The organism is Kordia aestuariivivens, from assembly GCF_014397005.1.
Lineage (GTDB): Bacteria > Bacteroidota > Bacteroidia > Flavobacteriales > Flavobacteriaceae > Kordia > Kordia aestuariivivens.
This window is the reverse complement of record NZ_JACGWS010000019.1, coordinates 57,672-107,302: the sequence shown is the minus strand read 5'-3', so window position 1 is coordinate 107,302 and position 49,631 is coordinate 57,672. Positions and strand designations below refer to the sequence as shown.

General features: G+C 35.6%; 24 protein-coding genes (1 of these 24 only partly in view). 1 reads left to right on the top strand and 23 read right to left on the bottom strand.

What is annotated here, in order from left to right; translation table 11 throughout:
- From H2O64_RS22215 to H2O64_RS22185, 7 genes are all read right to left on the bottom strand, one after another.
- On the bottom strand, positions 1 to 7,262 hold a 7,262-nt coding region (locus H2O64_RS22215; RefSeq protein ID WP_215907208.1), incomplete at its 3' end, for a beta strand repeat-containing protein.
- Positions 7,263 to 9,426: 2,164 nt separating this feature from the next.
- Positions 9,427 to 10,965 (bottom strand): YifB family Mg chelatase-like AAA ATPase, encoded by a 1,539-nt coding sequence (locus H2O64_RS22210; protein WP_187564438.1) that lies wholly within the window; start codon positions 10,963 to 10,965, stop codon positions 9,427 to 9,429.
- 335 nt (positions 10,966 to 11,300) lie between these two features.
- Positions 11,301 to 12,344, bottom strand: coding sequence for a hypothetical protein (locus H2O64_RS22205; RefSeq protein WP_187564437.1), 1,044 nt, complete (start codon positions 12,342 to 12,344; stop codon positions 11,301 to 11,303).
- Positions 12,345 to 12,422: 78 nt separating this feature from the next.
- Positions 12,423 to 17,648, bottom strand: a complete 5,226-nt coding sequence (locus H2O64_RS22200) for a fibronectin type III domain-containing protein (RefSeq protein ID WP_187564436.1) — start codon at positions 17,646 to 17,648, stop codon at positions 12,423 to 12,425.
- Positions 17,649 to 17,948: 300 nt separating this feature from the next.
- Positions 17,949 to 18,107 carry a hypothetical protein gene (locus tag H2O64_RS22195; RefSeq protein WP_187564435.1) on the bottom strand — a complete coding sequence of 53 codons (159 nt, stop codon included), beginning with the start codon at positions 18,105 to 18,107 and terminating at the stop codon, positions 17,949 to 17,951.
- 172 nt (positions 18,108 to 18,279) lie between these two features.
- Positions 18,280 to 18,444 (bottom strand): hypothetical protein, encoded by a 165-nt coding sequence (locus H2O64_RS22190; protein WP_187564434.1) that lies wholly within the window; start codon positions 18,442 to 18,444, stop codon positions 18,280 to 18,282.
- A 153-nt stretch (positions 18,445 to 18,597) separates the two neighbouring features.
- Positions 18,598 to 20,286, bottom strand: coding sequence for a helix-turn-helix domain-containing protein (locus tag H2O64_RS22185; RefSeq protein WP_187564433.1), 1,689 nt, complete (start codon positions 20,284 to 20,286; stop codon positions 18,598 to 18,600).
- A 311-nt stretch (positions 20,287 to 20,597) separates the two neighbouring features.
- On the opposite strand from H2O64_RS22185, the gene H2O64_RS22180 reads away from it, so the two are divergent.
- Positions 20,598 to 21,770 carry an eCIS core domain-containing protein gene (locus H2O64_RS22180; protein ID WP_215907207.1) on the top strand — a complete coding sequence of 391 codons (1,173 nt, stop codon included), beginning with the start codon at positions 20,598 to 20,600 and terminating at the stop codon, positions 21,768 to 21,770.
- A gap of 48 nt (positions 21,771 to 21,818) precedes the next feature.
- Here H2O64_RS22180 and H2O64_RS22175 read toward each other — a convergent pair whose 3' ends face one another.
- The 16 genes from H2O64_RS22175 to vgrG form a co-directional block, all read right to left on the bottom strand.
- Positions 21,819 to 22,457 (bottom strand): response regulator, encoded by a 639-nt coding sequence (locus H2O64_RS22175; protein WP_187564432.1) that lies wholly within the window; start codon positions 22,455 to 22,457, stop codon positions 21,819 to 21,821.
- Between the two features lie 3 nt (positions 22,458 to 22,460).
- Positions 22,461 to 24,596: an ATP-binding protein gene (locus H2O64_RS22170; protein WP_187564431.1), complete on the bottom strand. Its 2,136-nt coding sequence runs from the start codon at positions 24,594 to 24,596 to the stop codon at positions 22,461 to 22,463.
- 3 nt (positions 24,597 to 24,599) lie between these two features.
- Positions 24,600 to 25,022 (bottom strand): hypothetical protein, encoded by a 423-nt coding sequence (locus H2O64_RS22165; protein ID WP_187564430.1) that lies wholly within the window; start codon positions 25,020 to 25,022, stop codon positions 24,600 to 24,602.
- Positions 25,023 to 25,154: 132 nt separating this feature from the next.
- Positions 25,155 to 25,832: a hypothetical protein gene (locus H2O64_RS22160; RefSeq protein WP_187564429.1), complete on the bottom strand. Its 678-nt coding sequence runs from the start codon at positions 25,830 to 25,832 to the stop codon at positions 25,155 to 25,157.
- A 72-nt stretch (positions 25,833 to 25,904) separates the two neighbouring features.
- The gene (locus tag H2O64_RS22155; protein WP_187564428.1) at positions 25,905 to 26,372 is read right to left on the bottom strand and encodes a hypothetical protein; all 468 of its coding nucleotides are present in this window, start codon (positions 26,370 to 26,372) and stop codon (positions 25,905 to 25,907) included.
- Between the two features lie 293 nt (positions 26,373 to 26,665).
- Positions 26,666 to 27,679: a zinc-dependent metalloprotease family protein gene (locus H2O64_RS22150; protein WP_187564427.1), complete on the bottom strand. Its 1,014-nt coding sequence runs from the start codon at positions 27,677 to 27,679 to the stop codon at positions 26,666 to 26,668.
- Positions 27,680 to 27,752: 73 nt separating this feature from the next.
- A complete protein-coding gene (locus H2O64_RS22145) occupies positions 27,753 to 29,057 on the bottom strand; it encodes an ATP-binding protein (protein ID WP_187564426.1) in 1,305 nt (434 codons plus the stop codon).
- 198 nt (positions 29,058 to 29,255) lie between these two features.
- The gene (locus H2O64_RS22140; protein WP_187564425.1) at positions 29,256 to 30,608 is read right to left on the bottom strand and encodes an SMI1/KNR4 family protein; all 1,353 of its coding nucleotides are present in this window, start codon (positions 30,606 to 30,608) and stop codon (positions 29,256 to 29,258) included.
- A gap of 54 nt (positions 30,609 to 30,662) precedes the next feature.
- Positions 30,663 to 34,559, bottom strand: a complete 3,897-nt coding sequence (locus tag H2O64_RS22135; protein ID WP_187564424.1) for a hypothetical protein — start codon at positions 34,557 to 34,559, stop codon at positions 30,663 to 30,665.
- A gap of 31 nt (positions 34,560 to 34,590) precedes the next feature.
- On the bottom strand, positions 34,591 to 36,309 hold the full coding sequence (locus tag H2O64_RS22130) for a contractile injection system tape measure protein (protein WP_187564423.1): 1,719 nt from the start codon (positions 36,307 to 36,309) through the stop codon (positions 34,591 to 34,593).
- A gap of 7 nt (positions 36,310 to 36,316) precedes the next feature.
- A complete protein-coding gene (locus H2O64_RS22125; RefSeq protein WP_187564443.1) occupies positions 36,317 to 42,154 on the bottom strand; it encodes a hypothetical protein in 5,838 nt (1,945 codons plus the stop codon).
- A gap of 299 nt (positions 42,155 to 42,453) precedes the next feature.
- Positions 42,454 to 45,270, bottom strand: coding sequence for a hypothetical protein (locus H2O64_RS22120; protein ID WP_187564422.1), 2,817 nt, complete (start codon positions 45,268 to 45,270; stop codon positions 42,454 to 42,456).
- Positions 45,258 to 48,482, bottom strand: coding sequence for a baseplate J/gp47 family protein (locus H2O64_RS22115; RefSeq protein WP_187564421.1), 3,225 nt, complete (start codon positions 48,480 to 48,482; stop codon positions 45,258 to 45,260). The genes H2O64_RS22120 and H2O64_RS22115 overlap by 13 nt, the downstream gene beginning before the upstream one ends.
- Positions 48,483 to 48,484: 2 nt before the next feature.
- Complete coding sequence (locus H2O64_RS22110; protein WP_187564420.1) at positions 48,485 to 48,898, bottom strand: GPW/gp25 family protein; 414 nt, start codon at positions 48,896 to 48,898, stop codon at positions 48,485 to 48,487.
- A 3-nt stretch (positions 48,899 to 48,901) separates the two neighbouring features.
- The gene (locus tag H2O64_RS22105) at positions 48,902 to 49,192 is read right to left on the bottom strand and encodes a PAAR domain-containing protein (protein WP_187564419.1); all 291 of its coding nucleotides are present in this window, start codon (positions 49,190 to 49,192) and stop codon (positions 48,902 to 48,904) included.
- A gap of 20 nt (positions 49,193 to 49,212) precedes the next feature.
- Positions 49,213 to 49,631, bottom strand: the 3' end of a protein-coding gene (gene vgrG, locus H2O64_RS22100; protein ID WP_187564418.1) for a type VI secretion system tip protein VgrG. 1,327 nt of this gene lie beyond the right edge of the window; only the last 419 of its 1,746 coding nucleotides appear in the window; its start codon lies off the right edge, out of view — the gene reads right to left on this strand; the stop codon is at positions 49,213 to 49,215.

The following is a 49,631-nucleotide window of genomic DNA, read 5'->3' as shown; positions in this document are numbered from 1 at the left end:
CCTGCATCACTGATGTAAATATCACTGCCTGCTGTTCCACTGTTGTCTGGTAAGAAGTCATCATTGGTTAAAATGTCGATCGTTGCTGACATACCTACCATTGCTGTAGCTGAATCTGCTACTGCCGATGGTACTAATGGATTTGGATCACTTGCATCTGGGTTGCCATCATTGTCATCATCTAGATCACAAGCATTGGCTGTGCCGTCTGCGTCTGGATCTGGCCCATTTTCTGTATAATCTGCTGTACCGTTAGCATCTGTATCGGCTAATCCAGCTGCATTTGTATAGCTTGCTGCTGATACTGTTCCATTGGCATTAACTACTGCTGGATCTGCTCCGTATTGTCCGCCATCGCCGCCATCAGCGGCGCTGTCGTCAAAGGCTTCATTAGCATCTGAACAACCATCTTCATCACTATCTGTATCTAAGAAATCTGGTGTTCCAACTGTTGGACCGCTATCAGTTGGCACTGCTACTCCTGTGCCTGCTGATGTAGGAATTCCTGTGATTGGATTTATTGCGCCATCTGCTATTCCATTTCCATCTAAATCAGTTCCGCCAGTCTCGACGGTATCATAGATTCCATCGTTGTCTGCATCTAAGTCTAAGTGATTACTTACGCCATCGCCGTCTGTATCGTACGCTGGTTCTACGGTACCATTGACATCACCCACCATTGGATCTGATGGAGCGTCATCTAAGTAATTGGGTACACCATCATTGTCATCATCACCGCTTGGATCGCCTGGACCTTCGGCGATATCTAAGATACCATCGTTATCATCATCCTGATCTGTGGCATCTGGGATACCATCCATATCAGCATCTGGCCCCATAGCTACTAGTATTGTAACCGTTGCCGTTGCACATACATCATCCAGTGTTGGACCATCGCCTGTTAGGTCATTACATACTGTATAGTCTATTGTGACACTCATACCGCCTTCTATTAAGGCTGGTGTGTAGATTAGTTCGCCTGTGTTTTCATCAAAACTGATGATTCCGACTCCTGAGCCTGTTCCAGCATTACTGATATAGATATCACTGCCTGGAGTCATTGTAGTATCTGCTAAGAAATCGTCGTTGGTAAGAATATCAATATTCGTTACCATTCCAACCATTGCTGTACCATTATCAGCGACTGCTGTTGGTGTTTGTGTGTTTAAATCTGTACTGTCTGGATTCCCATCATTGTCATCATCTATATCACAGGCATTGGCTATTCCATCTGCATCTGGATCATCATTTGTGGTGTCGATGTAATCTGCCGTTCCTGTGCCATCAAGATCTGCTCCTGTAGCTGGATAGCTTGCCGCCGTTACTGTTCCATTGGTATTGACTGCCGCTGGATCTGTTCCGTACTGTCCACCATCACCACCATCTGCAGTAGCGTTGCCATAGTATTCATTGGCATCACTACACCCATCATCATCACTATCAGTGTCTAAGAAATTTGGTAAGTTCTCTCCAACATTTCCATCGGTGTCCGTTGGGACTCCTACGCCTGTACCTGCACTACTTGGAATTCCAGTGATTGCATTTGGAGTACCATCGGCGATTCCATCATTGTTTGCATCCGTTCCTCCTGTTTCTACTGTATCGTAAATACCATCATTGTCTGCATCTAAGTCTAAGTGATTACTTACGCCATCGCCGTCTGTATCGTACGCTGGTTCTACGGTACCATTGACATCACCCACCATTGGATCTGATGGAGCGTCATCTAAGTAATTGGGTACACCATCATTATCATCATCACCGCTTGGATCACCTGGACCTTCGGCTATATCTAAGATACCATCGTTATCATCATCCTGATCTGTGGCATCTGGGATACCATCCATATCAGCATCTGGCCCCATAGCTACTAGTATTGTAACCGTTGCCGTTGCACAGATATCATCTGGACTTGAACCATCGCCTGTCAGATCATTACATACTGTATAGTCTACCGTGACATTCATTCCGCCTTCACTTAAGGCTGGTGTGTAAATGAGTTCACCTGTGTTTTCATCAAAGCTGATGATACCTACTCCTGAACCTGTTCCAGCATTACTGATATAAATATCGCTGCCTAAGGTCATTGTATTATCCGCTAAGAAATCGTCGTTGGTTAGGATATCGATATTCGTTACCATTCCAACCATTGCCGTACCATTATCTACTAGGGCTGTTGGTGTTTGTGTGTTTAAATCAGTACTGTCTGGGTTCCCATCATTGTCATCATCTATATCACAGGCATTGGCTATTCCATCTGCATCTGGATCATCATTTGTGGTGTCGATGTAATCTGCCGTTCCTGTGCCATCAAGATCTGCTCCTGTAGCTGGATAGCTTGCCGCCGTTACTGTTCCATTGGTATTGACTGCCGCTGGATCTGTTCCGTACTGTCCACCATCACCACCATCTGCAGTAGCGTTGCCATAGTATTCATTGGCATCACTACACCCATCATCATCACTATCAGTGTCTAAGAAATCGGGTAAGTTCTCTCCAACATTACCATCGGTATCTGTTGGGACACCTACGCCTGTGCCTGCACTACTTGGGATTCCTGTTATTGTATTTGGAGTGCCATCGGCAATTCCATTATTGTCTGCATCTACTCCACCAGTCTCAACAGTATCGTAAATACCATCGTTGTCTGCATCTAAGTCTAAGTGGTTGCTTACGCCATCGCCGTCTGTATCGTATGCTGGTTCTACGGTACCATTGACATCACCCACCATCGGATCCATTGGTGCGTCATCTAAGTAATTGGGTACACCATCATTGTCATCATCGCCACTTGGATCACCTGGACCTTCGGCTATATCTAAGATACCATCGTTATCATCATCCTGATCTGTGGCATCTGGGATACCATCCATATCAGCATCTGGCCCCATAGCTACTAGTATTGTAACCGTTGCCGTTGCACATACATCATCCAGTGTTGGACCATCGCCTGTTAGATCATTACATACTGTATAGTCTACCGTGACATTCATTCCGCCTTCACTTAAGGCTGGTGTGTAGATAAGTTCACCTGTGTTTTCATCAAAGCTGATGATTCCGACTCCTGAGCCTGTTCCAGCATTACTGATATAAATATCGCTGCCTAAGGTCATTGTAGTATCTGCTAAGAAGTCATCATTGGTAAGAATATCGATATTCGTTACCATTCCAACCATTGCCGTACCATTATCTGCTAGGGCTGTTGCTGTTTGTGTGTTTAAATCAGTACTGTCTGGGTTCCCATCATTGTCATCATCTATATCACAGGCATTGGCTATTCCATCTGCATCTGGATCATCATTTGTGGTGTCGATGTAATCTGCCGTTCCTGTGCCATCAAGATCTGCTCCTGTAGCTGGATAGCTTGCCGCCGTTACTGTTCCATTGGTATTGACTGCCGCTGGATCTGTTCCGTACTGTCCACCATCACCACCATCAGCAGTAGCGTTGCCATAGTATTCATTGGCATCACTACACCCATCATCATCACTATCAGTGTCTAAGAAATCGGGTAAGTTCTCTCCAACATTACCATCGGTATCTGTTGGAACGCCAACGCCTGTGCCAGCACTACTTGGGATTCCTGTTATTGTATTTGGAGTGCCATCGGCAATTCCATTATTGTCTGCATCTACTCCACCAGTCTCGACGGTATCGTAGATTCCATCGTTGTCTGCATCTAAGTCTAAGTGGTTGCTTACGCCATCGCCGTCTGTATCGTAAACCGTTTCTACGACTCCGTTAACATTACCGATCATCGGATCCGTTGGTGCGTCATCTAAGTAATTGGGTACTCCATCATTGTCATCATCGCCACTTGGATCGCCTGGACCTTCCGCGATATCTAAGATTCCGTCATTGTCATCATCTTGATCTGTTGCATCTGGGATGCCATCCATATCTGAATCTATTCCAGTTACTGTAATTGTTATCGTTGCTTGCTCGCATACTGGCATCCCACTAGCATCATTACACACTTCATAAATAATAGTAACATCCCCAAATTCAGTAATTGAAGGCGTATAAGTAACCTGTCCTGTTGCTGGATCTATAACAACCATTCCTATAGCTGTTCCATTTCCAGTGTTGGTTACAGTAGTTATTCCAATATTGGTTAAATCATTATTATCTAAATAATCATCATTTGCTAATGGATCTATTGTTACTGGAATCCTTATATCTGTTGACGCAATATCATCTGATGCATTTGGTGCTCCTGGATTAGGATCTGAAGAATCTGGATTCCCATCACCATCAGTATCTGCTGATACAGCAGTAAAATTAATCGTAATTGATGCGATAGAAGCTGTACAACTCGTCACTGTATAATCAAAAATATATGTACCCGTAACAAGACTTGAACTATCTAGAGTTCCTGCACTTTGATCAAAGCTACCACTTGGATTATCGGAACCTGTATTTAAACTCCAAATTCCTCCTATATCTGGCGTTCCTAAAAGGTTTGTAAATAAGTCTATTGAACCTGTACTTGTATCTGCTGAAATTGTGTTATTGCTTCCAGCATCTGGTGCAGTTTGCACGGATACCGTTATTGACGTTGTTCCATTTACAGAACAAGGTGCAACTGCATTTACTGTATAATCAAATATAAAAACTCCGCCCGTTGTAGGGTTGTATGTTCCGCTTCCTGCATTAAAGTCTCCTCCAGGATTGTCTATAGAACTTCCTGAAATCGACCAAGTTCCTCCCGCATCTGCTCCAGTAAGTAATGTATTCAAGTCTACCAATGCATCTCCTGCACACGCGTACTCATCCATTCCTGTTCCAGCATTTGGCTGATTTGTAACAGTGATTTGCATTACATCCTCATCTGTACACCCAACTCCATTATCCATTTCTAATTTGTACCAAGTATTTACTGTTGGTGCCACTAGAGGATTTAATAATGCATTATTAAATGGTCCACTCCAAGGACCTGTAGCACTTGTTGTACTATATGACCATTCATATCCTCCTATTCCATTTACACCAATGTTTGGGGCAATATTAATAGTGTTATCCATTTGTACTGTTGCAGATACAAATGGGACTTCATAAATAGTAGCTGTTATTGGATCACAAAAGTTATCATTAATTGGCACATTGATAGAACCACTTGTATAGGTTCTAACATCTCCAGCTCCATCATCAAATGTAATAGTTGCGCCTGTTAAAGCTCCAAAGTCTAAGTTTTCACAATCATAAATTTGCACTTTCCATCCTCCCTGTCCACCATCAAGACCTATTAATGGAGAAAAATCTATTGCTGTAGCTCCAGAAGCTGGTCCATAATCTGTATAATATTGGTTCCAAGTACCAGATAAAGGCCCTGATAATGCACAAAGATCATATATTTGTACTCCAATGGAAGTATCATTTGTAAACTGGAGATTAGCCACATCATCAGCTGGATTACAAGCATTACCGGGCTCATTAACTCCTAAAGGAATAGAAACTGCTGTAGCAGCTGGTCCTGGAGAAACCATGTAGAAAGCTAAATCTGATATATATGAATGTGTTGCATCAAATGTTACCCTAACTATTGTACTTGCATCTATGATGAATGGTCTCCGTACTGGATCATAATATGTATATGATGGGCTAAGAATTGTACCTCCTGCACTTATATTTATACTATCTCCATTACATATAGCTAAATCAACTCCGGCATCTGCATTGAGACTCGAATTCCAAATCCATGCTCGACCTTCCGTTTTTGTTCCTGCATCATCTCTTACGACCAAATATCCTCCATCTGCCAGATTTGATTGTGTTGGTGTAGAATTCAATGCATAACTATCATATGAATTAGTTGTAGCATTGTATACATACCAATCGTACGAAGCGCCTACAACTGAAGGGCATGTTAATTCGCCTACATTTCCAGGCGAATCAAATACATAAATAGGATCATTTGATCCTGCTGAAAAAGTTGCATCTGTATATGTTGTCATCACAAAACCGCATGAAGCAGCTGATGTCATTTCTAACTCTGTACCATCTAATATTATTAGAACAACTGTCGTAAATACTAGGTTACATGGACCAGCCCCAGCCACATCATATCTAAAATTATATGAACCAGTAGTAAGACTTGTTATATCTACAACACTACCTGTAAGTGCGCCAGAACCGCCTACATCAACCCAAGTTCCTGCATCTTGACTTCCATCTAAAGCCGTTAATAAATCTATCGAAATATCTGTGTTAAAAACAACCAAAGGACCTGATGTTTTCCCTGAATTGGACGCTTCTGTCAGTGTTATTGTTCCTGTTGCTACTATAGAAGCATTACCTGCAATATCATAGAGTATGACTTCTACAAGTCTGGGTGTTGAAGTTTCTGGGGTTGCAGCTGTATTTACATAATAGAGTTCATCTATAATATCATCATAGGTATTAACATCTCCTGGAGCTGGATTACTATTAGTTGCTACTACAGAAGTAGATCCATTCCCCGTAATCGTTACATTAGAATAATTTCCTATTATAGATAATTCTTCTTCTCCAACATTTTGTTCGTTTGTTAAATTAATTTCTACGCGTTGAATTCCATGCGGAGCATTAATTGTAATATCCGAACCGTCAAAAGGTTCTGAACCACTAGTACAACTTGTAGTATTAATAGCTATTCCTCCTGCTCCAGTAGAATTATCGTTATCTAATCGCACATAAGGTGCTGGAGCTAAATTCATTGTAAAAGGTTCACCTGAAGCTATTTCCGTTGGATCTGTAACATAGTATTCTACAGATAATGTGGTTACTGCTATATTAGTTTGAACCGTCCAATAAGTACCCGCAGCAGTAATAGTATTTGAAGAACCAATATGAATTTCGGACGTATTGTTATTGTTTATAAAATGACCTGATTGACCACCTGTTAAACTTCCTGTAAACAAGGCTCCAACATCTGAACTAGCAATTTTTATATTTTCAGTACGAACTAATTCGCTATGCTCTTGAGAACTTAGAATGATATGAACTGGCTCGCTAAATGTATAGGTATATATATTTCCTGAAACACCAGTAGTAGCTCTAGAATTATCATAACTATTCGTCAGAGTTACTGTAGGAGCAATTGCGTTTTCGGAGCCTCCTACTGAAGTTGATCCTGTTCTAGAAATATCAACTAAAACATAAGTAGCTCCATCTCCTACTGCGGAAAGACTGCTTGTTTGAAAATTATTTTCTGGTAATGTCCCTGTTAAACCTCCCCAAGTAGTTACTACTTGCGCCATAGTTCCTAATGGAATTATTAGCATTAAGACGAAGACTATAAAAGAAAATAATGACTTACTATTTTGATATTTAGTAATACTTTTTTTTAATGTGTTACAACTATCTTTTATTTCTCTAAAACATAGTGTAGTTCTTGAATAAATAATTAAAAAAGATCTCAACATAATGGTTCGTTTAATTATTAGAATTGATTGTTATTGGTGCTGTAGCTAGATTTTGCAAGTTAAAACATAAAGCATTTACCTTCAACGCTTTATACTTTGTGACGACATCTAAAGCACATATTTTTAAGAGATATGACGATGGGTCAAAAACAATCATTAGATTTTTATGAAGTGAAGTATCATCTATATTTATGCATATATGATACAGATTGTTTTTTAGTTGATTTTCATTAGTATTGAGTACATCTAACTCATTAATGAAATTTGATGAATTGAAATATAAGTTCGTATCTATATTGTTTTCTTGATTATGAAAATTTAGATCAACATTCGCACTTGCAATAGATATATTTAGAAATACAAATACAAAATTCAATGAAAACTTTGTATTTGCTTTTAAGAAAACTAAAATAACGGCTATACCATTATTGAAAAATTTATTATATTGCAGAGTTGAGCTATTTGATACATAAAACACCTTTGTAATAAGGTTGATTTTAAACATCAATAGTTCGTAAGAAGATAGTATTCGTGAATAACTATTTAGAAGATATCTAAACATAATGGTTGGTTTTTTTATTAAAATTGACTGTTATTCCTACCCTGCTTTTGTTGGCTCGCCAAAGTTTCACAATTGCGGGGTTTTTTAATTCTATGATTTAAAAGAAGTTTCATCTTTTCATTTCAAAAAACACTATTCCATATAATAGGGAAATCATTTTCTCTGACTGACTTTTTAGGTTTCCGAAAATATTTTATGAATTCAATTTTAGGCTTCATTTCTAAAAATAAATGAATATCATTTGAATTATCGCTACTCAATTTTTCCACATTAATTTTAGAACGATATAAAAACGATATGTATGAAGTGATTGAAAAACAATTATGAATGAATGTCTTTAAAAAAATAGATAAAAATCTATTTTTGATTTTTAGTATATGGTTTTGAAACACTGAAGTAAGTAAAATTTCTTTCATAAGCATGTGATAAGTAGGTGCACAACTTTGTATTATATATTGATTTTAATAAGTCATTAATTATTCACATATAACGAATAATAACTAAGTTTTCTGTTGAAGTCTTTTGATTTTGGGGGTTTGGGGGTTTTGGGATTTTGGGATTTTGGGATTTTGGGATTTTGGGATTTTGGGATTTTGGGATTTTGGGATTTTGGGATTTTGGGATTTTGGGATTTTGGGATTTTAAGGCTTTACTTGTTAATAACATGTTAATTTTCTCAAAAATATAACATTAAAAAAAATAATTAATATTATAAAACTTACAATATAAAAGGTTTTACCGTAATTAATACTAAAGAAAATTAATTGTTTTATAATATATATTTTTAATATCATATTGATCAATAATTAGCGGTTTTAACTCAATATATACCGATAACATACTGAAAATCATATAATTAAAACTATTAGTTATTTTTACAAACACTAATTATCCTTGATTTAAAATGATTCATAACCCTGTTACTATATTAATTTTTTAATAGAATATACGTGACTTTTCAATTTTTAGATCACAACAATCATCTGTGATTTCCTTTCTGTTATTTTTATTTATTCCTCATTACTATGTACTGATAGAATGTTATTTAACATGTAAGCGAATTTATAAATATACTGACTATAAAACTTACATTTTTCGACTAAAGGGCTATTATTACAGATGATCAACAATAAAGATTCGATAAAATGTGGAATAGCTACATTAACGCAGCCATCGAGTTAAGAGACTTATGCTACTAATTTCTTGTTCTTTAAATCTCTATTTAAAGAATTTTGTAATATCTCGATAATAAATTAGCATTGCTAAATTCCATCCTGAGGTGCTAAAATTTAAACAACTAATTTTCAAATCATTGAGTGTCATAAATCTAAGGAAGCAGATTAAAGGAGCACCTTTTTCAAGTCATAACAGATGAGAAAACTATCATTAAAAACAAATAACTCACTGAAATTCAGTGAGTTATTTTATGTCCATGACAGGATTTAAAAATCACAAAACATCTCATCCCAACCAACCTTCTCTATCCAAACTTCTATATTGAATAGCTTCCGCGATGTGATTCGGTAAAATATTTGGTTCTTGACCTAAATCAGCAATAGTTCGTGCTACTTTGAGAATTCGATCGTATGCACGTGCTGATAAACCCAAACGTTCCATGGCGTTTTTGAGAAGATTCAATGCTTCTTTATCGAGTTTGCAATACAGTCGAATTTGCTTGGTATTCATTTGTGCATTGTAATGCAAGGTTTCTGATTCGTTGAAACGTTCCGTTTGAATTTCTCGCGCTTTGATCACACGTTCACGAATAACTTCACTTGCTTCGCCTTTTCGCTCTTCCGATAGTTTTTCAAAAGGAACTGGTGTGACTTCAATGTGAATATCTATTCGATCTAATAAAGGTCCCGAAATTTTCCCCATATAACGATGCATTTCCATTGGAGATGATGACATTGGCGAATTTGGATCGTTGAAAAAACCACTCGGACTCGGATTCATACTTGCCACCAACATGAAACTACTTGGATACGTGATTGTAAATCGTGCTCTGGAAATAGTGACTTCTCGGTCTTCTAACGGTTGTCGCATGACTTCTAAGACACTTCGCTTGAATTCAGGCAATTCATCCAAGAATAAAACTCCATTATGCGCCAACGAGATTTCTCCAGGTTGCGGATAACTTCCGCCGCCAACTAAAGCAACGTCAGAAATTGTATGATGCGGATTTCGAAATGGTCGTTCCGCAATCAATCCTGATTTGTGTTTGATATTTCCAACTACGGAGTGAATTTTGGTCGTTTCTAAGGCTTCATGTAATGTTAATGGCGGTAAAATTGATGGCAATCTTTTGGCTAACATGGTTTTTCCAGATCCTGGTGGACCAATCAGAATGATGTTATGTCCGCCAGCAGCCGCAATTTCCATACAACGTTTGATGCTTTCCTGACCTTTTACATCAGAGAAATCAAATTCGGGAAAGGCTAAATTTTTCAGGAATTCTGTACGTGTATCAATAATGGTTTGTTCCAACGGTTCGCCTTTGTCAAAGAAATTAATAACTTGTTTGATATTTTCCACGCCATACACTTCCAAATTATTGACTACGGCGGCTTCTTTGGCGTTTTGCTTGGGTAGAATGAATCCTTTGAAACCTTCTTCTCGTGCTTTAATCGCGATAGGTAATACGCCGCTGATTGGCTGTAAACTTCCATCTAAAGACAATTCGCCCATGATTACATATTCTGCTATGTTTTCTGATTGAATTTGATTAGAAGCCGCTAAAATTCCCAATGCTAAGGTTAAATCGTACGAGCTTCCTTCCTTTCGTAAATCGGCAGGTGCCATGTTGATCGTGACTTTCTTTCCTGGAATTTTATAACCATTGTTTTGCAACGCAGCAGCAATTCGGTAATTACTTTCTTTAATTGCATTATCGGGCAAACCGACTAAGTGATAACCAATTCCTTTTGCGATGTTTACTTCAACTGTAATTGTAGTCGCTTCAATTCCAAATACAGCACTTCCAAAGACTTTTTTAAGCATTTTTAAGAGACTTTTATTCACATTCGCATCTCGACTGCGCTCGATGTGACACAGGAAAACTCACGAAAAATGAAGTTTTATTTCTTAAAGCTATCTTTTTTAATGCAAGAATCCTAGAATGATTTCGTAAGCGTTAAATATTTTGTATAAGCGTTATATTTTGAAAAGAAAAAGCCTCAACTTCATATGAAATTGAGGCTTTCTGAATATTTGTATTTTTATTTTTTGATTATTTTTTCCAATAAGTGCCACTTGCAAATTTTCTATCTGTCATGAGGTCTTGCCATTTTGACCAACATTTAAATAATATCCTTTATAAGGGTTATTCCCTAAATTTAAGTTCCTACTTTCATATTGAGTGGATTATCAATAAGTTTTCTCCAATCACTTGCAATTTTAAGAGGATCGTTCATACTTTTTGTCAAATCTGCACATACTTTATCTTCATATGCTACCCGTATTTTTTTAGCATTCTCTGGACCGTGTCCTTTCATGTAACCAAGAAAACCTCCGCCTTTATCTCTATGAGCAAATCGAGATTCTAAAACGAGACGGCCGTGCTTCTTAGTTTTGCTTATGAATTCGTCCACATAGTACATTGTTGTACCTACAGACATATCGTTTGTTTCAACCTTCTTGATGAATGATTTTCTTTTTTTCAATATTTTAGGCCAAACAGATTCAACTATAGTGGCATAATCGCTTGCGTTTTGAGCAACAGTACCTGTTTTTGGAATACCATAAGAAGACTTTAATGGGTTAAAACCTTTGGATGAATTGGTTGGATCTACATTAGCCATTTCCTGATAAATTAACAACCGAATACTTGCTGCCCACAAAAATACGGGAAACCCTGATTCCTGATACTTAGAACTTTGGCTCGTTAATTCACCCATCAATGATAAATCTCCTGATATAAAACTTGTATCGTACTTATTAAGCAAATTATACATATTTTGGCGGTCTAATAAAAGTGAAGCATTATCGGTTTTTCTAGCCTCAGCATATTCAGTTTTAAGAGAAGTTTGGACTGAACTTGTAGCTGAGTTCATGTCTTCAATAAATTTTTTTGACAATGCATCATCAACTATTTTAGCAACTTCTTTTCCTATAGCATCCACCATACTTTTTCCACTTGGTGGAAAGAATATATCAAGCAGCACATTGACCACTGCTGAAGCTATTCCACCAGTGATTACTCCGCCAACTACCATTCCAATATCAGAAGCATCATCCTTTAATGCATCTTCAGACATTTGTTTAGCAATTGCACCAGCCAACTCACTAGCTATATTCTTTACGTCTGAGTTTAATTTCATCTCTTGAGAAGCAGTTGTATTTAGGTTAGCTGAATCATTCTCATTATTTATATTCTCCATTTTCAAATATGTTATTATGTTTAGAAAAAGCCTCAATTTCAAAAGAAATTGAGGCTTTTAGGATGTATTATGTGTTTTTTATTTTTTAATAATTTTTATGTTATCTTGATAGGTACCATCTTCAAAACTTAATTTCATTATATAGACAGAACTTCGATAGTTAAGAAATTCTATAGTACTTGAAAAATCGTTAACCTTGTGAACCGCTATTAATTTTCCTATATAATCATATATATACACCTCTTTTATTCTTTTTCTAGATGATATATATAATTCTGTTTCAACAGGATTTGGATAGTATGTTATATTTCTATTTAAAGTTTCCTCTTCTATCCCTAAGGTTTCGCAAAAAATTTCTGCATCCCATCCAGCGCCCGTAACACTTGAATCTGATGTAAACACAAAGGTTAAAGCTCCACTAGGATCTGTAGATTCAACGGTTCCGGGCGAATTCGTGCCATTTCCTGTAAATAATAATGGATAACTCGCATCTGGACCATTATAGATAGAAAGGTAGTCACAACAATTTTCTAATTGAAAACTTAGAAAGACTGCTTTTACTCTATCGCCAGCGTTTTCAGGAAAAATAGTTTCTGTCCAGTTTTCATTGTTTTGATAGTTTCCATTAAGACCACCTGAATCATAAAAATGATCTCCAGCACAGTAATCTATTTGAGTTACAAAAGTATTAATATTATAATCTGAATTTCCATCGATACAAATTGCACGTACATATACATTATAAGTTGTATTTGAGGTTAATCCTGTAAATGTATACGGATTATCAGTAGTTACAATTCCTGTTCCCGTTGGCGGATTTCCAGCTGCAACTATTTCTATTTCCCAACTTGTTGATGTCCCTGTCTCTGTCCAACCAACTGTAAGTGCCGATGCTGTGGCAGACTGTAATAGTAAGTCCACAGGCGTATTTGGACATGCAGGCAATTCGTTAACTGAGATATCATCAATCAGAATATCGTTATTATACGGTTCATTAGGACTGTTCTCTGTAATCGTATATCGTATTTGTATTTCGTTGGGTAACGAAAGTGTACTTAAATCATATATAAATGTTTGCCAAGTATTGTTATTGGTTGCTCCTTGTAAGTTTAAGAGTTCTATCCATTGTGTTCCATCATTTATTTCTACGGAAAGTGTATTGTAAAAATTACCTGATGAGTTATAACTAAACACAGAAAATTCTAACGATGGCGCTGTTAAGTTTGTAATATCGATAGGAATCGTAGTTAGTGTACTTATTTGACTCGCTCCATTAGGAGATGAACCATCAATCCAAGCATAATTTGTTCCGCCTCCAGAAGTATGATCACCAGCAAGTGCCGCTGCATACGCTGCATTGGTGTTAAAATTCCAGTTTTCACTACCAGATTCTACCCAACAACTCGGAGTTGTACTGCTAGAAAAAGTCTCTAAAAATGGAGCAATGCTAGATGCACATGTTGTAGAAAATGGTCCTGAAAATAACCAATCGGAATTTCCATCGACACAAATTGCACGGACATACACATCATAGGCTGTATCTGAGGTTAATCCTGTAAAGGTATAAGGGTTGTTTGTAGTTACAACTCCAGTTCCCGTTGGCGGATTTCCAGCTGGAACTATTTCCAATTCCCAACTTGTTGATGCTCCAGTTTCTGTCCAATCTACTGTAAGTGTCGATGATGTGGCTGATTGTAATTGTATGTCCGCAGGCGTATTTGCACATGCAGGCAATTCGTCAACAGAAATATCATCAATCAGAATATCGTTATTAAACGGACTAGCCGGGCTATTTTCTATGATCGTATATCGTATTTGTATTTCGTTAGGTAACGAAAGTGTACTTAAATCATATATAAATGTTTGCCAAGTATTGTTATTAGTTGCTCCTTGTAAGTTTAAGAGTTCCATCCATTGTGTTCCATCATTTACTTCTACGATAAGTGTATTATAAGAAATACCTGATGAGTTATAGCTAAACACAGAAAATTCTAACGATGGCACAGTTAAGTTTGTGATATCGATAGGAATTGTTGTTAATCTACTTATTTGATTCGCTCCATTAGGAGATGAACCATCAATCCAAGCATAATTTGTTCCTCCTCCTGGCGTGTGATCACCAGCTAATGCCGCTGCATACGCTGCATTGGTGTTAAACATCCAACTCTCGCTACCAGATTCTATCCAACAATTTGGAGTTGTAAAATCAGAGAAAACTTCCAAAAATGGAGCAATGGTAGATGCACATGTTGTAGAAAATGGTCCTGAAAATAACCATCCAGAGTTTCCATTGGTACAAATAGCTCGTACATACACATCATACGCAGTATTTGAGGTTAATCCTGTAAAGGTATAAGGATTATCAGTAGTTACAGTTCCTGTTCCCGTTGGCGGATTTCCAGCTGCAACTATTTCTATTTCCCAGCTTGTTGATGTTCCAGTTTCTATCCAACCAACTGTGAGTGAAGATTGTGTGGCAGATTGTAATTGTAAATCAGTAGGCGTATTTGGACATGCAGGCTGATTTTCGCAAATGATCGTGGCGTCCCAACCAGAGCCTGTAACACTAGAATCTGATGCAAAGGAAAAAGTTAAAGCTCCACTTATATCTGTTGATACTATAGTTCCGGGCGAATTAGATCCATTTCCTGAAAACAATAATGGGTAACTCTCATCAGGACCATTATAGATCGATAAAAAGTCACAACAATTTTCTAATTGAAAACTTTGAAAGATCGCTATTACCCTATCTCCTACGTTTTCTGGAAAAATAGTTTCTGTCCAATTTTCATTGTTTTGATAATTTCCTGTAGCACCACCTGAATCATAAAAATGATCTCCAGCACAGTAATCTGGCTGAGTACAAAACTCATAAGGACCTGTCCAATTACTTAGCCCTATACTACATCCGCTTCTTATGTAAAAATCATAACAAGTATTTGTGTTTAGGTTTATAAAATTAGGCGTTGAAGAGTTAAATGTAGTACCTATACCAGTAGGAGTACCACCTTGAAGTACATATTCTATTTCCCAAACTCCTGCACTTGAATTTATAATTTCTAAGTTGAGACTTGATGAAGTAGCAGATTGAAGTATCAGTTCTGCAGAACTATTACATGCAGATGTAAAACTATACGGACTAGAAAAATTTCCATCTCCGCAAGTATTTATTGGTTTTACTCTCCAAAAATATTCATTCCCTTCTGTAACATTTTGTGCTGTGTATTCATTTCCTGAAATAGTTGCATCTTCTATAATGCTTGTAAAATTGACATCTGTAGCTATTTGAATTTGATACGAATTCGCATTCGTGATAGCTTGCCAATTAAATAGTATTGGAACTTCTATTGAGTTTGCATTATTAGCAGGAAAGATCAAATTGACATTCTCATTTAAGCTATCATACACATGTAATGTGACAGGTAGCTCATATGTAAAACTTGTTGATTGGCCTCTTATTGTAAAATTATAGGCTCCCGCAGTAAGTGATGAAATCCCTGATAGCGAAAGACTAAATGCATTTTCGTTTGTAATTGTTCCAGGTAAAAACGAAGTCCCTAATGTAGCAGGAGCTCCTACAACTGAAAGTACAACATCCTCAGTAAATGATGGAGCTCTAAAAAAGTTAAAGTCTATTTGTGCAGAATCGTTAGTGTTACACACCTCAAAATCATCTTGGTTTTGAGTTTCAAACCAAAAATCGTTTGTTGTAATACCAGATATTATTAATGAATAATCTTGCAATCCATTTTCTAAATTTCCTTTGTGAGAGACTACAATTTGATAGTTTCCAGAAGGATTATTGATCTGTATTTTTTCAACATTATCTACTATATTATCTCCCATTGTTGCTGGAGAATCAGGATTTGAAACATCAAGTTTCCAAGGGAAAATTTCTATTCCATCTTTAAAAACTCTAACATCTAAATCATTCACCAATATTGGCGTGCTATCATCAATAGTATTGGAAGGTATTGTCCCTGCCGCGTCTGTCCAACTAAGCGTCACTATTATAGGTTCATTTCCAAGTGCTGAATAGTTTATTGAATAGGTATCATTTTGTTGGAGTGTATTTTCATCTATAATAGAGAAAGTATCTTTATTCGTAATTACGGTTGCTGCGGCTTCTGCATTGATTAATCCCCAACCAAATCGATAATCAGGTCCTACACTTGTTCCCGCTTCATCCGCTGTATGAATCATAAGTCCTCGCAGACTCGCTGATTTCATGTATTGGCTGTTGAGTTGATTGTAATATTGTTGAAAAAGTAATAATGTACCATTCACAGAAGGTGAAGCCATTGAGGTTCCTGAAATGCTATTGTAACTTGTGTTACTATTATCAAAAGCTGAGTAAGTACCGACTCCCTTTGCTGATATATCGGGTTTTATTCTTCCGTCATCTGTTGCTCCCCAACTACTAAATCCAGACATAATCACATCTGAAGGACCTGTGTAATTAAGTACTTCTTGAACTGCAGCAACAGTGATTCCGTTTTTAGATACTGCATGCCCACTTAAAAGGTCATATCCATTTTTACCAGTGTTGATTCCGTCATCTCTTGTATTTCCTGCAGCGCATACAAATTGATAGTAAGGCGCATTAAACATAATATCATCAAATCCTTGCGCATCTGTATCATATTTCCCCCATTCATAGAGTGATACAAAAGCTGGATTCGTACCATACGAATGATTGGAGAGTAAGAGTCCATTATTAGCGGCATTGGCTACTTCACTAAGATCATTAAACCAATCATAAGAATGCCCGCTTGCCATGTATGCCATTCCTCTGGCAACTCCACCTTGAACTTGATCTGTACCAATTACTGTCCCTGCAACATGTGTTGCATGATAGTGTGAAGTGGTAGCACCGTCCATTACGGTCATTCTTCCAGAAAAAAGTTCATGAGTTGGTAATGCTTGCCCAGCATCCCAAATTCCTGAAATCATGTTTTCACCATTTATATTAAGTCCTAAACTTCCACCTGTGTATAGTGTGTTGGCTCTTGAAGTAATTCCGGCACTTTCGTTGTAGGTTTGGTAGTAAATCGGTTGATTATCTTTTGTTATTCCAACCAATTCAGAATAACTGCCATCTTTTTCAATTGTATATTCCCAGTTATTTTTTTTGGCTATAGCCAGAAGATCCTCTTTGGAGTATTTACTTTTGTATTTTTCTATTATTTTTACTAATTCACTATTGTTGTTTGCACTTTTAAGTTTCTGTCTTTCTTCATTTGTTTGACCCGTAAGGTGAAGGCAGAATACCAATAAAAGTATTGGTAGTAGCTTTTTCTTCATAATTTTTGGTGTGGTATTAATGTTAAGATTTAAAAGTAACCAAAAGCATCGAAAAAGTAATGAAAAACCGTAAAATAAACCGAGAATGTGAGAAAATAGATGAATTTAGCCTTATAAAAATGAGAAAAGCTCATTTTTTATTGAAAATGAAGGTTTTTTTTTAATACAAGAATCCAAGAATGATTTCGTAAGCGTTGAATATTTTGTATCAACGTACATTTCTAGAGTTAAATGCTATTAAAATAAAAAAGCTTGGGCAACACCCAAGCTCGTTTTAAAAATGTTATAAAAACTATGCAATTAATTACGACAGTTTCCAAATGAAAAACAGATACGAGGTGGTGTTGTATTAAGGTCACAACCTGGCTGGTATGAAATTCCTCCTTTTACACTATTAATTTCAAAATTGCTAATTGTTTCTTTCTTCAATTTGGTATTTTTTAATCTTGCTTTTTTCATAATAATCGTTTTATGAATGATACCTACTCTATTAAAAGGTTTTCGGTTTCGCCTTTTATTAATGCATTAATTTGTCCGAAAGTTATACGTTCATACAGGCGAAAAAAAACAAAGCATCCTCATTTTGAACAAAACAAGGATGCTTATCATCTTATAAATCAGTAAAATATTTTTAATTATTACAAATTTCTGCTTCTGTCGGTCTATCAATGTGAATCGGGTCTGTATCATCACCTATGATGCATTGACCTCCAAGGATTTTTGTGATTCGTATCGTTTTTACACTAGCAATTGTTTGTTTTTTTAATTCGATTTTTCTGTTTGTTTTTGATTTCATAATGAGAATGATTTTAAAATTTATACTATTTTGACACTTATTCAAAAAGCAATAAGCATACATCAAGGTAGTAAATACAAGCGTTTTACGAAAAATACAGCATACCATTTTGAACAAAATGAGGTACTAAATAAAGGAAAATTGCATGAAATGTTACGAATTGGAATCTAGGAGATTTTTTATGTAGTTGGATGGTTTTACACCAGTTCGCTCTTTAAAATGTTTCACCAATGAATAATCGCTTTTGTAACCAACTTCTTTTGCGATGGAAGTGACGGAAAATAGACGAAATTTTTTGTCATTTTTCAATCTGTCTAATGTGTAATCAATTCGTAGGTCGTTGATGTAATCATTAAATCTTTTCTTTTTATGTGTTTTGATGATTTGTGAAAGGTAACTTCTATTTGTTTTGAGTTTTTTTGCCATCGCGCTCAAACTGCATTCTAAATTTAGGTAATATTCAGAAGCTTCAAGTTTGGCAATCTTTTTTAAAATCGAATGTACTTTTTCATCTTCTATGTCAAATAACTTCTGCGGCGTTTTTTTGGTGGTGAGTTTTTTATTTTGCGTAGCTAAAACATTGATTGTAGACGTTAATTCTTGTAAGGTTTCTTTGCTTGATTGTTGCTTTTTGATCGATCTGAAAACAATTAAAACCCCAATGACACTAACAATTGCGGCAAAAATCACCACATACCATATCATTGTATTTCCTTTTTCTTTTTCCTTTTTTAAGCGTGCAATTTCGTCTTTAAAGTATTGCGTTTCTTTTTCATAGATGATGTTTTGCAATTTGTTTTTATCTTTTTCTAAGACTTCGTTTAGTATTATATATTCATCATGCCAATGTAATGTCTGTTCGGTATTTTTAAGCTTGTTATAGCTTTTGGATAATAAAAGATAGGTGTCTAGCACGTACGTATCTCGTTTTGGATCTTTTTTTAGAATCGTGATGGATTCCTGCAATCGATCGACAGTTTTTTGATATTTTTTTTGTTGATAGAGACACGCCGAAATAAAGTAGTTTGCGTATATTTTTTGGTGAAAATCATTCGTTAGTGTGTCATTTTTGAGTAATTCATCTGCTTTATACAAGTATTCAAGCGCCAAATTGTACGCTTCCTTTTTGTAATGAATGATGCCTTTTTTGATGCCTAAATCAACTTTTCCGAGTGTATAATTGAGTGTGTCACTCATGGTTAATCCGGTTTCAATATGATGCAACGCTGCATCATAGTTTTCCATATTTAAGTGCGTTTCGCTGAGAATCGTCAATAGATTTACATGATTTTTTTTACCATAATACTTCGTTTCATGAATACTTTGTAACGCTTCTGTGCATGCTTGCAATGCTTTCTCGTACTGTTGCATCATTCTGTGAATCACGGCAATATTCATTCGCGCCAACAGTTGATAGTTTACATTGTCAGCTTTCAAAGCAAATTCTAACAACGTATAATACGCTTCTAAGGCATTTTCGTTTTTTCCCTGTTGTTTGTAGATATTTCCTTTTCGCAAGTAGCATTTAGCCAATAAAGTATTGTCATTCAAAATATTACTCACTTCAATGGCTGCGTTCGTATACACTAAACTCTGTTGAAATTTTTCCTTTTTATAGAAATGATACGCGAGTTCTAGTGCGCTTTCAACCCAATGTTCATCTTTGTTTTGAATCGCGAAAAATGTGTTTTCAAAAGTTGTTATTTCTTCTGGTGAAGCTGTTTGTATGCGTTCTATAAATGCTGAAGAAGATCGTTTGAGTGAATCTTGAAATGGTTTTTGCGCATGCGAAAGTGTGAATGCTAAGCATAGTAAACAAAGTATGTGTTTCGCTTTTAACATTTGGTATGATTTCCGTTTTAAGTAGTTACGGTTTGTTAGTACTTAAATGTAAGGAGATTTATTGGATTTGCAAGTTGGTATTTTTGATTCGTTTTCTTTAAAATTATCTTTTTTAAAGTAAAAACCCTAGAATGATTTCGCGAGCACTGCATATTTTGCATAAGCGTTTAATAAAAGGTGTTTTGCCTCTTTCAATTTTATATTTAGATTCTTACTTTCATACTGTTTAACTTTATAAAATCATACAATTGTATTCTTCAACAGCTATCACTAAGCAAAAAAACGTAGCTAATCATAATTCAAAATCATTTTTGAAAAAAAAAGATAGTGAAAACCTTTTCATTCAAAAAAAAGAGAACACAAAATCTTCTCCGGTTATTCAGGCAAAATTTATTGTTGGAAAATCTAATGATATATATGAACAACAAGCCAATAATGCTGCTACGAATGTGATGCAATCAAAAAAAGCAAACACAACTCCTATTACTCCTGTAACTACTAATACTAATATTCAAACGAAATCCAATTCTCAACAAAATGGTTCCGTTTCGTCTTCATTTACTAAACGTCTTACCAATTCGAAAGGTAAAGGATCTTCTTTATCTCAAGATACTAATAATACGATGAGTACTGCTTTTGGAACAAATTTTAATAGTGTAAAAGTTCATACAGATCATTCGTCTATCAATATGAATAATGATCTTAAATCTAGGGCATTTACAAACGGGAATAACATTTATTTTAATAGTGGAGAATATGCGCCTAAGTCTCCCAAAGGCAAACGTTTGTTAGCGCATGAACTTACGCATGTCATACAACAAAAAGGAGGTAATGAAAATGTTATACAAAAACAAGATGATGAAGATATACCTGTATCACAAAATGTTCTTGAATTAGAACCATTGTCGCGAGTTCCTCAATGGGCGCATCAAAGATGGGAAGGACTAAATTCTAACCAACGTAGCATTGTTTTTTTGAGAATGGCGGGTCATTATGGAATGGAATTCGCAGGTCGTTTTTGGCAACTAGCAAATGCAGGTACACATAATTATGCCGTGAGTTATATGAATAGAACTTCTCAAAGACGAAGTATACGCTTTAGAGATGAAATTATTTTGAGGCAAGGGTTTATAAATGCTGGTGTTACGCAAGAGAGAGATGCTCTTAATAGACTTTTTTCTAGTCAGTATGAAGTTTGGTTACATCCTGATGGTAGAATGATTTATGTCATGATTAGTAATCCATCAAATGTTGATACTTCCAACACACAACGACTTGTTCCTGATCCGCCAGATGTTTCTTTACCAGAACCAGAAATGAGAGTTCCTGAAAGAAATGCTCCTTCTGTTGGAGGTGGAGATCAATTGGAATTAGAAGGTCAAACACCAACGGAATCAGATTCTAGGAGAAGACCACGTGGTCCTAGACTTGAAGGCGGTACACTAAGACCTATCAATCCTGAAGATTTTCGCCTAAATCTCTAGAGGAAATAATGATTTTGAGGTTTTTATTAAACGTTCCCTAGCTTTACTTCAAATCTCCACAAAACCATGTTGAAACGCATAGGTAACCAACTCCGAAATGGAATGAATGTTTAGTTTGCTGTATAGGTTTTTCTTGTGCGATTGTACGGTATTTACAGTAATGAAGAGAATTTCCGCTATTTCTTTGGTTGTTTTATTTTGTGCGATGAGTTTTAGAATGTCTATTTCGCGCGGTGTTAACTTTACAGTTGATGTTTTTTTGGCTTTTGGAGTTTCTGTTAAATCATCAATTAAGATGCTTGTTAATCTTGAATCGACATAAATTTCACCTTTAGCAACTTTCTGAATTGCGTCAATGAGCATTTCTTTGCTTGTGTTTTTTAAAATATAACCTTTTGCACCTTTACTCATTGCTTTTTTAATGTATTCAATCTCATTGTGCATCGTGAGCATTAATACATGTACAGACAGTTCATTTGCGTTGAGCGCATCCAACACGTCCAATCCGTCCATTTCTGGCATGGAAATATCTAAAATTAATACAGCAACCAATTGTTTTTGCAAAAATTGAAGTGCTGCTTTTCCTGAGTTTACGATGTGTATTTCAAATACTTCCGAACTATTTTGAAGCATTAATTCAATGCCTTCAGAAATAAGATTATGATCGTCACAGATGAGTAGTTTCATAAGTTAATGTATTGGAATATCAACATTTACAATGGTTCCGCGCGCTTCATTAGAATCTATATGACAAGAACCATCCATGTTAATAAGTTGTTTTTTAAGATTTTTTAGACCAATTCCGTGTTGTTTTTTCCCAACATTAAATCCTTTTCCATTGTCTTCTACAATGATATTTATGCCATCGGAATTGCGGGTAATATTTATACTCAGTTCACTGGCTTCGGCATGTTTCAGTACATTATTAACCAATTCTTGAAGAATTCGAAAGATCGTAATACTCGTTTGTGAATTCTGAAATTCTTCTAAACCGTGAATTGTAGTATGTACTTTTAAATTTTTATTTTCAACTTTTTGTGAAAACGTAATGATGGCATTCTCTAAATTAAATTCTGGGATCGGATCTTTGTCAAATCGATGTGAAATTGCGCGCACTTCATCTGTGGCGTTGTCTATGATTTGAATTGTTTTTTCGTATATTTTTTTTGTGCCTTCATGCGCAAATAATACGTTTTGATCAAATGCCTGAAAGTGAAATTTCACGGAAGTGAGCAAGCTTCCAATGTTGTTATGCAATTCCTTAGAAATTTCTTCTTTTTCCTTCTCTCTAGCTGATAAAGTAGCATTTATAATGTCTATTTCTTGATCGTTAACTAGGTTCTGAATGCGTTCGTTGAGAAATAATTCCTGTTGCTTAGCTAATTGACTTGCCGTTTTTTTCAACTTATAAAAATACACTGCAATAATTCCCAACAAACACATACTTATGGCAATAGCAATTAGATAACCATATAATTTTTTATTTTCTTCTTGCTTTCGCGAAGCCACTTCTTCTGCCAGCATTCTGTCTTTTTCCAACAGTGTAATTTCTGCCTTTTTCGCTTGCGCTTGATTTGATTTTTGTATGGCAGCAATTTCCCAAAGTTTCTGTTCATTGAATACAGAATCGTTCAATTTTTCATACGCAATTCGGTATTGATATGCTTCTTTTAGATTTCCTTCCGCAAAAGCGATTTCTGACTGTATTTTGACCAAATAACGCTCAAAAGTGAGTTTTCCTTGATTTTTTGAGAGTAAAATAGCTTTTTCTAATTCCTTTTTTGCTTTCGCGATTTGATACTTTGCTTGATACATGGAAGCTTTTGACAGATGAATTTTAGCCAAATTAGATGCCTTTTTTTCTCCTGTTACCAATTGCGAAGCTTTGTCTAAGTATTTAAATGCAATAGGCATATTTCTGTTTTTTTCAGAATACAATTCGGCAATATTCAAATAGCCTTCTACCAATGCGGAAGAATCTTGCAATTGTTCTTTGAGTTGAATGCTTTTTTTAAAATATTCCAACGAAAGTAAATCCTCCCCTTTTTCATAAAATAACGCGCCCAAATTATTATACAACTTTGCAATTTCAGTATCGTTTTCAAAAGTTTGATAGTGTTGTAACGCTTTTATATAATAGAATTCTGCCAATTTATAGTCAGAAGACAAACTGTATACATTTCCTAAGTTTGTATACGTCCGAATGGTTTGTCTACTTGTAGCATCGGCTTTGTTGAGTACTAATGCCTGTTGATAGTGATCTACTGCTTTGTCATAAATTCCAAGTTTAGTGTATACATTTGCTAGGTTTGCATGCGTTGTACTACGCTGTTTTTTGGTAATGCTACTATCTTGAATTGATAAAGCTTTCATATAACTTTCTAACGCTTCATCATAGAGTTCATTTCGTTTGTACAACAATGCTTTTGTGTTGTAAACCGCCAATATACCTTTGTAATTGTTTGTGCTTTTTTCAATGCGTTCCGATTGTTGCAATACGTAAAAAGCACTGTCTAGTCTGTTTTTATGATTCCAATAATAGGCTTGAATCCTGAGACTTTTTGCGCTTGCAGTTGGGTTTTTGTTTATGATTGCTAGTGAATCTGCTTTTGTTGCGAATGAAAAAGAATCTTCCCATTGCCGCTTTCGCATAAAGGCAAATGCTTGTTTGTGTAAACTATCAATTTGACTTGTAGTGTGCTGCTTTGTAGCTTGATTTGTTTTTTCGCACTGCGTACAATAGATTGCAAAGAGAATCATCACGCCAAGCGCAAAAAAACGTTGTATATAAAATGTGGTTTTTATGGTAGATGGTTTGTTGGACATGATTTACAGGACCGTTTCGTCTATAATATCAGAATCTTCATAGGTAATTACTTTTCGTTTTGTGCCTTCAGGCCTTAATAGATCGTGTATGTTTAGTAAGAATATAAAATCACTATTTAGATTAAATTCAAAATCTATATCATTTTCTTTATTTAATTCAAAAAACTTAAAAGTCACCGTTGGTTTTTCTAATACTATCGAATTTTTCTTTGCAACTACAAAAGCATTCAAATTCAAAATTCCTGGTGATAGTTTATTCGCTTTATGGTTTAGCAAATCTTTTATTTCAAAACCTTTAATTTTTACATCGGAAAAAAGAGTCCAAATAGTTAGATATACATATATTTTACTGGCTTCTTCGCCTTTATTACGAGCGATGCGAACATCAAAGTCTAAGATAGGTGATATTGGTTGGTTGGTTTTCATAAGTTGATTATTTAGTCGTTATTACACTATGAATTTAAAAAAATACTACCATAATAGTACGTATTTACCCCTTTTTTTGTTATTAAAATTACAGGGCAATGCTATAATTACCCTGTAAAAAACTAAATTGACTTATAAACTTGGATCTATACTTGTAACTCTAGATACATCCAAAGCTTTTGATTCATCACCCGTTGGAATAAACATTCCTAACTTAGAATCATACGCTACTGATATAGTGTTTACGCCACCTCCAAATCGTAATCTTGTCATTCGAGATGTTACATTCGTTACAACGGTATTGCTAACTACATTTCTTTCAAGCCATATATATAGTGTTGTAAATGGTGTCATCACAGCTTTATGCCCTATTAAGGTTGGTACTGCCGAAATCGCATTTCCAGCAATTTCAGTTCCGTTTACATTGGCATTTTGAAATAATCCAATTGTCATGTAGGGTTTATTATCGTATTTATTTTCTAAAGCATACGCATTAGGTGCGCCACCGCCAATAGGTCCAGATATTGCTCCGCTTGTTTCTAGGGTATACAGTTGATTTTGTAATGCACCAACAGGTTGACTAGACAATTGACTTAACCTTGCCCCATTAGTAACCTCACTCGTAGAAGCATAGATTCCGTATTCTTCTTCCCACGATAATGTATTAGCTTGCAAAGGTTTATATACTTGCCAAGCGACATTTGGATTGTTTCCTCCTTCTGGTTTAGCCACAACGACATTTAATCCTGCGAGCTCTATGTTTTCTAATTGTTCGTTTGTAAATAATGTATTTAAATTGAATGTAGACATGATGTATTTATTTTTATAATTGTTCCTACTCTCTTGAAGGCTTTTCGGATACCGCCTTATTAAATTTTATTTTTAACTGCATTGACAAGCTTTGTCATTTGCCGCTAATAGTAACAAAGCCATATCTCCAGAAGATAATTCTTCAATACTTTTTGCGTCAGTACCTGGAATTGGTAATTCTATAGTCCATGTTTTACTCACACATTTTTCACCAATTATAGGAAGATCAATACAACCTTCTAATCCTAAATCAAAACTGATAATTTGTTTTGTTACTTTAAATTTTCTAATGGAAACTTTAATTGATACTCTTGAAATTGGATTGAATTCAAAATCTATATCTGTATTGAATGAAAATTCTTTTGAAAAGTTTCCAAAAGGAGTTTCAGCAGTTAATCTTATTAATACAGATCCATCTCCATTTGCTGTTAATTCAGCACAAACTCTAAACCCAAATACACTAGGTGTACATTTTCTAATGGAACGTACATCGAATCCTTCGTATACTTCATTACTTTTTACTGTGGTAATTGTTGACATAATTTTTATGTTTTAAATGTTTTGGTTCTTACTCTGTTAAGGCTTTTCAGATTCCGCCTTGCTAATGATCATTATTTTGTACACTCCAAAACTATGGCAACCGTTTACACTAGAAAACACACGGATATGTGATTTTTAACTCACCTATTTATGTGATATTTTATGTTTGATTAATTATTTTTTTGAAGATTGTTTTAATTCTTCTGAAAAGAACTCAACTAGAAGTTTTATGACATAAAAAAAGCTTCAATTCTATCCGAATTGAAGCTTTTAATTATGGTTTTCGAGTATTTTTAGAATGAAGAAGAACTTCCGCCGCCACCTTGACACGTAACGCCAAGCGTAACTGCATTTGAGTTCATTTTCATATGTTGTACCACCGAGAAACCAACTCGGCAACTTCCATAATACGACATTATGTTTTTTAAACTAGGATTGTATACGGCTCCACAGGGTCCTGTAAAGGCTGGATCAATCGTATATATACAGTTATTGATGTTTGTTGTTGGAAGAAAATCAATATCTGCTGGCGTATCAATAACGAAATCTCCTGTGGTATATCCGTTAGAAAAATCGGCACATTCAACTCCTGCATCATCTTTGAATGTATGGTATAATCCTAATACGTGTCCAACTTCATGTGAAACTGTTGATGCTTCTAAATGTCTATCGTCCGTCGTAATTATTGTAGCTCTATTGTCCATGATTCCTGCGGCTCCACCAGCATTTCCATTGGATAGATATAAGGAATTCACCAAGTAAATATTGACCATATCGGCTTCATATAAGCTTGCGTTTGTTAATAAACTATTGTGCTCTGCTTGGTTATCAATATCAAATAAATCATCTGAGTTTAGTGTATCATCTCCGCCGTTTACAAATTGAATACGTTTTACATCGACAAGCGTACTTACAATTCCTGAAAGGTGTACACTAAATACAGAATTCAAATTGTTAAGAATTGTTTGCATGTCTGCTGTTGCCGCACCACCAGTTCCGTTAGTTTTTCTGATGAAGTTGAATTTTACTTTTATTAAGATTGGTGCTGGCGCAAAAAATGAATTTGCAGTCTGATTTACATCAGTTGCATCTAATACTACGCCAGTATTGTTATCGTGTGTTACCACACATTCTACAAATTGTGAAGGTTCAGGGTATTTAATTGGATATTTTATCGCTTCCGTTCTTTTTTGTAGATTTTCTTCTTTTGAGATTTCATCTTGTGTACACGAAACTATGATGAGTAATGAACTGCATAAGAATAGTAATAATAGTTTTGCGTTGAATGCTGTATTAGACTTTTTCATAAATATATTTTTTTTAGTATTTATAAAGAAGTTCCTAATTTGAAGGTTTGTTACCCGAATTTTCTCACAATTTTTACACCATTCTTCCTTCTTTCAAGAATTCGCGTTGAATGGCTGTGATTAAGATTTCATTGGTGAGTTTATCGTCGCCCGCTGCTAATACTTGCAAACACGCAAATTGTACAATGTTTACAATGTTTGCACCTGTAACTTCGTATTTTTCTGAAATGGTTACCAAATCTAGGCTTTCATCTACAAATGCGTCAGGAATGTATTTTGTCCAGAGTTTGAGACGTTCTGGAATACCTGGACTTTCAAATTCTATAATAGATTGAAATCTTCGTGTGAATGCTTTGTCAATGTTACTGCGATAGTTTGATGCAAGAATGACTAAACCATCATGCAATTCTATTCGTTGTAGTAAGAATGATACTTCTTGATTGGCGTATTTGTCATGTGCGTCACGAACGCCTGTACGTTTTCCAAAGATGGCATCGGCTTCATCGAAGAAAAGAATCCAATCTTTGTTTCGAGCTTTGTTGAAGAGATGCGATAGATTTTTTTCTGTTTCTCCAATGTATTTAGAGATTACTAACGATAAATCGATTCGGTAGACATCTTTTCCAGTGTGTTTACCCATCAAACTTGCTGTCAGGGTTTTTCCAACGCCTGGTGCACCAAAGAACATCACTTTGTATCCTGGCTTGATTTTGTCTTTCATGTTAAAATCGTTCAGTAAGGTATCATTGTGATCCATCCAAACAAGTACATTGTTGACTTCATCTAGTGTTTTATCTTGTAATACTAAATCTTCCCATACCATTTCCGTTTCTAGCAGTTGAGCAGGAAAATCTTGACTTAGTTTTGGTTTGGAAACCGAACCGTATACAAAGAGTTCTATATATTCAATATCAAGTAATAGCGTTCCACTAATTTTTGGTTCGCTTACAGGTACATTTCCTAGTGATAATATAGATTTTTGATGGAATGGATGATTTTCATTGAAGATAGAAATAATGTGATTTCTGGCTCTGTAGTTATCACCTACTACAATAAAAATTGCAGTTTCTCCTGTTGGAATGATCCCGCGATAGTGCTTTCCTTTGACGCCGCCAAATTCTGGAAATTCGCTTCCATCAGGGAAATATTCTGAAAGTATACTTGTCAAAAAGCCAGGCGCTATGTATGGCAACATGGATAGCAACAGAATGAGGATTTCAAAGATTTGAAAGTTATTTTCTGTGACAAATTTTGAGAATTCTGCATCGTCAGCACTAAAATCAAATATAGGAAAGTCCATTACTTCATCGCTTCCAGATGCATTGATAAGCCTGAATCTAACGGCTTCTTTGATGTAGTCTATGATTTCAGTTGTCATACCTTTTACAGAAATTAGATTTTATTTGTAATCACTTTTTTTCCAATTTAATTTGAATATATAAAGTAAAGAAGAGTTCCTGTTTTATGAAACCGTTGAAATCCGTTTTTTAAGGGTGTTTTTCCCCTTTTTTGTTATTCAATTTTCTTTACTGTTATTATTGTATAAAAATAGTTTTGTGTGATTTTTTGATTATTTTTATTCGTTACGCAAAGCAATTTTTAAAGTTAATTCTTCTTCAAAAATTGTCAAATGCTGTTCTTTAATATTGTTTAGTGATTCTAGAGAAGGAAAATCTTCTTCGAATGTATAATAATATTGCCAATGCAACATTCCTTTGGTTTTTATAAGTGTTTCAATGAATTCACTGAATCGCAGTTTAAATCTCATCGGATCGTCATACTGACATAAATATAGATTGTAATCGCTATTTTCTTTGTCAAACTGTATACACGTAAATAGTGTTGGTGTAATGTATTCAACTACTTTATAGCTTTTCATTTTTTCAACCCAAGCAGGATCTTCTTTAAGTAAGTTTGATTGCCAAACTAAATCTTTTCCTGATTCTTCTCCCCAAGTTCTTCTTTCTGCTCCATGCAATCCGCCCATCAATTCTTCTAGTTTTAGTATTCTAGAATTTCCTTCTAAATATTCATCGTCATCGTCAAAGAAATATGCAAATTCGAATCCATTCATTTCCAAGTAAAATTCTTTTAATTCTTTAGGAAATGGAAAGCTTATAACTTGTTCCGCTTTTAGTAAAGCTTGCAATCCAACTGGTGGATTTTTACTAAAATTAGGAATCATAATGAATTCATTATTCACCAAATCATCTTGTAATTCCTCTAATTGATCAATATAATCTTTAGTTTCAAAAGTTATTGGTTTGCCTGACTTTTTGTACGTTGATAAATCTATATTTTCATTAATAGATACTAACTGTTTGATGAATAATTCATTGTAAAATGGCAAATCATTCGTACTCTTGTTTTCTTTTATGAATTGTGTCCATAAGTGTAATCCATGATTATTTAGTACATGGTCAAGATATTGATGTAAACTTAGATCTAAGTGTGTAATCTCACCATTTGGTTGAAACAAATAAAATGAATACGTTTCTTTTTCTAGTTTTATCAGCGTAAAATAACCTAAACCTAAATTATCAAAGGGATAATAATCTTTGAGACTATCAATAATTTCTGTATCAAGGGTTTCAGACCAAAAATAATCAAGATCTTCTTCTCCTTTTTCATTTTTAAAATATGCTTTTTTAGATAGCATATCTTCAATATCTATGGTTTCAAATTGTCCTTTTAATAACATGTTTCGTCCATCGATAATCGTTTCTTTTGACCAAATTATTCGCTGGTGATTGAAGTAGTAATAATAATCTTTAATATCTTTAGGCAACTTTATATTGAATTCGGCTTCTGATTTTTCAATATACTCTACATGAATTCCATCACCTAAAAGAAGGTCTATGTCTTCCTCAATTATAGTATCATTGATTGTATTTTCTAAAGCTTCAAATTTTTCAATATAATCTTCCATTATCTAATTTTTAATGCTTCTAAAAATACAAAGTAGCTTTTATAAATCATTGTTTTATTTGATAGTTATATTTGTATCAGCCTTTAAATCGGTAATTATTGTTTCAATTAATGTATCATTAAGTTCAGTACCTCTGGCTCTTGCATTTTTAGCTTTTAGTTTAGTATCTAAGTCTTCCCATGTAGTGAATGGCTTAACAGCTTTTATATAAACCATCAATTTTGCTCCATATACAGCATTTTTGAAATGACTATTACCTGATTTTAACATTTCTGTTCGACCAACCGCTTTTGAATTAATTATCATAGCACTAGAATCTGTTGGTGGCGGATCAACCTCAACATATTGTGTTGACAATGCTTTCGCTACTTTTTGCCATTTTGTTTCCCCAGGTTTTGGAGGTAAGTATACTCCATATTTAAATAATATTTTTTGAGGGAATTCTTCTAAGTTATCATATTCTGGTTTTGGTGGATGATTAGTAACAACCCTAACATCTACCCATATTACATTTGGTTGTTCTGGACGTGCTGCCTTAGCTCTAACTCCAGCTGATTTAGGAATTTCTTTAGAGCGTACTAAATCTTCAGAAGATTTTTCAAAACTATGCAGTACAGCATCTCCAGAATTTATAGCAATTGGTGCTGGAACCCAATTTGCAATTTTTCCTTTTCCACCAATAGAGTTTGCAATTAAGTGCATTCGTACCCAAGGACGTCCTTTTACAAATGTCATTTCTGGAGTATCGCCCGCTGCGGCACCGCCACCAGTTGCTGTCTTATGACTGAGCTCATCAACTTGTGCTCTTTTCTTGCCTCCTGATTTTGTGAATTGCCAATCTGCGGAAGCTGGCGTATCTGAAGCAGACAATCCTACTAAATCTACTAGTATCACACTTAATTCAGTCATTTTTTTGACAATATCTTTTTCTTTTTTTGGATCCGTATTTTCTGCTTTTCCAGAAACACCTTCAGTTCTAGTTATTAATTTAATTTCTTTACCTAAGGCAATTGCTTTTGTTTCTTTTGCTTTTCGAGGATCACTAGACTCAATATTTAATGAAGCTAAAAAGTCCGTGAGTTCTTTAGGATCTTTACTTGCTCTCATTAGTTTTGCCTTCTTTCCTGTACCTTTGAAATATAATGTGTGATTTTTACCGTCTTTAGTTTTAAATTTTTTCTTTTGCTTCCACCACTGTAATACTTTACCAACAGCGCCTTTCACCTTCGCTTTTCCTTTTTTCAGCAAGCCTTTAAACGCTTTTCTAGCCTTCTTAATAACCTTATTTATAGCTTTGTCAATACGCTTTCGAATACGCTTGATAATTTTCTGAACTTTTCCTGTTAAGCCCGTAATTCCAACTAATGCCGCTAAGAAACCAATGAGTATTGGTAAAGTTTTGGCTAAGGCTTTTTCAATGGATTTTGCCAGCGTTTCTATTCCGCCAGAAGCCAATGCTCTAATTCCGTCAATGAAAGCAGTAACGAGTTCAAATATTTGTGCAGCGCGTTCTACGAAGAATCGAATGACATCTATGATTAACATGGCAGCTTTTACAAAAGCGCCAGCTGGACTCATTAAGCCCATAATCCACTTGATACCAGCTTCTACGACTTTGGTGATGACCATATCGCGAATAGCATCCATCACCACTTCTTTTAAGTCATTAAACTGCTCTTTTACATGTTCCCAAAGTCCTTCGACTCCTTTTTCTTTGACAATGGTAAATATTTCTACGGCTTTTTCCATGCCCTCAACGACGGGCTCACCCAACAGTTTTACCGCTTTGCTTCTGAAATAATCCCAGGTTAAACCTAATATTTGCATGACTAAGTTGAAGATTCCTTTCAGACTGAATAAATTATCCGGAATGGTAATTCCAACGCCGCCTAACGAACCTGTTAACCACTCAATTAATCCAGTGATTAAGTGTGTTTTAATGTTTGCGAAGAAGTATTCAAATCCAAGTTTGATTCCCATGAATAAGTTTTTCAAGAAACCAATTGGATCCGTTATGATGGCTGTAATGGCATCTATTAACGCAGCAATGAGCGTAAATAGCATGTCTTTTATTTTTAGAATGGTTTCTATAATTCCTTTTAAGAAATTGAACGCTGCTTCTAACCATGATGAACTTACACGCTCTTTTATTTCGTCAAAAGTAGCGCGTAAACTATCTACATTTTCTTTGTATTGTTTTGCTAAATCTTGTGCCAATTCTTGCTCTTTGGAAGCAACTGTATCTTCTAAGTCTGTATATTTATCATTGAAAATTTCTAAGGAATCTTTAGCAAGGTCTTTTTGTTTATCGCTCAAATTTTCATAGAAAGTGTCCATTTCTTTTCTACCCGTATCAATCAATGTCATTGATTCGTTTAGACCTTTGGCAATCAGTGCTGCAATTTTATCAAAGATCTTATCGAGCTTGTCAATAAAATTCTTTTTTTCCGTTTGAAATACACCTTCAATCGCACCAGCATTTACATCACTACCTGTAAAGAAACTCGCAATACTATCGTCAATTGTTGTCCAGCCATAAATGTCGCTTAACTTCTTTTCTACACGCGATTCAAAAGATTTTTTAGCTTTTTCAACGGCTCCACCTTCATCAAAGTATGCATCCACATCCGTAGAAATTTTATCCAAACGTGCACCAACAGCAGCTTTTGTTTTATCGTAGATTCTGGTAAATTCCTTACTGATTCGCTTCTGTTCAAGTTTATCCGCACTTTCGTTGGTACCTTGCGCACTGAGAACGTTTGTAAAGTTTTCCGATCTGGATGTAAACATTCCACCTAGTTTTTCTTGACCAACATTTCCAGCGTTGGTTTTTGCATCGCCCAGCATCACATTTTCCTTTTTTCGATAGGTTTGTGGTGCTTTTTTGGCTTCTTCCTGTGCTTTGGTTTTAGAATCTAAGGCTTCTGTAAACTTAGGTTCGTTGGAATTTGCTAATTGATCATCGGTAATTTTGTTTTCGCCCATTAAATCATCCAAAGAATCACTTTCTTTCTCCATGGAGATTTCCGTTTTGTGCTTTGGTTTTACCGTTGCAGACTTTTTGTTGATTGGTTTCGGAGCTTTTCCAACTGCATCCACAGGAAGTGCTTTAGGATCTGTGGTTGGTGCGGAACTTTTTGGAGGCGTTTTTTCTTTTGCATTGGTTGCTAATGGACCTGCAATTTTATCTTTTTCGTCGGTTACACTGCTATTTACGTTGCCTTTTACTTTATCAAGCGGTTTGTTTTTCTTAAAATCTTCCGCGCCAGCTTCCGATGTTGGTAAGTTAGATTCTAAGGTATCTAATTCCTTTTTGAGTGATTCTTTGAAGCTTGCCGCCGTAAATTTTTTCTTGCCCGCCTCTTTGGAGGTTGCTTCAATACTTGCATAGTGTGTTGATCTGTCATTTACATGTTGCTGATCTTGTACTGGCAATACTGCAGCTTCTTTTACTTCTTGCGCTTTTGTTTCAGATTTTGGATGTACTTCTTGCTCCGCTTTTACTCCTTTAACGTGCTTCAATGTATCTTGAAAAGCTTTGTCGTTTTCTGGCTTTGAAGGTGTTTTTATTACTTTATATTCCTTCTTTGCAGCTGCTTCTCCTTTTGGTTTTACAGCTTCTTTAGCTCCAGCCTTTTTGGTTTCTTTACCTTTTTTTCCAACAGCAGCTCCATTAATAGCTGGTTTTACCACTGCAAGATTTGTTGCTCCCTTTTTTTCTTGAATTTTTGCACCTGAAGAAGCTTTTCCTTTGGTATTTTTAGCGTCTTTTGGCTTACTTGTAGCAACTTTACTTTCGGTTTTTGGAACTATGAATAACTCAGTTTTTTTATCTTCAGTTGCTTTTTTGTTCTTTTTTTTATTTGGTTTTGGCGCAATAAACATGTTGGATCGAGAGGAATTTCCTTTCGATCCATTCGTTGCTTTTTTTTGAGCGCGCGCTGTATTCATAGTATTTTGTACGTTATCCTAAAGTTTTAGTTTACCATTCGACATGAACCATTTTTTCCATCCATTTTAATCGGAATAGGTGAATATTCCACGGTACTTTATCTAATAAAATGTCTTGCGCCAAGTGTTCTACTTTTAACTTGATGCTTTCATCTGTGATTATGATGTGTCCGTCACGCTTCAAAAACATATCTCGCAACGTATTGATGGTACTTTTTTTCAATGCAACCCAATGTTCTAAAACCGCTTGTAATAATTCGTCACAAAGCGCTTTGTCTTCATCAGTTAATGGAATTTGATAATCAATGATTGTTTCCATCGGAATTCCTAAGAGTATTTTTTCTAATGGCAATTCTACATCAGTTACTTCTTCGGTTTCTGTTGCCAAATAATGCAGCAACATACAAGCTTTGTCTACATTTTTGATTTCGTTAGCTTCTGTTACTAAATCTGCGCCTTTTAAGAATGTTGTTAAGAATGGATGCAACAAGATTAATCCAGATTTCTCTGTAGTTAATCCTACTTCGCCTTCAATTCCTTTTTTCGCTTTTGTTTTTGCGTTTGCGTTTGTTTTCGCTTTCGCTAGAGATGACTCTGAATCATTTTTGGCAGCATTTTCTTCAACATCCGTAGTTTTCCCTTGTATGCTTGCAATTTCGGTGGTAGTTTGTTGTACTTCCTTTTCGTTGTTTCCAACAACTTTTTCGTTAGTTTGATGCTGCTCTTGGTCAGTACTTTTTTCAACTTTAGAAACAGTATGATCCGTTTTATCTTTCCGAATTTTCGCTTCTGATGCCGTTTTTTCAGTTTCAGAAGTTGCTGTTTTGGAAGTTTTCTTGGTTGCTAAATTGTTTTTTGCCTCGTTTTCCTTTATGCTATTTGCATCATTCACAACAGTTCCGATTTTTGACACAGGAATCGTTAGCACTTTTCCTAGCTCGTATTGTACAATGGCTTGTAAAAACGCGATAGATAGATAACGTTCATTGCTATTGGTCAGTCGTTTTCCTTCTGCTTGTATTTTTGGTGCTAATAGTAGTAAGAACGTTTTTGAAAATTGTGTTACCGAATTACTGGTTTCAAGTGTTCTGTACCATATATTGGCGTTTTCATCTGTATATTCAAGATGAAAACCGTTACAAACGGCTTTCAGAAATTGTTTAAAGAATGAAGCTTCTAGCTTTACATATTGTGATGTTATTTGTTGTTTGGTATTAATGAGTCCTGAAAACGCTGTGTAATCATTCCGTAGCAGCGACAACATACGTTCAATAGTATCCGTTGATTCTGCAAATAGCGTGTTTAGTGCTTCTTTTTCTGTCGAATTGAACTCCGTAATAGTGCTCAACCATTCTTTAAAGGTTTTTATGGGAACTTCCGCAGGTAATATTCCGTTTGATAAATACATGCGTAAGGCATCAAACGCAGCCATTTTTCGGGTTAGTACTGCTTTTATATTTCCATCATTTGTGCTTCCATCTGACTGAATGCTTATGAATTGTCGATTGATTTGTTGAATGATTTCTTTTTGTAATTCTTCAAGATTTAAACCATCTACCTCAACATTGACATCTATGGAATCAATGGTACATTTTGTATTTGGATGTTTTTTGCTCCAATCATCACATAGATTTTCCACACGTGGCAATAGTTTATCTTTTAAAAAATCGGCATAGTATTGTTCCCAAGAAACCTGCTGATCATTATGATTGACAGCTACTTCAAATCCTATGTCGTGAATTATATGCATGAATTATTTATCTAGTTCTAGTAGAAAAAGTAGTATTCAGAGGGTTTCTAATTGCTTCGTTTTTATCACCAAAAGTATCTAGATAAGCATCCGTAATTTGTGTTCTTGATCCACCATCGCCATAATCAGCATTTCTAATCGTTGATGTGTTCGTAATACTTGTCATCAGTGAAGATGCTCTATCGTTATCAATACAACGTAAAAGTTCTAAAGACATGATTTCTAATACTTCATCAACATTCAAAAATAGGTTTTTATCAGTTTCTCCTATATTTGAGTTTTTCAAAAATCTATTTTCTAATTCTGTTCGTATTGTATTAATTTGACCGATTATTTCGACGCTGTCTCTGTTAAGATCTTGCGATCTATTAACTATTGAAATCGCTGACACCAATGGATTTAATACATCTGTTTTTATGGAATTTTCATACGGTTTTCCTGTAAATTCAGTATTTAATCTATTTAATTCAACGTTAACACCTAAAATATTAAGTCTGTCCGTATAAGGCGTAGTACATACCAAATCTTCCATTCTTCCTAAGGGACTTGTAGGTCCGGTTGGATCTATTGGATTTGTTATAATAATTGGTCCAGTTGGATCTGTTGGTCCAGTTGGATCTGTTGGTCCAGTTGGATCTGTTGGGTCAATAGCTGTAACCGTTACTTGTGTTGGTTCTGATGAACAATCCAATCCGTTTACAAATACTATTACTTCAAATCGTTCACTTACAACATTTCCAGCTTCAATTCTGAATATATCAGCGCTTCCAACTACAGGAGTTAACACTTGTCCTGTTCTTTCACTTACTACATTATAACTGAAGTAATTATGCTCATCATAATCATGTCTGAATGTAAATTGATACCCTCCAGGAATAAATTGTGAGTTGACTTCATCGTGCAAAATTGTTTCTGATTTTGGAATTTTAAACACTCTTGTCGAATCTATTGTATTCCCATCTATTTGAAAATCAATCACATTCCCTAATACTGTGTTTGGAATATTCGATAAAACAAATCTGTAACTACTACCATCATCTTGAATAAATACGTCTCCTTGTGGTGAAGTAATTGCAAAATCAGTTGGCGAAACTGATACTGGAATTATAAGATCTGGTGATCCATCTACCCAACAGTATGCGTCCTCCAAGTCAAAAGTTGTTGGTAATGTTGGCTCTGGCACTGGACGCGTAGATGTGATTGTTATAATTTCACTACTGAAGCAATCAACACCATCAACATTGATAGTAATCGTTACTCTTTGATTTACTGAAACATCAGCTGGTATTCTAAATACTCTTGGATTTCCAGGAACTTGCGTTAATAACTGTCCATCTGGTTCAGTAACTACAGTATATTGAAAATAGTTTTCATCACTTAAATCATGTGTTATTTCAAACTCATAGCCTTCTGTTAACCATTGTGAACCACCTACATTATGTGCGATAGAACTATCAGCTGGTAGCTTGAATACTTTTGTTACTATCTCAGTTACTCCTTCTACTTGCAACTCAATTCCTTGACTAAATAGTGCAGTATCAATAATTGCAAATGGATTGAATTCTTGGCTATCTATGGCACCTTCAAGGAATTGTGCATCTGCTGCTTCTTGTGGTGATGTTACTTCAAATCCTGGTGTTGAAATTACTATAGGAATTGTAAAAGCATCATCGCCTTCTTTGAAACAGATCGTTTCTGGAAAGTCTAAAATATCAATTGTTGGGCGTGTATGACTTATGGTTACATCAATACTACTTTCACATGGAATTAAGACACCAAGATCAGATTTTACACATACAGTTACAGAGAATACAGTATTTACAACTCCGCCATCTGAAGCGATCGTATATCCTGCTAAGTCATCTGTAGCAATAGGGTTTCCATCATTATCAAACCATTTTACGTCTAAATAATTTTCTGGATTCGTTACTCCTGGAACTCTTGGGTCTGCCACTAAGTTTATAATGACATTATCACCTTCCCAACCTACCAATTCGTCATTCGCTCTTATGTTTTCACTTGAAGGAACTTTATAGATTGTAGTTGTTGCTGCAAGTGCACCATTTAAGAATACATCTATTGGTAGTCCTACTTCAGAGTTGGCTAGTAATCCCGATTCAAAAGTAACTGTATCAGAAATGTTTTGAATTAGGTTATCCGATGCTGATGTAGTTACAACATCATTTGGTCCTACTTCTAGTACTATAGATTCTGGAGAACAAAGCCCAATTGGAATGTCAAGCGTCGGTCTTGGTATGCTAATATCTATATTGAATGATGTGTTGCAAGAATCTTCTAAACCAATCACGCGCATTGCTACGCTGAAATTAGCCGCTGCAATTGCATCTGGTCCTAGAATTAAAACTTCCGATACCAATCGGGTTGTTCCAACTTCTTCATTCGTTTCACTATTGGTCCATCTGTATTCAATGTATGTTTCATCATTATAGGCATGTGATGCTATTAAATTCACTTTTACACCTTCATCTGTCCAACTGATAACTTCATAAGGTTGTATAGCTTCTCCATTTTCGTCAATGTTTATAGTTGCTGGTAATCTGCCAATTTGTGTAAATTTATTTGGTGCTACTGGTATTGGATCTCCATTGACAACAAATGTTATTTGTTCACCTACTAAAGCGTCAGGCACTTTTACTGGGTTTATGAAATATTCTCCAGCATCATTTAGTTCTATAAAACTATCTGCATCAATTGGTTCTTGAGGCGATGTTAAGGTTGCTCCGGCAGGTGTTACGATAACAGGAACCCAAGCTGGAGAGGTATCTTGTAAATTATGACATATTATTTCTGGAACAACAACATCGTTGTCTTCTGGTCGTGTTTCATCAACAGGAATGTCATAAGAATCAGTACATCCAAGCGGATATGCTGCAACTGCAATAGTTAATTTTAATCCTTCTACAAATGAATTTTCAGGATTTGCAAAAAATGCATCTACTATATCTTTTTCAGTTCCTATTTCTGTCCCATCTTCACGAACCCATGCATAGCTAAAGTATGAAAGTGTATCAAATTCATGCGTTACATTCAAATTTATAAATATTCCTTCATCACTCCATGATGAGAATTCGTACGAAGCCGTCACGTCTGATGGATATTTGAATACACATATTTCAACAGGAATTGTTGGCACATCTCCATTGACTAAGAATGTTAAGACTTCACCCAATAATTCATCTGGTACTCCAGACGGATCAAATGCATAGCCAGTATCTGTTGGTACAATAAATGTATCGCCTTGCGGAGATGTTACAATATCTCCCGTTGATCCAGTGATGAAATCTTCTAGTCCATCATCTGTTGGCAAACAGTATTTTGTTCGCGCTATAGATAAGGTTGCTTCTGCTACCGGACTATTGAATACAATGGTTTCTGGCGGGCAATCGGAACAACACATATACGGCAATGCAAAGTCAAATTGTACTTGTCCATTAAATTGGCGTTCTACTGTTTCTCCATCATCTAAGACGCTTTCTGTTCCACCAATATATACCATTAAGAAAGTACCTCCTTTAGGTACACCAGCCATGTGCTCAGCTCCTGGATGGAATTCAATGAGTCTTGATAAGATTAATTCTTTGTATAAGTTTGTTCGGATTTCATCAATTTGTTCTTTTAACCAACTGAGTCTTCCTTTTAAACAGCATATTTTTGATAAGTCATAGATAAAATATTCATACATTTTATCATGTGTATTACTACCGAAAACTGAATTTTCTCCAGCTTCGGATATTGCAAATAATACTTGGTCTACGTCTGTACATAATTGATCAATGGCGTTGTTAAGTGCTGTCCATTTTTCTGTAATATAGATTTCATTTAACGATTGCAAGAAGTATCTTTTTATTTCCGCCAAACCTGCTACTATTTTCACTGCTGATTCCGTGTAAAAGAAGTAATCTTCGTCTCTGTCAACAGTTCCTAACGTTTGATCAATGATTCCGAGTGCTATGACAGCTAAGTAACCCGCAGGAACATTTTGCGTTCCAGCGTTTATATACGCTTGATCCATAGCATATTGTATAGAGGTTGCGTATCTGGCTTCAGCCTGAGCACTTTCTGCGGAAGTATTTATATTTAAAGCTTTCGTAGTGATTTTTTCAGCATCTGTATTTTCTGTTCTTTCTTTTCTAAGTAATTCTAAAACTTGTTGTGGTTGTTGCGTCGCAACCGTATAGACAGCAGTACTGGTATCGTTGTCGCCTAATGCATCAAATTGGTACTGTTGAAAGAATTCCGTTGCGCTATCTGCGGTACAGCAAAATTCTCTTTCCCAATTTTTTAGAAGGATTGAATAGTCTTTTGTGTCGCATGTATCATCGTCAAGCGTAATTTTGTTTACAGGAAATCCGATGCTGATGGTTTTTACATCAAACGCTAGATTGTATGTGGCTTTTAAGCTGTTTATTTTTTTGAGTGCTAAGCGAAAATCTTTTCCAAGATGTCCTTCTATTCGATAGAAATCTTTGTCTAAATGACTGTATTTTAAAGGTTCTTGAATGCAAGGAATGTTTCGCAAGTTGGAAACGTGATATCCCAATTGATTTTTTGGCTTTCGCTGTTGAATCGAGATTGGATTCCAGTTTGTGATTAACGAATTTTTTGTTTCATAGTAATACGGAATGGAACGCTCGCTGAGTTTAAACTCATAACTTTTGGATGGCGTTATTTTGATTGCCGTCGTAGCTACGTTTGGTATTTTGTATTCTTTTAGTTGATTGAAAAATTTGATACATAATGCTCTGATAGACATTAAGTTTTCGTCATTTTTTGAAACCGTTGGTGACGGATAGAAATTGTGTCGTGTTTGCAAACGCGTTTGTTCTTCTAAAGTTCCTAAAAGTAAGTGCTTTGGAAAGGCATTTACCGTTGGAACACATTCAAAACGTGTGTGTAAGATGAGTTCGCGAATTTCACGATAGGTATCAATTAAATCTTTTAATAAATCGTATTTGTATTGAATGAATTGTTCTTGTTGTACGGTAAAGATATCATCAAAATACGCTGTGATTTGCGGAATGTTTACACCAAATTTAGCAAAGTTAATACGATGGCTAAAGCGATTGATAATCGTAGTAATTCCAGTATATAGTTCAGTTTTTAAGGTAAAACTATTCTTGAATTGATCGTGAATAGAGATTCCTGATGTTGTGTTCGTTTTTGTTAGTAGCAAACGTGGCATGCACAATTCTGGAAGCGTATCATAGTAGCGTAGTACGTCATGACTTCTGTAAATGGTATCATCTGAAATGAGTGCCGAATAATTGTTTTTGTGTGTGAGTAAGAATTTAAGGTTGCTGTATATTTTGTTTCCAGTTTCGTCACAACCAGAACCACCACACAATCCTTCGTCTTCTGAATAATTTTCTACATACGCTATGACAATGTAATCTTTGAGCGTACCAGTTTCATTACTATTAAAAGAGGTGAGCGGAAGCTCGTCCTGAAGACGCCCCGCTCCCTCTTGTTCGTAAATTTCATATACCTCTCTCCCATCAAATAAAGCGTAAGCCGCTCTATCAGTCAGTTCCGAATAGTATTGAAATCTACGTGTTTCTGTTTTTATTATGTCGCCATCGGTTGTAATTCCTACACCTTGACCAATTTCTATATGTGCGTTTGAGTATGAAACAATGTTGATACCACAACCTATTCCAACACCAATTAAGTAGATGCGACTTAATCGATCTTGATCTTCGAAGTAATTTACAACTTTATTTAGATTTTTGTGTGTTAAAACCTGATCTGGTAAAAATTCTTCATAAATATTACCACGTGTGTTTAAAATATGTAAATACGGTTCTCTTTTCTCTATTGTTTTCATCTGTATTTATTTTTTTAAATGTTGGTTATTGGGCTGCTGCGCTTTTAGCTTTTAGGTCGCTACGCTCTTGGTTAGTTGTCAATACATATTAACTTTTAACTCATAAACTTTTAACTTGCTACTAATAACTTTCCATTTTCGTATTTAATTTTCAAATTACTTCTCGATACTCGTTTGTTTCACTTTAACTTCACTAAGTATCTTCAATCAAAATATATGTTGATCTCAATGATACTCAAAGTGACGTTTCGTATCTCTTAATTATATATTTAGTTTCACTCACAACTTGTAATGCTTTGTTAAAGCGATCCAAGTGCGCTTCTGTTTAGTATGATTCTGTTTTTGTTTTCTCCTTCATCATCATTACAATCGTGTAATGTTCCTGTTGCATATATGGTATTCATTTGGTTCATTGAACATAGTAATTCTTTGGTGGCTTTGTGTGAAGCCATATAACCGCCAGCTTTTCTAGCTTTTGATTTTAGAAATGCTTTCCAGTTTTTTTGTATGTGTTTCATGTCATACAGTTCATCATTGTCTATAATTTCATAGGTAAAGTTTTCATCTGCCAATGCTTCACTTACTCTAAATACAGGCGCTTCATCTGTAACCAATCCGTCAGAAATTACCATGTTGGATATGCCATCACTCTCATTCTCAATTATGGGCGTTTTTATGACTTGTGTCAAGGCGCCATCAATGTGTCCAACCCAACAAATTCGTGGTTGAATGTGCGCTGGCAATTCTCTTCTGATTAGGTCTTCCATAAAGATTCTAAAATCTATGTTTGAAAACCGTGCCGTGTATCCTGGAAATATGATCGTTACTTGATACGAAAACGGATCTATGTCGATACAACTGTTACAGCCATCATCAATACATAGTGGCAAACAATCGTTTAATTCTCCCATATCTTTGGTATGATATGGTAATGTCAGTATGTTTTCAATGAGATAGAAACCTTCATCAAATAGTAAATCGTCAATGAATGCTATGGTTTCCAATCGTTTTATTTCCGCTGTTTCTCTTGTTGCGTAGTAATGATTGTACTGTCTTCCAATGATGTCTCCATCTTCATTTACCAAGGCAATGTAGTAGCGTCTGGAAGCTGTTTCCGTTCGGCGCAATACATAGTTGTCATGATTGGTAGCCAATTTTAATACTTCTAGCAATTCATTGATTGCCTTTTGTTTTGACACAAAATCTTTTTGCGATGATAGGTATACTTTATCATCACTTTTTATTTGCCAACGATATTCAATGTGCACACCGTCTTTTATAGTCACACGCTTTAGCGTTTCTATGGTAATGTTATCGTTGAATAAGTCACGACGCGAATAATCGTCTAAACCAGATAAGAGTGCGATTCGTTTTTGAAAACCTGATACATTGTTGGTATCCCAATGTGGAGATTGTCTGTAATTGAAAGCCAATCCACGTTCTGAGCTTATGGTATCATATTCTTTGATGAATTTGTTTTTCGTTTTAATGATGTTGTTTTCAACACTGTTTTTAGCCGTTCCAAAGAGTTTGTACATCGTATTGGTATAATCTTCAAATACTTCTGCAAAACGCGCAATTAAATGATCTAATAGTTCGTTTCTTCTCGCATTGAAATCTTCTAGTTTGTCAATGATGTTTTCTACATTTTCTTTGTAGTTTGGATAGCTTGAAATTAAATCTTCAATACCATTGATGCCTTCTACCGCTTTGAAAAAATACGTTTGTTGTAAGGTTTCATCTGCGGATAACAATGTTTTTGTATGCTCTAAATGTGAGAAATACGTGCTTAATACTTGATCAAAGAATAATAAATATCCTTGCAATTGCTTTGCTTTTACTTTTCGCTCGTCAGAAACGTAATTGGACAATCCGTATTTAGAGATTCCATAGTTTTCTGGCAAGTGATGTTGTACGGTATTGTATTTTATTTCGGTGTACGTTCCTAAAGGCATTGGTAAATCGTCAAACGATTTTTCCTGACTTGCCTTGTCAGAAGCTTCTAATTCCTCCGTGTATTGATCAACCATTTCTTCGTTTAACCCAACTGGTAAGAAGCCTTTTTTGTATTTAAACGTGCTTTGATCGCAAAGTTCTGGCAAATGATTTTCTTCTATGCAAATAATCCAAGGATCGCTTTTTGCGCTTATGTTTTGATTGCAATCTGTATCTCCACTGGTTTTTGGCGGACAGTTGTCAATGCTGATATCTTCAATGAGTTTTACACCGTCAATTTTCATGATAATGTTCATGATATCTGACAAACGTACATCTTTGCGAAGCTCTGATTTTTGTAATTCTTCCGGCGTTAAGAATCCATTTTCTAAAATTGGACCTTCAAATATTTCATCTGACGAAAGTCCTTTATCCAACATTTCCGTAAGCGAGTTTGCACGTACACTTGGTGATAGATATTGTCCAACTTCAAATTGAATGGTTGCATGTACTTTTTCTTCGTTTGCGCCGTTTTCTAATTGAATTTGCGTACAGACACGAATGCATTGTTTTTGTATTTTTTTAACCTCAACTAAGTCTTCACAGAGGTTTCTGTTTTCGTGATATTTTGTAAAAATTTCCGCAATAATGTCTTCTTCTACATATTCCTCATCATCATCAAAATCAACATATACTGTGTATAATCCTTTGATTTTCAAAGTTTCTGTTGGATGTTCAGAATTTGTAAATGGTTGAAAGCTTACTTTAGGATGCGTTATGCTACATTCTGCATATAGCGGTAATTGATGAATAGCTAACCAGCAGTTTTTTACACCTTTGATGTCTATGAAAAGTTTTCTGTAATCGATAGCGGTTACAGGTCTACACGTCAATATATTTTTTGCAGATTTGAACTGTTCGTGCATCTTCTCAAAGTTGTTTTCTGGAGAAGCTACTAAGTTTTCAATAGGTTGATCAATGCGTAATCCTAAATCAGTAATCGCATAGCAAAGCAATTCCATGATCGTAATTCCTGGATCATGAATGTTGTAATCTGTCCAGATTTTTCGACTGAGATCTTCAATGTATTGCTGTCCTGCGTCTCTTAGATATTGAAAATCCAGGTCGTCTTTATAGCTTACATTGCTCGGTATGGTGATATGTTCATCTAAGATTGACATAGTGTGCGTGTTATTGCGGTTACAGTATGCGATTCGGGCAATACTGAGGTTAAAATACTTTTTTGATCGGTTGGAATGATTTCATCTTCTTCTCCACCATCATGCAACATTTTGAAATCTTTTATATAGTCTACATAGTCTAAATTTTCGATGTAAAAAATAACTTCACTTGCGTACATTGCGTTTCCAAAAGGAATCGGTTGATTTTTGTCAAAAGCCCATGGCGATAAATATTGTGCAATGTCTTGTTGTAATTGTTTTTCGTAAAAGTTTGCGTCTAATCCTTCATTAAATCTTGCTTCTAGTGTAATTGTTACAGGTTCGTATACAGGCGAAATTACTTTTGCGTTTACATGCAATGTGTTAAGTTTGTTGATAAACGTTTCAATAGCGTTTAGTTTGGTTTGACTCAATTTTGGCTTGTAAATGTCGTATACATTTTGATCAACAATGTTTGGAATTGCAACCATTAATACTTCTCCTGGTGCTTTAAAACTTGTGCTAGTGCTGTGATTTAAACATTTTATTTTGTGCAAATAGGTAAACTCTTGCAGTACGAGATGTTCATAATCCCACAGAGTTATGGCTCTGTTTTTATGACGTAATCGTTCGCTAACTCTTCTGTAAAAATCCAAGTCGCTTTCCTTTGGAAAACCATCAAAAGAAGCATAAGGTTGCGTTACTTTTTTTACGGTTGCTAAGCGGTCTTCTAGTTTGGATATTGTTTCTGCTGGCATTCCGTTTTCAAGATGTTCCAGCGTGTTTTCGTCATTTAAAAATTTGACTTCTACGCCTTGCGCGTGAACGTTGGTAAATTTTGAAACTGTGTCATACGTTTTCGAGATGGTGCCTCGAATCCATAAGTAATCTTCTGCAAAAAGTGTATTGTTTCCAAATTCCTTCGGAACCGTAAAGGCTACCAATCCTGCTTTTAAAAAGTTGTCGGTTTGGTCTTTGAGTAAATAGGATGGTTTTAAATTATACCATGTATTGTTATATAAATATTGCCATGTCACGGTTGCTAATCCGTACGCTTCAATGGCATCCGGGTTTTCAGAACCTTCTTCTATTTGACATAGTAATTGAATGTTTTGATCTGCAATTGCTTGTTCAATACCAATGTAGAGTTGTCCTCCATCTTCAGGTGTTGGCACTAATGCAAGATTGGCACGATTTACTTTTTTTATTCCGAATGGATGTTCATGATATAGCGCAACTTGCTTGCTTGTTCTTGAAACACTTTCAGAAGTGGTCACAGTTACTTTTAGGTTTTCTGCAACTGGTGCATACGCAGTGTTTGGCAATGCCAATTCGTTGAGCGCGTAATACGTGTAAATTTTAGCGTAAGCGTCATGCAAAAAGTTATTTTGTAAGGATAGTTGAATGAAATAATCGTCCGTTACTTTTGGCACATAACTTGTTGATGGCGGTAAAAAATGCTTGAATGTTACAGTTGCATTTCCAAAAAATAGTTGTTGATCTTCTGGAACGACTCCTGGATGTATTCCTGAATCAGTTGTGTTCGCTGAAGTGTCAACTTGAGCCTGCGCATCTTGAGCCGCTTGTTGTGCGCTATCAGAATGATCATAATATAAATCTTGCAATTCATCTTGTCTGTACGTACGTTTACCGTCTTGCGTTCTTCCCTTTCTTTTTTTGCCTTTTCTAGTTCTTTTTTCTTCACGAGAATACTGTGGTGGTAATTCATCCGCAGCATCTACCTCATCAGCAACAGCATCCGCAACACTTTGTGTAACTGTTTTGAAGTTTCCAATATAGCTTGAAAGTGCTCTAAAGCGTTTTTGTCCATTTTTTCCAGTAACTAGCTTCGTTTTGCTGCCATTGCCATCAAAAATTGTTTTGAAAGTAGCTGGTGGTTTTATGTTAAGATATTCTGAAATGTAATGTTGGTAATGTGTTTCAAAATTATCGGGTTGATCTTTCCAATTTAAAGAAACTTCTATATCTGTAATGGTTTTTCCAATCCATTCATCAGCAGAAATTTTCAAGTTTGCGCGTTTTTTTGCTAAAGGTCCAAAAGGAAAGAATGGATTGTCTGTTTTTATTTTCCCTAAATCATTTCTAATCGAAAGACCTTCTGTATAAACCCCCGTTGTGGTAATGTCTATTTTAGTTAGTTCCGCATTCGCGATTAATAAATAGGTATCGTATGCGCTAATTGTTTTGTTTTCAGGTGTAAAAAGCACCCGAACTATTGGATGTTCTGTATCGTATTTTCCTTCGTGAATTTCAGCATCGTACGCGACAACTTTGTCATCATCTTCACTAAATTTCAGTTCAATGGTAAGTATGTTATTTTCTACATCCGCACTTGTAATTGCTGTTGCTGCTAAGCTTACCCAACCTTTTTCACCTGTATGTTCTACAGTAATGAGTGATTTTATGTCTTCACCTGTTGCTAATGAAGTGTAAGAAGCTGCGAGTGTAATGCTTCGCTCGCCTTCTGTTAAGAGTAATGATGGTGCACTTACCGAGAATCCTTTTTTGGCAAGATTGCGTTCCATATCGCCGAAAGGCAACCAAGAAGTTCCTTCATTTTCAATTTCGCCACCTTCGCCGTCACCAGAGTTTGCAATGCTTGAAGCATGCCAGTTAGAGATTGCTGGATATGCGTATGTGTTTTTTAGTGCTGAAACTTTTGCTTTGTTGATCGCAATTTCCTCTTCAAGCTTGTAATGAATGGCGTTTCCTTCGCTGTCTTTTCCAGCTTTTACTAAGGTTTCATCGCTTAAGAATTGTTGATTTGCATTTTTAGCTAATTCAAATATAATGTACGCATGATCTGCTTTTTCATCATTTTTCTTGAGTTGTAATACTTCTTTGTAATAGAAATCGAGATGACGTTTTGTAATGCGATTGAATCGCTCTTTACTTTCGTTTAGCAGTTTTAAGAACGCTATAAATAATGTCAATTGTGGCGTAATATCTCCTTCGTTATAGGTTTCAATTACTTCTTTGATTTCCTCAGAAGCATTGTGAAATGGTTCCCATGTTCCGTTAGGGATTTTGTAGTCTTTATTGCTAAATAATCGTACATGCTTTGAAAATTCTTCTGCAAAGTTCATCCAATCCTTTACTTCAAATCCCATGAGTTTTACATTCTCAGGATCGAGCAAAGCAAGGTAACGCTCTTGCTGTGTGGTGCCTTCGCGTAACTTTATGAGTGTATTTTCTGTGCAATCGTTTTGCATGATTATATATCTGTTGCTTCTGTTAAGTAATATGGGAATACAATGTTTCTTCTTGTATTTGTTGCCCTTATAATGAATTCTACTTTGATTAAAAATTTACCTTCAAGTATATTTTGTGTATCTAATCCGATTTTTATCACATCTATTCGTGGTTCAAATAAGATGATCGCTTCTTCAACTCTATTTTTCATAATGTTGATTTGCGTCGCATTCAGATTTTCAAAGATTTTATCGGTGAGATCACAACCAAATAATGGTCGCATAACACGCTCGCCTCTTCGTGTTGTAATGATCGTTTGCAAGCTTTTTTCAATATCTTCTATATCAGATATGATTTTTACTTCGCCTCTTTTTTTAAGGAATGATGGCGGGAAATCCCAACCTTTTCCTAAGTATGTTGCTGTTGTTGAATCCATATTTTATCCTCCTATCATTACGGTTGGACATCCTAATACTATGCTTCCGCCATGCGCTGTGGAATCGCCCATTCGCGCAGCTGGCATGCCTTCTATCATTACGGTTCCTGAACCTGCTACAATGCTATCTGGCGGTCCTACACATACACACATATCTCCTACCTTTGCTGCTGGCAATCCACCAATAAGTACTGTTGGTGCGCCAGGTGGCAATATAGGTCCGCCAACGTGTGGTACTGGACCAGTTGACATTGGACAAACATGCATATCTGTAATTCTGGCTGCTAATGGCATTGTGTTGTTCTTTTTTGTTTTTAATTGATTTGAACTATTCCTCCACTTATGGTTGTTGTTGCTGCGCCATCTAAGGTGGCAGTTGCGCCTTCTGCTTTGATTTCTGCGGAAGCGACAATTTCTATATTGATACCTTCCATTTTTATGTCTCCAGTAGCTTTCATGATGATATCTTTTCCAGATTCCATCGTAATGCCATCTGGATCCATGATAATGATGTTACTGTTTTCGTCTTCTAGTTTGATGATTCCTTCGTCTTCGTCAAGTGTAATCAGTTTTCCTGCCGGCGTATCAAGCGTAATACTTTTGAGTTCATCATTCATCGTGATTTTGATTTCACTTTTTGTCATGATTACTTTTTCAAAATTATCATCTGAGTATTCTATTGGAGAAACATTTGTGTTGCTAAATAAGGAACCTAATACAATTGCTTGATTTG

Excerpts from the sequence above, each read along its gene's own strand:
- H2O64_RS22210 (WP_187564438.1), bottom strand. The coding sequence starts at position 10,965 with ATGCTTAAAAAAGTCTTTGGAAGTGCTGTATTTGGAATTGAAGCGACT.
- H2O64_RS22205 (WP_187564437.1), bottom strand. The coding sequence starts at position 12,344 with ATGGAGAATATAAATAATGAGAATGATTCAGCTAACCTAAATACAACT.
- H2O64_RS22200 (WP_187564436.1), bottom strand. The coding sequence starts at position 17,648 with ATGAAGAAAAAGCTACTACCAATACTTTTATTGGTATTCTGCCTTCAC.
- H2O64_RS22195 (WP_187564435.1), bottom strand. The coding sequence starts at position 18,107 with ATGAAAAAAGCAAGATTAAAAAATACCAAATTGAAGAAAGAAACAATT.
- H2O64_RS22190 (WP_187564434.1), bottom strand. The coding sequence starts at position 18,444 with ATGAAATCAAAAACAAACAGAAAAATCGAATTAAAAAAACAAACAATT.
- H2O64_RS22185 (WP_187564433.1), bottom strand. The coding sequence starts at position 20,286 with ATGTTAAAAGCGAAACACATACTTTGTTTACTATGCTTAGCATTCACA.
- H2O64_RS22175 (WP_187564432.1), bottom strand. The coding sequence starts at position 22,457 with ATGAAACTACTCATCTGTGACGATCATAATCTTATTTCTGAAGGCATT.
- H2O64_RS22170 (WP_187564431.1), bottom strand. The coding sequence starts at position 24,596 with ATGTCCAACAAACCATCTACCATAAAAACCACATTTTATATACAACGT.
- H2O64_RS22165 (WP_187564430.1), bottom strand. The coding sequence starts at position 25,022 with ATGAAAACCAACCAACCAATATCACCTATCTTAGACTTTGATGTTCGC.
- H2O64_RS22160 (WP_187564429.1), bottom strand. The coding sequence starts at position 25,832 with ATGTCTACATTCAATTTAAATACATTATTTACAAACGAACAATTAGAA.
- H2O64_RS22155 (WP_187564428.1), bottom strand. The coding sequence starts at position 26,372 with ATGTCAACAATTACCACAGTAAAAAGTAATGAAGTATACGAAGGATTC.
- H2O64_RS22150 (WP_187564427.1), bottom strand. The coding sequence starts at position 27,679 with ATGAAAAAGTCTAATACAGCATTCAACGCAAAACTATTATTACTATTC.
- H2O64_RS22145 (WP_187564426.1), bottom strand. The coding sequence starts at position 29,057 with ATGACAACTGAAATCATAGACTACATCAAAGAAGCCGTTAGATTCAGG.
- H2O64_RS22140 (WP_187564425.1), bottom strand. The coding sequence starts at position 30,608 with ATGGAAGATTATATTGAAAAATTTGAAGCTTTAGAAAATACAATCAAT.
- H2O64_RS22135 (WP_187564424.1), bottom strand. The coding sequence starts at position 34,559 with ATGAATACAGCGCGCGCTCAAAAAAAAGCAACGAATGGATCGAAAGGA.
- H2O64_RS22130 (WP_187564423.1), bottom strand. The coding sequence starts at position 36,309 with ATGCATATAATTCACGACATAGGATTTGAAGTAGCTGTCAATCATAAT.
- H2O64_RS22125 (WP_187564443.1), bottom strand. The coding sequence starts at position 42,154 with ATGAAAACAATAGAGAAAAGAGAACCGTATTTACATATTTTAAACACA.
- H2O64_RS22120 (WP_187564422.1), bottom strand. The coding sequence starts at position 45,270 with ATGTCAATCTTAGATGAACATATCACCATACCGAGCAATGTAAGCTAT.
- H2O64_RS22115 (WP_187564421.1), bottom strand. The coding sequence starts at position 48,482 with ATGCAAAACGATTGCACAGAAAATACACTCATAAAGTTACGCGAAGGC.
- H2O64_RS22110 (WP_187564420.1), bottom strand. The coding sequence starts at position 48,898 with ATGGATTCAACAACAGCAACATACTTAGGAAAAGGTTGGGATTTCCCG.
- H2O64_RS22105 (WP_187564419.1), bottom strand. The coding sequence starts at position 49,192 with ATGCCATTAGCAGCCAGAATTACAGATATGCATGTTTGTCCAATGTCA.